The organism is Actinomycetospora straminea (assembly GCF_028737255.1).
GTDB classification, from domain to species: Bacteria; Actinomycetota; Actinomycetes; order Mycobacteriales; family Pseudonocardiaceae; genus Actinomycetospora; species Actinomycetospora straminea.
The window spans coordinates 54,877-109,525 of record NZ_JAQZAN010000013.1; the positions used below are offsets into that span (position 1 = coordinate 54,877).

General features: G+C 75.0%; 65 protein-coding genes (2 of these 65 running past the window's edge). 32 read left to right on the plus strand and 33 right to left on the minus strand.

Annotation, left to right across the window (positions count from 1 at the left end; genetic code table 11):
- Together PH190_RS18035 and PH190_RS18040 are read left to right on the plus strand one after the other, a co-directional pair.
- Positions 1-245, plus strand: partial view of a VOC family protein gene (locus PH190_RS18035; protein ID WP_274232909.1) — the end only. It extends 334 nt beyond the left edge of the window; the window shows 245 of its 579 coding nt (coding positions 335-579); its start codon lies off the left edge, out of view; its stop codon occupies positions 243-245.
- Between the two features lie 133 nt (positions 246-378).
- Positions 379-1,533, plus strand: coding sequence for a nitroreductase/quinone reductase family protein (locus PH190_RS18040; RefSeq protein WP_274232910.1), 1,155 nt, complete (start codon positions 379-381; stop codon positions 1,531-1,533).
- A gap of 10 nt (positions 1,534-1,543) precedes the next feature.
- Here PH190_RS18040 and PH190_RS18045 read toward each other — a convergent pair whose 3' ends face one another.
- Positions 1,544-1,873 carry a GYD domain-containing protein gene (locus PH190_RS18045; protein ID WP_274232911.1) on the minus strand — a complete coding sequence of 110 codons (330 nt, stop codon included), beginning with the start codon at positions 1,871-1,873 and terminating at the stop codon, positions 1,544-1,546.
- Positions 1,874-2,230: 357 nt separating this feature from the next.
- Between PH190_RS18045 and PH190_RS18050 the strand changes: the two genes are divergently transcribed.
- The 3 genes from PH190_RS18050 (at position 2,231) to PH190_RS18060 (ending at position 7,158) form a co-directional block, all read left to right on the plus strand.
- Positions 2,231-3,670 (plus strand): FAD-binding oxidoreductase, encoded by a 1,440-nt coding sequence (locus PH190_RS18050; protein ID WP_274232912.1) that lies wholly within the window; start codon positions 2,231-2,233, stop codon positions 3,668-3,670.
- 43 nt (positions 3,671-3,713) lie between these two features.
- Positions 3,714-6,776, plus strand: coding sequence for an ATP-binding protein (locus PH190_RS18055; protein WP_274232913.1), 3,063 nt, complete (start codon positions 3,714-3,716; stop codon positions 6,774-6,776).
- A 64-nt stretch (positions 6,777-6,840) separates the two neighbouring features.
- On the plus strand, positions 6,841-7,158 hold the full coding sequence (locus tag PH190_RS18060; RefSeq protein WP_274232914.1) for a hypothetical protein: 318 nt from the start codon (positions 6,841-6,843) through the stop codon (positions 7,156-7,158).
- Positions 7,159-7,173: 15 nt separating this feature from the next.
- Here the strand turns inward: PH190_RS18060 and PH190_RS18065 are convergent, their stop codons facing one another.
- The 3 genes from PH190_RS18065 to PH190_RS18075 are packed head-to-tail and all read right to left on the minus strand — an operon-like array spanning position 7,174 to position 9,144.
- Entirely contained in the window at positions 7,174-7,536 is a 363-nt protein-coding gene (locus tag PH190_RS18065; protein WP_274232915.1) for an SH3-like domain-containing protein, read from the minus strand.
- A gap of 16 nt (positions 7,537-7,552) precedes the next feature.
- On the minus strand, positions 7,553-8,281 hold the full coding sequence (scnC, locus tag PH190_RS18070; RefSeq protein ID WP_274232916.1) for a thiocyanate hydrolase subunit gamma: 729 nt from the start codon (positions 8,279-8,281) through the stop codon (positions 7,553-7,555).
- A 38-nt stretch (positions 8,282-8,319) separates the two neighbouring features.
- Positions 8,320-9,144, minus strand: coding sequence for an SH3-like domain-containing protein (locus PH190_RS18075; RefSeq protein ID WP_274232917.1), 825 nt, complete (start codon positions 9,142-9,144; stop codon positions 8,320-8,322).
- A 203-nt stretch (positions 9,145-9,347) separates the two neighbouring features.
- On the opposite strand from PH190_RS18075, the gene PH190_RS18080 reads away from it, so the two are divergent.
- Genes PH190_RS18080 through PH190_RS18090 form a run of 3 tightly spaced genes read left to right on the plus strand, consistent with a single transcriptional unit; the run spans position 9,348 to position 11,357 of the window.
- Positions 9,348-9,779 carry a DUF6069 family protein gene (locus tag PH190_RS18080; protein WP_274232918.1) on the plus strand — a complete coding sequence of 144 codons (432 nt, stop codon included), beginning with the start codon at positions 9,348-9,350 and terminating at the stop codon, positions 9,777-9,779.
- Positions 9,780-9,808: 29 nt separating this feature from the next.
- A complete protein-coding gene (locus PH190_RS18085; protein WP_274232919.1) occupies positions 9,809-10,156 on the plus strand; it encodes a YciI family protein in 348 nt (115 codons plus the stop codon).
- 7 nt (positions 10,157-10,163) lie between these two features.
- Complete coding sequence (locus tag PH190_RS18090; protein ID WP_274232920.1) at positions 10,164-11,357, plus strand: RNA polymerase sigma factor; 1,194 nt, start codon at positions 10,164-10,166, stop codon at positions 11,355-11,357.
- A 76-nt stretch (positions 11,358-11,433) separates the two neighbouring features.
- Here the strand turns inward: PH190_RS18090 and PH190_RS18095 are convergent, their stop codons facing one another.
- Positions 11,434-11,937 (minus strand): bile acid:sodium symporter family protein, encoded by a 504-nt coding sequence (locus tag PH190_RS18095; RefSeq protein ID WP_274232921.1) that lies wholly within the window; start codon positions 11,935-11,937, stop codon positions 11,434-11,436.
- Between the two features lie 126 nt (positions 11,938-12,063).
- Between PH190_RS18095 and PH190_RS18100 the strand changes: the two genes are divergently transcribed.
- The 3 genes from PH190_RS18100 (at position 12,064) to PH190_RS18110 (ending at position 14,205) form a co-directional block, all read left to right on the plus strand.
- On the plus strand, positions 12,064-12,993 hold the full coding sequence (locus tag PH190_RS18100) for a tetratricopeptide repeat protein (RefSeq protein ID WP_274232922.1): 930 nt from the start codon (positions 12,064-12,066) through the stop codon (positions 12,991-12,993).
- A gap of 59 nt (positions 12,994-13,052) precedes the next feature.
- On the plus strand, positions 13,053-13,745 hold the full coding sequence (locus tag PH190_RS18105) for a thermonuclease family protein (RefSeq protein ID WP_274232923.1): 693 nt from the start codon (positions 13,053-13,055) through the stop codon (positions 13,743-13,745).
- Between the two features lie 154 nt (positions 13,746-13,899).
- Positions 13,900-14,205, plus strand: coding sequence for a hypothetical protein (locus PH190_RS18110; protein ID WP_274232924.1), 306 nt, complete (start codon positions 13,900-13,902; stop codon positions 14,203-14,205).
- A 49-nt stretch (positions 14,206-14,254) separates the two neighbouring features.
- Here the strand turns inward: PH190_RS18110 and PH190_RS30845 are convergent, their stop codons facing one another.
- Genes PH190_RS30845 through PH190_RS18130 form a run of 4 tightly spaced genes read right to left on the minus strand, consistent with a single transcriptional unit; the run spans position 14,255 to position 17,709 of the window.
- Complete coding sequence (locus tag PH190_RS30845; protein ID WP_420791670.1) at positions 14,255-14,509, minus strand: hypothetical protein; 255 nt, start codon at positions 14,507-14,509, stop codon at positions 14,255-14,257.
- A gap of 31 nt (positions 14,510-14,540) precedes the next feature.
- On the minus strand, positions 14,541-15,488 hold the full coding sequence (locus tag PH190_RS18120; protein ID WP_274233052.1) for an ATP-binding protein: 948 nt from the start codon (positions 15,486-15,488) through the stop codon (positions 14,541-14,543).
- A 2-nt stretch (positions 15,489-15,490) separates the two neighbouring features.
- Positions 15,491-15,832 carry an STAS domain-containing protein gene (locus PH190_RS18125; RefSeq protein ID WP_274232925.1) on the minus strand — a complete coding sequence of 114 codons (342 nt, stop codon included), beginning with the start codon at positions 15,830-15,832 and terminating at the stop codon, positions 15,491-15,493.
- The gene (locus tag PH190_RS18130) at positions 15,832-17,709 is read right to left on the minus strand and encodes a SpoIIE family protein phosphatase (RefSeq protein ID WP_274232926.1); all 1,878 of its coding nucleotides are present in this window, start codon (positions 17,707-17,709) and stop codon (positions 15,832-15,834) included. The genes PH190_RS18125 and PH190_RS18130 overlap by 1 nt, the downstream gene beginning before the upstream one ends.
- 257 nt (positions 17,710-17,966) lie before the next feature.
- On the opposite strand from PH190_RS18130, the gene PH190_RS18135 reads away from it, so the two are divergent.
- Together PH190_RS18135 and PH190_RS18140 are read left to right on the plus strand one after the other, a co-directional pair.
- Positions 17,967-18,386: a YciI family protein gene (locus PH190_RS18135; RefSeq protein ID WP_274232927.1), complete on the plus strand. Its 420-nt coding sequence runs from the start codon at positions 17,967-17,969 to the stop codon at positions 18,384-18,386.
- Positions 18,387-18,434: 48 nt separating this feature from the next.
- Positions 18,435-19,712, plus strand: coding sequence for an RNA polymerase sigma factor (locus tag PH190_RS18140; protein WP_274233053.1), 1,278 nt, complete (start codon positions 18,435-18,437; stop codon positions 19,710-19,712).
- Positions 19,713-19,715: 3 nt separating this feature from the next.
- Here PH190_RS18140 and PH190_RS18145 read toward each other — a convergent pair whose 3' ends face one another.
- From PH190_RS18145 to PH190_RS18155, 3 genes are all read right to left on the minus strand, one after another.
- Positions 19,716-20,756, minus strand: coding sequence for an oxygenase MpaB family protein (locus PH190_RS18145; RefSeq protein WP_274232928.1), 1,041 nt, complete (start codon positions 20,754-20,756; stop codon positions 19,716-19,718).
- A 101-nt stretch (positions 20,757-20,857) separates the two neighbouring features.
- On the minus strand, positions 20,858-21,199 hold the full coding sequence (locus tag PH190_RS18150) for a hypothetical protein (RefSeq protein WP_274232929.1): 342 nt from the start codon (positions 21,197-21,199) through the stop codon (positions 20,858-20,860).
- Positions 21,200-21,386: 187 nt separating this feature from the next.
- Positions 21,387-22,934, minus strand: a complete 1,548-nt coding sequence (locus PH190_RS18155; protein WP_274232930.1) for an acyl-CoA synthetase — start codon at positions 22,932-22,934, stop codon at positions 21,387-21,389.
- A 175-nt stretch (positions 22,935-23,109) separates the two neighbouring features.
- On the opposite strand from PH190_RS18155, the gene PH190_RS18160 reads away from it, so the two are divergent.
- The 3 genes from PH190_RS18160 (at position 23,110) to PH190_RS18170 (ending at position 25,899) form a co-directional block, all read left to right on the plus strand.
- The gene (locus PH190_RS18160) at positions 23,110-23,898 is read left to right on the plus strand and encodes an enoyl-CoA hydratase-related protein (RefSeq protein WP_274232931.1); all 789 of its coding nucleotides are present in this window, start codon (positions 23,110-23,112) and stop codon (positions 23,896-23,898) included.
- A complete protein-coding gene (locus tag PH190_RS18165) occupies positions 23,895-25,049 on the plus strand; it encodes a TetR/AcrR family transcriptional regulator (RefSeq protein ID WP_274232932.1) in 1,155 nt (384 codons plus the stop codon). The genes PH190_RS18160 and PH190_RS18165 overlap by 4 nt, the downstream gene beginning before the upstream one ends.
- 94 nt (positions 25,050-25,143) lie before the next feature.
- Positions 25,144-25,899: a group II truncated hemoglobin gene (locus PH190_RS18170; protein ID WP_274232933.1), complete on the plus strand. Its 756-nt coding sequence runs from the start codon at positions 25,144-25,146 to the stop codon at positions 25,897-25,899.
- A 3-nt stretch (positions 25,900-25,902) separates the two neighbouring features.
- Here the strand turns inward: PH190_RS18170 and PH190_RS18175 are convergent, their stop codons facing one another.
- Entirely contained in the window at positions 25,903-26,541 is a 639-nt protein-coding gene (locus PH190_RS18175) for a LysE family translocator (RefSeq protein ID WP_274232934.1), read from the minus strand.
- 270 nt (positions 26,542-26,811) lie between these two features.
- Here PH190_RS18175 and PH190_RS18180 point away from each other — a divergent pair, with 270 nt between their 5' ends.
- Together PH190_RS18180 and PH190_RS18185 are read left to right on the plus strand one after the other, a co-directional pair.
- On the plus strand, positions 26,812-27,162 hold the full coding sequence (locus PH190_RS18180) for a DUF3099 domain-containing protein (protein ID WP_274232935.1): 351 nt from the start codon (positions 26,812-26,814) through the stop codon (positions 27,160-27,162).
- A gap of 7 nt (positions 27,163-27,169) precedes the next feature.
- A complete protein-coding gene (locus PH190_RS18185) occupies positions 27,170-28,564 on the plus strand; it encodes an MFS transporter (protein WP_274232936.1) in 1,395 nt (464 codons plus the stop codon).
- On the opposite strand, the gene PH190_RS18190 is transcribed toward PH190_RS18185, so the two are convergent.
- Positions 28,561-29,058 carry a hypothetical protein gene (locus PH190_RS18190; protein ID WP_274232937.1) on the minus strand — a complete coding sequence of 166 codons (498 nt, stop codon included), beginning with the start codon at positions 29,056-29,058 and terminating at the stop codon, positions 28,561-28,563. The genes PH190_RS18185 and PH190_RS18190 overlap by 4 nt on opposite strands.
- Positions 29,059-29,090: 32 nt before the next feature.
- A complete protein-coding gene (locus PH190_RS18195; RefSeq protein WP_274232938.1) occupies positions 29,091-29,456 on the minus strand; it encodes a nuclear transport factor 2 family protein in 366 nt (121 codons plus the stop codon).
- A 242-nt stretch (positions 29,457-29,698) separates the two neighbouring features.
- On the opposite strand from PH190_RS18195, the gene PH190_RS18200 reads away from it, so the two are divergent.
- On the plus strand, positions 29,699-30,019 hold the full coding sequence (locus PH190_RS18200) for an ATP-binding protein (RefSeq protein ID WP_274232939.1): 321 nt from the start codon (positions 29,699-29,701) through the stop codon (positions 30,017-30,019).
- A gap of 331 nt (positions 30,020-30,350) precedes the next feature.
- Here the strand turns inward: PH190_RS18200 and PH190_RS18205 are convergent, their stop codons facing one another.
- Positions 30,351-31,217, minus strand: a complete 867-nt coding sequence (locus tag PH190_RS18205; RefSeq protein ID WP_274232940.1) for an NmrA family NAD(P)-binding protein — start codon at positions 31,215-31,217, stop codon at positions 30,351-30,353.
- A 98-nt stretch (positions 31,218-31,315) separates the two neighbouring features.
- Between PH190_RS18205 and PH190_RS18210 the strand changes: the two genes are divergently transcribed.
- Positions 31,316-32,149 (plus strand): alpha/beta fold hydrolase, encoded by an 834-nt coding sequence (locus tag PH190_RS18210; protein WP_274232941.1) that lies wholly within the window; start codon positions 31,316-31,318, stop codon positions 32,147-32,149.
- Between the two features lie 71 nt (positions 32,150-32,220).
- Here PH190_RS18210 and PH190_RS18215 read toward each other — a convergent pair whose 3' ends face one another.
- Entirely contained in the window at positions 32,221-32,625 is a 405-nt protein-coding gene (locus tag PH190_RS18215; protein WP_274232942.1) for a RidA family protein, read from the minus strand.
- 69 nt (positions 32,626-32,694) lie between these two features.
- Between PH190_RS18215 and PH190_RS18220 the strand changes: the two genes are divergently transcribed.
- From PH190_RS18220 to PH190_RS18260, 9 genes are all read left to right on the plus strand, one after another.
- Positions 32,695-33,297, plus strand: coding sequence for a TetR/AcrR family transcriptional regulator (locus PH190_RS18220; protein ID WP_274232943.1), 603 nt, complete (start codon positions 32,695-32,697; stop codon positions 33,295-33,297).
- 11 nt (positions 33,298-33,308) lie between these two features.
- Complete coding sequence (locus PH190_RS18225; RefSeq protein WP_274232944.1) at positions 33,309-34,706, plus strand: amidase family protein; 1,398 nt, start codon at positions 33,309-33,311, stop codon at positions 34,704-34,706.
- Between the two features lie 188 nt (positions 34,707-34,894).
- A complete protein-coding gene (locus tag PH190_RS18230; RefSeq protein WP_274232945.1) occupies positions 34,895-35,857 on the plus strand; it encodes an acyl-CoA dehydrogenase in 963 nt (320 codons plus the stop codon).
- The gene (locus PH190_RS18235; RefSeq protein ID WP_274232946.1) at positions 35,854-36,597 is read left to right on the plus strand and encodes a PIG-L deacetylase family protein; all 744 of its coding nucleotides are present in this window, start codon (positions 35,854-35,856) and stop codon (positions 36,595-36,597) included. Before PH190_RS18230 ends, PH190_RS18235 begins: the two co-directional genes overlap by 4 nt.
- Positions 36,594-37,202, plus strand: a complete 609-nt coding sequence (locus tag PH190_RS18240) for a class I SAM-dependent methyltransferase (RefSeq protein WP_274232947.1) — start codon at positions 36,594-36,596, stop codon at positions 37,200-37,202. Before PH190_RS18235 ends, PH190_RS18240 begins: the two co-directional genes overlap by 4 nt.
- Positions 37,199-37,984: a glycosyltransferase family 2 protein gene (locus PH190_RS18245; RefSeq protein ID WP_274232948.1), complete on the plus strand. Its 786-nt coding sequence runs from the start codon at positions 37,199-37,201 to the stop codon at positions 37,982-37,984. The genes PH190_RS18240 and PH190_RS18245 overlap by 4 nt, the downstream gene beginning before the upstream one ends.
- A gap of 104 nt (positions 37,985-38,088) precedes the next feature.
- On the plus strand, positions 38,089-38,322 hold the full coding sequence (locus PH190_RS18250; protein ID WP_274232949.1) for a hypothetical protein: 234 nt from the start codon (positions 38,089-38,091) through the stop codon (positions 38,320-38,322).
- 145 nt (positions 38,323-38,467) lie between these two features.
- A complete protein-coding gene (locus tag PH190_RS18255; RefSeq protein ID WP_274232950.1) occupies positions 38,468-38,911 on the plus strand; it encodes an STAS domain-containing protein in 444 nt (147 codons plus the stop codon).
- Positions 38,912-38,936: 25 nt separating this feature from the next.
- Positions 38,937-39,428, plus strand: a complete 492-nt coding sequence (locus tag PH190_RS18260; protein WP_274232951.1) for a nucleoside deaminase — start codon at positions 38,937-38,939, stop codon at positions 39,426-39,428.
- A 42-nt stretch (positions 39,429-39,470) separates the two neighbouring features.
- Here PH190_RS18260 and PH190_RS18265 read toward each other — a convergent pair whose 3' ends face one another.
- The 4 genes from PH190_RS18265 to PH190_RS18280 all read right to left on the minus strand — a co-directional run bounded on the left by PH190_RS18265 (position 39,471) and on the right by PH190_RS18280 (position 42,205).
- A complete protein-coding gene (locus tag PH190_RS18265; RefSeq protein ID WP_274232952.1) occupies positions 39,471-39,809 on the minus strand; it encodes a hypothetical protein in 339 nt (112 codons plus the stop codon).
- 134 nt (positions 39,810-39,943) lie between these two features.
- A complete protein-coding gene (locus tag PH190_RS18270; RefSeq protein ID WP_274232953.1) occupies positions 39,944-40,585 on the minus strand; it encodes a DUF1707 SHOCT-like domain-containing protein in 642 nt (213 codons plus the stop codon).
- A 37-nt stretch (positions 40,586-40,622) separates the two neighbouring features.
- On the minus strand, positions 40,623-41,867 hold the full coding sequence (locus PH190_RS18275) for an RNA polymerase sigma factor (protein WP_420791676.1): 1,245 nt from the start codon (positions 41,865-41,867) through the stop codon (positions 40,623-40,625).
- Positions 41,855-42,205 carry a YciI family protein gene (locus tag PH190_RS18280; protein ID WP_274232955.1) on the minus strand — a complete coding sequence of 117 codons (351 nt, stop codon included), beginning with the start codon at positions 42,203-42,205 and terminating at the stop codon, positions 41,855-41,857. The genes PH190_RS18275 and PH190_RS18280 overlap by 13 nt, the downstream gene beginning before the upstream one ends.
- A 217-nt stretch (positions 42,206-42,422) precedes the next feature.
- Between PH190_RS18280 and PH190_RS18285 the strand changes: the two genes are divergently transcribed.
- Positions 42,423-43,418, plus strand: a complete 996-nt coding sequence (locus PH190_RS18285) for an LLM class flavin-dependent oxidoreductase (RefSeq protein WP_274232956.1) — start codon at positions 42,423-42,425, stop codon at positions 43,416-43,418.
- Here the strand turns inward: PH190_RS18285 and PH190_RS18290 are convergent.
- Positions 43,381-44,007: a TetR/AcrR family transcriptional regulator gene (locus PH190_RS18290; RefSeq protein WP_274232957.1), complete on the minus strand. Its 627-nt coding sequence runs from the start codon at positions 44,005-44,007 to the stop codon at positions 43,381-43,383. The genes PH190_RS18285 and PH190_RS18290 overlap by 38 nt on opposite strands.
- Before the next feature lie 70 nt (positions 44,008-44,077).
- On the opposite strand from PH190_RS18290, the gene PH190_RS18295 reads away from it, so the two are divergent.
- Positions 44,078-45,223, plus strand: coding sequence for an acyl-CoA dehydrogenase family protein (locus PH190_RS18295; RefSeq protein ID WP_274232958.1), 1,146 nt, complete (start codon positions 44,078-44,080; stop codon positions 45,221-45,223).
- 87 nt (positions 45,224-45,310) lie between these two features.
- On the opposite strand, the gene PH190_RS18300 is transcribed toward PH190_RS18295, so the two are convergent.
- The 9 genes from PH190_RS18300 to paaA form a co-directional block, all read right to left on the minus strand.
- A complete protein-coding gene (locus PH190_RS18300) occupies positions 45,311-45,625 on the minus strand; it encodes a DUF8129 domain-containing protein (protein ID WP_274232959.1) in 315 nt (104 codons plus the stop codon).
- 39 nt (positions 45,626-45,664) lie between these two features.
- On the minus strand, positions 45,665-46,303 hold the full coding sequence (locus PH190_RS18305) for a DedA family protein (protein WP_274232960.1): 639 nt from the start codon (positions 46,301-46,303) through the stop codon (positions 45,665-45,667).
- A gap of 99 nt (positions 46,304-46,402) precedes the next feature.
- Entirely contained in the window at positions 46,403-46,810 is a 408-nt protein-coding gene (gene paaI / locus PH190_RS18310) for a hydroxyphenylacetyl-CoA thioesterase PaaI (RefSeq protein ID WP_274232961.1), read from the minus strand.
- Positions 46,803-48,848, minus strand: a complete 2,046-nt coding sequence (gene paaZ / locus PH190_RS18315; RefSeq protein ID WP_274232962.1) for a phenylacetic acid degradation bifunctional protein PaaZ — start codon at positions 48,846-48,848, stop codon at positions 46,803-46,805. Before paaZ ends, paaI begins: the two co-directional genes overlap by 8 nt.
- Positions 48,849-48,858: 10 nt before the next feature.
- Positions 48,859-49,974: a 1,2-phenylacetyl-CoA epoxidase subunit PaaE gene (gene paaE, locus PH190_RS18320; RefSeq protein ID WP_274232963.1), complete on the minus strand. Its 1,116-nt coding sequence runs from the start codon at positions 49,972-49,974 to the stop codon at positions 48,859-48,861.
- Positions 49,974-50,486 (minus strand): 1,2-phenylacetyl-CoA epoxidase subunit PaaD, encoded by a 513-nt coding sequence (gene paaD, locus PH190_RS18325; RefSeq protein WP_420791671.1) that lies wholly within the window; start codon positions 50,484-50,486, stop codon positions 49,974-49,976. Before paaD ends, paaE begins: the two co-directional genes overlap by 1 nt.
- Positions 50,480-51,403: a 1,2-phenylacetyl-CoA epoxidase subunit PaaC gene (gene paaC, locus PH190_RS18330; protein ID WP_274232965.1), complete on the minus strand. Its 924-nt coding sequence runs from the start codon at positions 51,401-51,403 to the stop codon at positions 50,480-50,482. Before paaC ends, paaD begins: the two co-directional genes overlap by 7 nt.
- Entirely contained in the window at positions 51,403-51,753 is a 351-nt protein-coding gene (gene paaB / locus PH190_RS18335; protein WP_274232966.1) for a 1,2-phenylacetyl-CoA epoxidase subunit PaaB, read from the minus strand. The genes paaC and paaB overlap by 1 nt, the downstream gene beginning before the upstream one ends.
- Positions 51,750-52,709 carry a 1,2-phenylacetyl-CoA epoxidase subunit PaaA gene (paaA, locus tag PH190_RS18340; RefSeq protein WP_274232967.1) on the minus strand — a complete coding sequence of 320 codons (960 nt, stop codon included), beginning with the start codon at positions 52,707-52,709 and terminating at the stop codon, positions 51,750-51,752. The genes paaB and paaA overlap by 4 nt, the downstream gene beginning before the upstream one ends.
- A gap of 1,135 nt (positions 52,710-53,844) precedes the next feature.
- On the opposite strand from paaA, the gene PH190_RS18345 reads away from it, so the two are divergent.
- Positions 53,845-54,351, plus strand: coding sequence for a GNAT family N-acetyltransferase (locus tag PH190_RS18345; protein ID WP_274232968.1), 507 nt, complete (start codon positions 53,845-53,847; stop codon positions 54,349-54,351).
- On the opposite strand, the gene PH190_RS18350 is transcribed toward PH190_RS18345, so the two are convergent.
- The gene (locus tag PH190_RS18350; RefSeq protein WP_274232969.1) at positions 54,323-54,544 is read right to left on the minus strand and encodes a hypothetical protein; all 222 of its coding nucleotides are present in this window, start codon (positions 54,542-54,544) and stop codon (positions 54,323-54,325) included. The two genes, PH190_RS18345 and PH190_RS18350, sit on opposite strands and share 29 nt — an antisense overlap.
- Before the next feature lie 9 nt (positions 54,545-54,553).
- Positions 54,554-54,649: the final stretch of a TetR/AcrR family transcriptional regulator gene (locus tag PH190_RS18355; protein ID WP_274232970.1), read on the minus strand. Its footprint extends 558 nt past the window's final position; the window shows 96 of its 654 coding nt (coding positions 559-654); the start codon falls outside the window, past its right edge; its stop codon occupies positions 54,554-54,556.

Here is a 54,649-nt window from a genome sequence, read left to right on the forward strand (position 1 = left end):
TCGGCCTGAGCCCCACGTCTCGCCGCCACGACGACGCCGACCTGGTCTCCGTGATCGACCCCGACGGCATCGACGTCCTCGTCGGGGTCCCGGTGCGGCCGTGGGGCCACTTCCGGGGCTACGAGCTGACCGCCGACGGATACCGGCACAGCCACGACCGGCCACTGATCGGGTGTGACGAGGGCACCGCGGCAGCCGGGCCGTCGACGCCCGCGTCCTCGTCGCCGACGCCGGCGCCGGGGTGACCGGTGGCTCCCGCGCCGGGCCGCTGGATCCGTACTCAGTACGGATCCGTGGCCGCGGTCGCGTCGCCAGGATCGAGCCATGACCGAGACACGAGAGATCACGACCGACCCCAGCCGACCGAGGAGGACCACCATGACCGTCGTCGATCGCAGCGCGACCCCTGGCGCTGCGCCCCGTACCGCCCCGTTCCGCTCCGGGAGGCCCCGAGCGCCGGGAGACCCGGCGCCCGACCTGCTCGACTACCGGGTGGTGCACCGGGCGATGACGCGCGACCTCGCGCGGCTCGCGGCGGTGGCCGACGAGCTCGTCGCCGCTCCCGACCGGCGCCGTCTGCGGCTGTTGCGCCGCCACCTGCACGGGATGACCGTCGAGATCGTCAACCACCACCGGGTGGAGGACGACGACGTGTGGCCGCTGCTCGAGGCGGTCGCGGGGGACCGGACGGCCCTGGTGGCGCTGACCGAGGACCACGAGCGCCTCGATCCCCTCCTCGCCCGGGCCGGCGAGCTGGCGGTCTCCGACGTCGCGACCCCGCAGCTCGCGGCGACCCTGCACGAGCTCGCCGACCTGCTCGCCCGTCACGTCGCCGACGAGGAGCGCGACGTCTTCCCGATCATCGCCGAGCGGGTTCGGGTCGAGGACTACGCACGTTTGCAGGAACGCTTCCGTGGCACGTTGGGGCTCGCGACGCTCACGTTCGTCGTGCCCTGGGTGGTCGGGCACGCGACACCGGCCGAACGCCGCGTGCTCCTCGCCGACGCCCCTCCGGCGCTCCGGGTCATCCTCGCGCTCACCGAACGCCGCTTCCTCACCCGAGCGGGGCGGCTGTTCGGGAAGGGCCTCTCCCCGAGGGATCGCCGGATGGTGATCCTCATGAAGGTGGTCACCCGTGCGCAGGTCGCCATCGTGCGCGCCACCCACGGACGGCGGGGCCATCGGTGGATCGCGGGCACCGAGGTCGTCGCGCTCACGACCACCGGTCGGCGCAGCGGGCAGGCTCGCACGGTCATGGTCCTGGCTCTCCCCGACGGCGACGACCTGTTGGTCGCCGCGTCCCACGGCGGGGTCGACCGTGAGCCGCCGTGGTGGCTCAACCTGCAGGCGGAACCGCACGCGCGAGTCGCGCACCGGGGGGAGCACGTCGACGTCGTCGCCGAGGAGGTCGGCGACGACGAGTACGCGGCGCTCTGGGCCCGCTTCGTCGCGGCCTGGCCCGGCTTCGAGGGCTACCGGGCCAAGGTCCGGCGCCGCATCGCGCTGGTGCGCCTGCGACCGAGCCGGACGTGACTGCGGATGATCATCGCGCCGGCCGGTACCGGGACGCCACGCCCTGCGCGCGCTCCAGCGACTCCTTCCACTCCTGGGTGCTCAACAGGCGCGTCGTTCGACCCGACCGGGCCGCTCCTCCCGCGCCGATGGTGAGCGCCACGCTGGCCGCCGCCGTGTCGTCAGGCGCGTCGAAGACGATCACGACGTCGTGCTCCCCGAGGGGATGACCGGCGACCACGACAGTGACGCCGGCAGCCTCGTAGAGGTCCCGGGTGGCCTCCAGGCGGTCCTGGGGCTCGCGAATCTGCGCCGCCAACGACTCAGCCGTGTAGGCGGCCTCGTACATGTACAACGGCATGATCGACCTCCGCAGGTGGACTCCGACCGGATTGCTGTGATCCAGGTCACGATCGTCGTGTTCCCGAGGCCGCGCTGTCAAACACGGGAGAAGCCGACGGGCGCCGCGGAGGCACGCTCGTGGTGCGGGTCGTGGTGCGAGTCGGCGGCCCACGATGCTCAGGCGGCTCCACGCGTCGCAGGCTGACGCAGCGTGTCCGTATCAGCCCGTGCCCTGATCGTCTCGGACGGTCAATCCCCCGTTCAGGCGCGTCGGCGTTCCGGGGCCGGCGCGTAGCGTCACCCCCCCTCCGCGTCGGCAGCCGCCGTCGGACGGCGGACGAGCGGTGGTGGAGGACCGAAGATCGGGGACGGGACGATGACGGTGACGGCGGTGCGGCCGGACGGCTCGCAGGAACAGCTGGCGGAGGACATCCTCCAGGAGCTCCAGGCGCACTTCCGCGGCGCCGTGGTGGCCCAGGACGGGGTCAGGGACGCGGCCGACCCGCGCCCGCCGTGGAACGCCATGGCCACCGACCGACCGGCCCTCGTCACCAGGTGCACCGGCACCGCTGACGTCGTCGATGCGGTGACCTTCGCGCGTGAGCACGGCCTGCTCGTCGGTGTCCGGGGCGGCGGACACTCCGTGGCCGGACTGTCGACGGTCAGCGACGGCATGCTCATCGACCTGTCGGCGATGCGGGGCGTCCAGGTCGATCCCGTGCGGCGGCTGGCGCACGTGCAGGGAGGTGCCCTGCTCGGTGATGTCGACCGCGAGACGCAGGCCTTCGGGCTGGCCGTTCCCCTGGGTCGTGTGTCGGAGACCGGCGTCGCAGGCCTGACCCTCGGTGGTGGCTACGGCAACCTGAACGCGAAGTACGGCCTGAGCTGCGACAACCTCGTCGAGGCCCAGGTCGTGACCGCGGACGGGCGCGCGCTCACGGCGTCGGCGGAGGAGAACCCGGACCTGCTCTGGGCGCTGCGCGGCGGCGGCGGGAACTTCGGCATCGTCACCTCGTTCACCTTCCGCCTGCACCCCGTCGGGCCGATCGTGGGCTTCGCGGGGACGTTCTACCCGCTCGCCGACCTCGCCGACGTGGAGCGGCGGTGGCGGGACTACGCCCTCGATGCTCCCCGGGAGATCACCACCTTCATCGTCACGATGACCTTCCCCGCGGCCCCGGGCATGCCCGAGGTCATCCACGATCGTCCGGTCGCGATCGTCGGTGCGGTGCACTGCGGCAGCGACGTCGACGCCGCGATGGCCGATCTGCAACCGCTCCGGGAGCTGGGCGCACCGCTGTTCGACATGTCCCAACCGATGCCGTACACGGCGGTGCAGTCCGCGTTCGATCCCTTCTTCCCCCGCGGCGCGCTCCGGGCGTACTGGAAGTCGCAGTACCTCGAGCGGCTCCCCGACGACGCCATCGACGCGATCGCGGCACGCGCCCTCGACCGGCCGGGGCCGATGAGCCTCGTCAACACCTTCCGGCTCGGTGGGGCCGTCCACGACGTCGGCGCCGAGGAGACGGCGTTCCCGGAGCGATCGTCGCCGTTCATGGTGTCCTTCGACAGCATGTGGACCGATCCTGCGCAGGACCACGCGGCGGTCACGTGGACCCGCTCGGCCTGGGACGAGATGACCACCTACGGCACCGGCGTGCCGTTCCTGAACTTCACCGGCATCGCGGACGAACCGCTCGACGCCGGGGTCGGCACTGCCTTCGGTCGCAACCTGCATCGGCTCCGGCAGATCAAGAAGATCTACGATCCCGAGAACTTCTTCCGCCGCAACAACAACGTGATACCGCTCGACTGAGGACACGGGCTGGTCCGCGACGTCGACAGGGTCGGCCGAAGCCATGCTGCGCGTCTCCCTCCTGGGGGAGCAGGTCATCGTCGACGAACGCACCGGCGAGCTCCGGTGTGGTTCGTCGCGAACGGTCGCGCTGGTCGCCTACCTCGTCGCACACGCGGGAGCACCGCAGAGCCGGCAACGCATCGCCGGTCTGTTCTGGCCCGATTCCTCCGGGCCGCAGGCCCTGACCAACGTGCGACGCGAGCTGCACCAGCTGCGGCAGATCCTCGGCGACGAGATGTCACTGGTGGTGACGTCGAGGGACCTGACCTGGCGCGACACCCCGGGGTGCCGGGTCGACGTCCGCGAGTTCGCCCTGCACCGCGCAGCAGCGCTGGCCTCGGATGTCGACGCGACGATCGTCGCGAACGCGGCGAAGGCGCTCGATCGGTATCGGGGCGAGTTCCTCCCGGGACGGCAGGACGAATGGGTCCTGGCTGTGCGTGAAGAGCTCGAGCGTCAGTGCGGGGAGCTGTGCGATCTGCTGTCCTCGACCCGGGCACGCACCGGCGACCTGGCGGGAGCGATCGAGGTCGCCCGACGGCGGGTCCAGCTCCGGCCCCTGGAGGAGGTCGGCTATCGGGCCTTGATGGAGTGGCAGGCCGAGCTCGGTGACCGGGCGGGTGCCGTGAGCACCTTCCATCGATGTGCGTCGGTACTCGAGCGCGAGCTCGGCGTCGATCCGGACCCGTCGACCCGGCGGGCTGTGCAGCGGCTGTTGGCCAGGGATCACGGCGACGTCGAGCCCGCCGTGACGCGTGCCGGGCTCAGCGGCTCGGAGCTCATCGGGCGGGCCCACGAACTCGGGGTGCTCGAGTCGCTGTGGCGGGAGGCCGCCGCTGGTCCGCGGCTGGTGCTCGTGTGTGGTGATGCCGGTGTCGGCAAGACCCGCCTCGTCGCCGAGCTCGCCGAGCTGGCGCGGGCCCGGGGTGGCGTCGTGGCGAGCACCCGCTGCTTCGGTGCCGCCGGGCGACTGGCCCTGGCGCCCGTCGCGGACTGGCTGCGTCACCCGGCGGTCGAGGCCGCCACGACGAGGCTGGAGCCGGTCTGGCGCACCGAGGTCGAGCGGCTGGTGCCACCGTTCGCGGCGGGTGGAGCCGCCGACGGCGGCGCCCAGCCCTTGATCGACGCCTGGCAGCGTCACCGCTTCTTCGAGGGGCTGGCACGGGCGCTGATCGAGGTCGGCCGTCGGACCCTGCTGGTGCTGGACAACGTGCAGTGGTGCGACCAGGAGACGCTGGCGTTCCTGACCTTCGTCCTCGGCCTCGACCCGGAGGCCCCCCTGATGGTGGTGGGGACGCTCCGCGCCGACGACTCCGGCCCGGCAGCGGTCGAGTGGGCCGCCAGGATGGGAGCGACCGGTCTCCTCACCGAGATGACGCTCGAGCCGCTGCACGCGGCCGCCACCGCGCAGCTCGCCGAGACGATCTCCGGCAGGTCGATGAGCGAGGAGGAGGCGACGCTGCTGTACGCGGCGACGGCCGGATACCCGCTCTCCGTCGTCGAGGCCGTGCGGGCCATGATCGACCGGCACGGTACGTCGGCGCCGGACCGCGCCCTCGGTGCCGTCCTGCGCAGGAGGCTCGCGCAGGCGACGTCGACGGCCCGCGAGGTCGCCGGCGTGGCGGCCGTGGTCGGGACCCAGGTCACGCTCGACCTGCTCACGGAGGCCGCTGACCTCGAGGCGGTCGACGTGGTCCACGGCGTCGACGAGCTCTGGCGGAGGCGCATCCTGCGCGTGCGCCACGACGGCTACGAGTTCTCGCACGACCTGCTCCGGGACACGGCCTACGAGATGGTCAGCCCGGCGCGTCGGTGGTTGCTGCACCGGCGGGTCGCCCAGGGTCTCGAGCTCCTCCACGCCGCCGACACCGATGCGGTGTCGGTCCAGCTCGCGGAGCAGTACGCGCGCGCCGGGCGCCCGGAGCGGGCGGTGGTGTACTACGGACGGGCGGCGGAGATCGCCGTGAAGAGGTCCGCGCACGTCGAGGCCGTCCGGCTGCAGACCGCCGCGCTCGACGCCGTCAGCTCCATGCCGGAGGGCCGGGCCCGGGACGGGTACGAGCTCGCCGTCCTCGAGGCGATCGGCGCACCGCTCAACGCCGAGCACGGCTACGCGTCCCCGGAGCTCCAGCGCGTGGTCGAACGGTCGCTCGCGCTCGCGGAGTCCCTGGGCCGTCGGGACTCGGCGCAGCGCGCCCTGGTCGCGCTGTGGACATCGCGGCAGGTCCAGGGACGCATCGCCGACGGTCACCGCGTGGCGAACCGCGCCCTCGCCATGGTCGACCCTGATGCCGAACGGAGCGGTCCGGCCCATTTCGCCGTCGCCGGCGCCGCCTTCAGCTGCGGGATACCCGCCGCCGCCGCGCGCCACTTCGAGCTCGCCGCCACGCTGTCGGGCGACCGGCACGTGCTGAGCGTCGGCGCCCGCCCGGACGTGTACGGGCGGGCGTGGGCCGCGCACGCCTACTGGCTGCTCGGGCAGGACGACGCGGCACTGGCGAGCTGCCGCGCCGCCGTGGCGCGGGCCCGGGAGATCGACCACCCCTACACCCTCGCCGCCTCGCTGGCCTACGCCGGGATCACCCACCAACTGCGCGGAGACGTTCCCGCGATGACCGCCGCCGTCGCCGAAGCGCGCGACCTGTGCGACCGGTACGGCTTCGCCTACTACCGCGAGTGGGTGCTGATCCTCGACGGCTGGTCGCGCGGCGACGCCTCCGGCGCAGCGATCACCGAGCGCGGCATCGACAACCTGCGGGCGGAAGGCTCGCTGAGCCGGATGCCGTACTGGCTCTCGCTGCTCGCCGACCTGCTGACGGGACTCGACCGACACGACGCGGCCAGGGAGACCCTGGACGAGGCGATCGCGGACGGTCTGGCTCGCGACGACGTCTGGTGGATGCCCGAGGTGATGCGGATGCGATCTGCCCACGACCAGCGCGAAGCGGCGGTCGACCGACTGCGTTCCGCCGCCCGGATGGCCTCCGCCCACGGCAGCGTCGCCCTGCTGCAGCGCTGCACGGACGACCTCGCGCGCCGCGGCGTTCGCCCCGTCACCGACTGAGCGAACGCTGCCCGAGCGCACGGGACCCTACGGTCGCCTCCCCCGGGGATCAGGAGGACAGGCCGTGACGATCAAGCTCTTTCCGGCGCCCCCGCGCATCCACGGCGATGCCGAGGCCCTGCCACCGCACGAACGGTCCCGATTCCGCGCGGCGGCGTGGCACGCCCGCCGCATCTACCCCGGGCCGCTCGGCGAGCTCGTGTCCCGGGAACTGAGCGCCTACGCCGAGTTCGGGTACCGCCTCAGCAACGACGGCCTGATCCCGCGCCTGGCCACCGCCGTCCTGGCGACACGGGCCGATCCCGGTGGGCCCGGGTCGACGCTGCCCTGCCACCAGCATCGCCCGGAGCCGGCCACTCGGCATGCGTCGAGAGTGCCGTAGGCGCGGCCGAGCAGGTCAGGCCCCCGCCGCGTCGAGTCGGGCGCGCACCGCCGCCATGCGGGCGGCCAGTTCGTCCTCGTCGACGACGTTCCGGGTCACCAGCGAGTGCGCCAGGGCGACGAGCTGGTTCTCGGGGTAGGGCAGCGACGCGTACACCTCCCGGGACATCCGGTCCTCGTCGTCGCGACGGGTGAGCAGGGGCAGGGCCGCGCCCTCGTCGTCGAGCGCGTCGCAGGTGGCGTCGAGACGCGATTTCCAGGGCGGCAGCGGGTGGGTGACGTGGTACCGCGCCGCCATCCGGTCCCACGTCTGTCCGCGCTCGACGATCTGCTCCAGCGCCCGCACGCGGACGGAGGAGATGTCGTGGTCGGTCGTCATGTCCTCTCCTCGTGGACTAGTCGCCGGTGACCGGACGGATCGCGGGATGCCGCGGCCGGATCGCGTTCGACGTGACCCCGGGCCTGGGCAGGGCGACCCCGATCAGGCAGTCGCGAGTGACGATCTCCGCGAGCTGCTCCTCGGTCCAGCCCTCCGTGCCGTCCGGCCGCACCGGGAGCACCATGAACCGGTGCTTCGAGTTCGAGTCCTCCACGCGGACCTCGACGTCCTCGGACAGGTAGAGACCGAACTCCGCCAGCACCTGACGCGGCCAGCGCACGATGCGACGACGGTAGTTCGGCGTCCGGTACCACTCCGGTGACATGCCGAGGATCGGGCGCGGATAGCAGGAGCACAGGGTGCAGACGATCACGTGGTGGAGGGTCGGGGTGTCCTCGAGCACCTCGAACGCGGTGAAGTCGCTCGGGGTGCCGAACCCGGTCGGGTGCAGCCAGTCGATCCCCATCTCCCGCGAGGCGGCGATGGCGTCGGAGAGCGCCAGCCGCCGGAAGTCCGGGTCGAGCCAGGCCTTCGCGACGAACCGGGACCCGGCGGCCGGCTCGAGCTGCTCCACGTGCTCGGTGTAGCGCCGGTGGTCCTCGGCCGTGAACAGGCCCTTCTCGATGGCGAGCTCCCGCAGCGCGATCTCCAGCACCTCGAAGTCGGTGACCTCCTCGACCATCGGTGCCGTGCCGGCGTGCTGGTGCGTGTCGTGCCCCGACCCGTCCCGGTGCGTCTCCGCCATTCCCGTCTCCCCTCGTCCCACGGTCGGTGTGCGGCCGGTCAGGCCGCCGCTCGGAGCCACCGCTCCGAGATCTCGGCCTGGAGCGTGTCGTTCGCGGGCCCCGTGTAGGCCTCCCAGAGGTCGGCCATGCGAAAGCGCACGATGTAGAACCACTCGGAGCCCTGGTCCTCCCGGTCGAACGCCTCGTCCTCCGGCGCCAGGCTCTCGTAGGAGACCTTGGCCACCGTCCCGCTCGCGCCCCTCAGGTACTCCTGGGTGCGCGTGTAGAAGATCGTCGGCAGGTCACGGACGGACACCGTGTCGCCGACCGCGAAGCCGGGCGTGCCCGCCGTCCCGGCGAAGCACTGCGGATCACCCTTGCCGGCCGCCTCGAGGTGGTGACGGTTCCGGGCCACCGCCTCGGTGTCCCCGGTCGCGCGGGGCGCGGCATCGATGGCCCGGCCGGGGTCGTCGGCCCAGCGTTCCCGGACCTCGTCCACCCGCTCGATCAGCTCGCCGAGGGTGATGTGCCTCTTCTCCACCAGGACGCGGGCGATCGCCCACAGCCAGCGCCCGTAGTAGGGCAGGCCGAGGTAGTTCGTCCGCCCGAGGTCGACGTTCCCGATCCTGCGGCGTTCCTCGGACGTCCAGATGCCGCGCCATCCCAGGACCTCACACGTGACGAAGGTGTTGAGCTCCCACTGCTCCTCCTCCTTGTCCTCGAACAGGGCGGGGGCGTCCGGCTCACCACCGACGTCGTGCGGGGTCTTCATGTAGGCCCGGTACATCTCGTGATCGATCTGGTCCGGGTAGGCCCAGTCCTGGACGCGGTGCCACGCCACGCGCAGCTGACTCGACAGATCGCCCATCACCGAGTTGCCCACCGTCGTCCCCCTATCGGCTTACCGGCCTGATCCTCACGGCGTAGAGGCTAAGGTGAACCAGCTCACACGGGAAGGGGTCGATCGGCGACCGACGACACCAGCGGAAGTTTTTTTCCGGGCGCGTGTCGAAAAGCGGCCGGCCCCGCTCGTCGCGGAGGTGAGGGACCGGCACGGGGCCGGTCACCGCACCACCGGAGGCCACCATGTCCGTCACCACCGCCGCCCACGCCGCCCCGGCGACCGACACCATCACCGAGAGGACGCCGGTCACGCCGCTCGTCGTCGACGGCGTCAAGGCCGCCGGCGTCGCCGGCGCGGCGACCACGACCGTCGCGGCCGCGGCCGACGTCCTCGGGATGAGCCCGGTCGTCGGCGGCGCGCCGATCCCGGCGTTCGGCTTCGCCGTCCTCACGGTCATCTTCTCGGTGGTGGGCCTGGCGCTCGCCGTCGTGCTCGCTGTCGCGGCGCGTCGCCCCCGCACGGCGTTCGTCCGGACGACGATCGTGCTCACCGTGCTGTCGCTGGTCCCGGACATCACCGCGGAGGCGACCACGACGACGAAGCTGCTGCTGATGCTGACCCACGTCGTCGCGGCCGCCATCGTGATCCCGGCGATCGCCCGCCGCCTGTCCTGACCGGCACCGACGAGACCGAGGAGCGAGACGTGCACTACCTGATGGGTGTCCGGATCGACGAGAGCGTGCTCCCGTACCCCGACGACGAGCTCGAGGCGACCTTCGCGCGGGTCGGCGCGGTGAACGACGAGATGAAGGCGGCGGGGGTGTGGGTGTTCGGCGGCGGGCTCACGCCGTCCGACAGCGCCACGGTGGTGCGCCGGGAGAGCGGCGCCACCACCGTCACCGACGGCCCCTTCGCCGAGACGAAGGAGCAGCTCGGCGGGTTCTACGTCATCGAGGTCGACGACCTCGACCAGGCGCTGCACTGGGCCGAGAAGTGCGCCGAGGCCTGCCGGGTCCCGATCGAGGTGCGCCCCTTCGAGGGCATCGCCTGAGGGCAGCATGACCTGCACCGACCTCACGGAGGTCTACCGGGCCGAGTACGGGCGGTGCGTGGCGACGCTGACGCGCCTGCTCGGCGACCTCGGGCTCGCCGAGGAGGCCGTCCAGGACGCGTTCGCGACGGCGGTCGACACGTGGGGCGACGACCCGCCGAGGAACCCGGGCGCGTGGATCGTGACCACCGCGCGGAACCGGGCGATCGACCGCCTGCGCCGCGAGTCGACACGGGAGGCCCGACACGCGCAGTCGCTGCTGCTGCACCAGGCCGACGACGAGGAGGTGGGACCGGTGCGCGACGACCAGCTCCGGCTGATCTTCACCTGCTGCCACCCGGCCCTCTCGCCGCTCGCGCAGACCGCGCTGACCCTGCGGCTGATCGCCGGGCTGGAGGTGCCCGAGATCGCGCGGGCGTACCTGGTGCCCGAGGCGACGATCTCCCAGCGGATCGTGCGCGCCAAGAAGAAGATCCGCGACGCCGGCATCCCGTACCGCGTACCCGAGGCCCCGGAGCTCCCCGCCCGCCTGGCCCCGGTGCTCGCCGTGCTCTACCTCGTCTTCAACGAGGGCTACACGGCGACGTCGGGCGAGCTGGTGCGGACCGACCTCAGCCGCGAGGCGATCCGCCTGGCCCGGGCGCTGGCCGAGCTGATGCCTGACGAGCCCGAGGTCACCGGCCTCCTGGCCCTGCTGCTGCTCGTCGAGGCGCGGCGGCCGGCCCGGGTGGGGCCGTCGGGCGAGCTGGTGGTGCTCACCGAGCAGGACCGGTCGCTGTGGGACCGGGAGCTCATCGCCGAGGGCCACGAGCTCGTGCGCCGGTGCCTGCGTCGTGACCGGCCCGGGCCCTACCAGCTGCAGGCCGCCATCAACGCCGTGCACACCGACGGCCCCGCGACGGACTGGACGCAGGTGCTCGCGCTCTACGACCAGCTGTTCGAGCTCCAGCCGACCCCGGTGGTCGCGCTCAACCGGGCCGTGGCGGTCGCCGAGGTGCACGGGCCGGCGCTGGCGCTGGCGGTCGTCGACGAGCTGGACCTCCCGGACTACCACCTGCTCCCCGCCACCCGCGCCGACCTGCTGACTCGCCTCGACCGCCCCGTCGAGGCCGCGGCCGCCTACGACGAGGCGATCGCCCTGGCCACGAACGACACCGAGCGCGCCTTCCTCGAGGACCGGCGGGCGCGGCTCGAGGTCTAGGGGGTGGCCACCGGCTCCCGGGTCGGGGCCCGGCGGGCGAGCACCCAGCCGGCCGCGGCGGCGAGCGGGAACATGATCACGCCGTACACCGCCGCCGGCACCGCGAGCCGCTCGTCGCCGAGCACCGTGAGCGCCACCGTGATCGCCAGCGTGCTGTTGTGGATACCGACCTCGAACGCCGAGGCCACCGCCTGCCGGTACCCGACGCCGAACAGCCGCGGCACCGCGAACCCCGCGGCCAGTGGGTCACGCCGGCGAGCACCGAGTTCACCGCGGTGAGGGTGATGTTGAGGGCGACGTCGCCGCGGAAGAGGTGGCTGAAGAGGTTCGCCGTCGTGCCGCCGGGCGACGCGGCGAGCAGCAGCATGCCGACGGCCAGCACCGGCGCGAGCCCGAGGGCGAGCACCAGCGCGACGGCCACCGCGGGCAGCAGCACGATCTGGGTGACGAGCGCGACCGCCACGGCGCGGGGCTCGCGGCCGATGCGGGCGAAGTCGCCGACGGTCAGCGAGAGGCCGAGCCCGAACATGACGACCGCGAGCGCGAGGGGCAGGCCCACGGTGACCAGCGCGGTGTCCATCGGGCCTCCCGGGCGCAGCGACGGCGGTGTCGTCGGGGGAGATGCTCGGGCCATCCGGACGAGGCGGACAAGGGCCGGGGCGGTAAAGGCGTCGCGGGCCGACCGTCGTCGGCCGACGATGGGCCCGTGCCGATGGACGACCTCGACCAGCAGCTCGCGCGCCGCGACGCGCTGAGCGTGGCCCGCCTGCTCGGGCGCGAGGCCCCGCACGCGGGCGACCCGGTGGGCTTCACCGCGACGCGGGTACGGATCGCCGCCCTGCTGCTCGCCGTCTGGGCCACCGACCCCGAGATCCGGGAGGCGCTGCGTCTCGTGTTCGAGGCCGCGGCGCCCGACCAGCGCGCCCTGCTCGCGCTCGGCGACATCGACACCTGGGACCGCGACGGCCGCCCCGCGCGGCGCTGGTGGGCGCAGGCCGCCGCCGGCCCGGACCCCGACCTCGCCGCCCTCGGCGCCTGGCGCGCCGCCCGCGCCGACGTGCGGGGCGGACGGCGTGGCGACGCGCTCCCGCTGCTCGAGCAGGCGAGCCTCGCCGGCATCGCCGAGGCGTCGGTGCTGCTCGGACGCCTCCTCGAGCGGGACGGCGACCACGAGGGCGCGGCCGCGGCCTTCCGGCGCTCGCGGACCGGGGAGGGTCTGCTGCGCCTCGCCGAGGAACGCCTGCGCGCCGACGACCTCGACGGCGCCGAGCGCGAGCTCGCCGGCTTCCGCGCGGCGCCGCACCGCCCCGGCGCCGCCGACCAGCGCGCCTGGGAGCAGGCGATCCGCGGCGAGATCGCGTTCGGCCGCGGTGACCTCGACCGGGCGCGCGGGCACTTCGAGGCGGCCGGGCGCGCGCCGGGCACGTGGGACCGGCGCATCGGGCTGCGGCTCGCGCAGATCGCTGTGGCGGACGCGGACCCGGTGTTCGCCCACCACTGGATCAGCCGGCTCGCCGAGGGCGACGACGCCGAGGCCGAGCAGGCCCGGCTGCTCCGGGATCTCCACCGCGACCTGGTGGACGAGGGCGCGCGCCGCCTCGAGCAGGGCTGCGACGAGGAGGAGGACGACTGGTAACGCGCCGGTCGCGGGCGGCGATCCGTCAGCACACGATCGACGCGGACTCGGGGGGCACGGTGCGGCAGGCGCACGTCTGGCTGGGGATCGCCGCGGGGGTGGTCGTCCTGGTCGCGGCCGTGGACCTCGCCTCCGGGACGTCGACGCCCACCCCGGCCTCGTCGAGCTCGGTCACGGCGACGACCACCACCACCACCACCACGACGACCACCCAGCCGCCGACGTCCACGGCCGCTCCCATCACGTCGAGCACGCCGGCGGGCGACACCGCCACGGTCATCGACGTCGTCGACGGCGACACGATCGAGGTCGCGGGTGGCGAGCGGGTCCGGCTGCTCGGGATCGACGCCTGCGAGATGGGCACCCGCGGCGGGCGCGAGGCCAAGGACCTGCTCGAGGGCTTCGTCAGCAGCGGGCAGGTGCGGCTGATCGCCGACGGCGCCCGCGACCGCGACGGCAACGGGCGCCTGCTGCGGCGCGTCGAGACCTCACCGGGCGGCTCGGACCTGGGCGAGCTGCTGATCATCTACCCGACGGTCGGGGTCTACGAGGGCCGCAACGACGCCACCCCGGAGTACCTGGCCGGGCTCCGCGCCTCCGACCAGGGCGAGCGGCGCTGCGCCGGCACGCCGACGACGACCAGCAGCAGCAGCGGCAGCGACGACGAGGTGGAGATCGAGGACGACGACGACCGCGGCCTGCCCGACGGCGCGCTCACCGGCGGCTACTGCGCACGCAAGTGGTGGTGCTGACCGACCCGGCCTGGCCCGCGGTCGTCGGCGGATCCGGGTAGGAGTACGGACGCCGCGCGCCCACGAGCCTGTGACGGTCGTGCCCATGAGCACCGGGGCGGAACGTCACCTGATCAGCCGGAACATCTCCGGGCCCGCGGACCGTCAGAGGCACATGCAGCACCGGACCCCGCCGGCCCCGGCCGGCCTGGCCGACATCGGCGAGCTCGGCGAGCCGTGGGCCTCCGCCGCCCGGCAGCACGCCGTCGCGATCGCGGCCGGCTGGCGGGGCGAGGCCCCGACCTGGACGCCGTGGGGCTACCCGCCGCCCGCACCCGTCGCGCCGCCCGTCGCCTGGCCGGCGCCCGTCCCGCAGCACCCGGTGGTGCCGGCGCCGCGCCGCCGGGAGTCGGCGCACCGCGCGGCCGCGGCGCGGCCGGGGTGGACGCCGCCGCTCGGGGTGCTCCCGGCCCGGACGTGACGACGCCGGCGCCCCCGCGGAGGGGACGCCGGCGTCGGTACGGCGAGCGTCAGAAGTACGTCTTGCGACCACCCACGCCGCGACCGGCGGCCCCCAGGAGGGTGAGCACGAGGCCGACGACGAGCAGGATCGCGCCGATCGTGTAGAGGATGGAGATCCCGAGCACGTAGCCCAGGATGATGAGGATGACGCCGAGGATGATCACTTCGGTCTCCTTGCTGGCGCGGGGCGTGTAGCCCGGCACCGGCCGGGGCGGGGGCGCGCTCGCCGTGAACTCGACGACCGCCCGCAGAGGAGACCGCACGACGGGCGTCGTGGGTGGGAGGTTCTCGGAACTAATTCCCCAGTTCCACCCGGACGTGGGTCCCGTCCGCCCCGGTCCACAGGTGCAACACGTCCGAGAGCTGCCGGGCGAGCCAGACCCCCCGGCCGCGCACCGAGCGCACCTCCGGGCGGCGCAGCCCGGGCGTCGTCGTGCTCATGTGCCCGATGTCGTCGATCTGCGCGACGACCCGGCCCGGCCGCGTCCACCACGACACCGTCCCCGACCCGGGGCCGTGCTCGATGCTGTTGCTCGCGAGCTCGCCGACGGCCATGACGCAGCCCTCGACCTGCTCCTCGTCCAGTCCGGCCTCGCGGGCCTGCGCCTTCGCCGCGCGGCGGACCTCCCGCAGCGCGGCGACACCCGCGAACGTCGTGGCGAGGTCGGCGGGTCCGAGGGCGGGCGCGGGCGGCGCGGGTACCGAGGCGAGCACGTCCTGCGGGGTCCGGTACCGCGTGTTGGGGGTGGTGGCGGCGCCGGTGAACACCTCGGCGTGGTTCCAGGCGAGGTAGCGGTCGGCGTCGTCCGAGGTCGTGGCGGCGTCGCTGAGGCAGACGACGGTCGCGGGCAGGCCGGCCATGGCGATGTTGGTGCTGGCGTCGACGACGCTCCAGGCGTCCGCGGATCCCGCCGTGGTGCGGTCGCCGACGAGGAGCGCGCCGCGGTCGTCCTCGGCCAGCGCCCGCAGCCCCTCGGCCCGGCGCGAGGCCGTCGTCTGCCCGCTCCAGCTGTAGGGCCGGGCGGGGTCGTCGGCGACGACGCCGTCGTCCGCCCCGAGGTAGTCCTGGACGAGGGTGCGGACGCGGTCGTCGGCGACCCACACCGCGTCGCCCCGGACCCGCGCGGCGTCGAGCAGCGGCGCGAGCGTGGCGATGAGCTCCTCGTCGTCGCGGTACACGACGCCGACGTGGCGGAAGGGGTCGGGCGCCTCCGTCGGCGGGGCGGAGCGCTTCGGGGTCATGGTCACGGTGCCTCGTCGGCGTCGAGGACCTCGAGGCGGCCCGTGATCCCGAGGACGTCGAACATCCGCCGCGTCCGCCCGTGCCCGAGCCGCACGGCGAGCCGCCGGCCCGCCTCCCCGGCGCCGTGTTGGGCGAGCAGCACGAGGCGCACCCCGCAGGAGTCGACGTACTCGAGCCGTGTCAGGTCCAGGACGAGGCACGGCGGATCGTCCGCCTCGGCCGCGGCCACCTGGTCCTGCGCGATCGGCAGCGTGTCGTTGTCGAGCTCGCCGTGCAGCGCGAGCTCGGTGCGGTCCGGGTGGGACGTGCGGTCGACGCGCAGCAGCGCCCCGGAGTCGGTCATCACTGCGCCGTCACCGCGAGCAACGCCACGTCGTCGCGCAGACGACCGTCCTGGAAGTCGGAGACGGCCGCGAGGACGCCGTCGACGACCTCGTCGGCCGACGCGCCGGCGAACGACGCGACGAGGTCGGCCAGCCGCTCGGGACCGAAGAAGCCGTCGCGACCGCGGGCCTCGGTGACGCCGTCGGTGTAGAGCAGCAGGAGGTCGCCGGGCGCGAGCCGCACCTCGGTCTCGGTGAGGTCGATGTCGGGGTAGACGCCGACCAGCGTGCCGGGCACGTCGACCCACGCCACCCGGTCGCCGCGCAGCACGAGCCCCGGCGGGTGCCCGCCGTTGACCAGCGTGATCGTCACGCCGTCGGGGTCGACCGTCAGCGCACCGTGGGCGACGGTGGCGAAGCGGGCGCGCGTGTCGCCCTGCTGGCGGCGCATCGCGGCGTTGAGCCGCTGCAGCACCGCCGCCGGCCCCAGGCCGTGGCGCACCTCCGCGGCGATCGTGTGCCGGACGAGCGCGGTCAGCGCGGCCGCCTCCGGACCCTTGCCGCAGACGTCGGCGACGGTCAGCGCCCAGCGGCCGCGCTCGGGGTCCTCGTGGACGTCGTAGAGGTCGCCGCCCACGAAGACCTCGGTGAGGTCCGGGCTCGGCGGGCGGTAGCGCCCGGCGCACGACACCCCGGGCACGGTCGGCAGCTCGCCCGGCAGCAGCGCGCTCTGCAGGGTGCGCGCGACGAGGCGCTGCTGCTCGTAGAGCGCGGCGTTGTCGAGGGCGACCGCGGCGGTGGCGGCGAGCTGGCCGACGAACGTCAGGTCCTCGACGCCGAACCGCTCGCCGGACTCCGCGTGCACCAGGGTCAGCGCGCCGAGGCTGCGCCCGCGCACCACCAGCGGCACGACGATCACCGAGCGCATCCCGAGGCCCCGGATCAGCTCGAGGTGGGTCGCGTCGACCGCGGCGGCGGTGAGCAGCTCGTCGGGGACCTCCGGCAGCACGACCGGCACGCCGGAGCGGGCGACGTCGACGGCGCTGTCGTGCTCGTCGGCGGTGCGCGGGTAGCGGCGCTCGAGCTCCTCGACGAGCTCGAGCTTCGCGGGGTCGGGGTGCGCCACGGCGACCTTCTCGACCCGCGACCCGCGCACGAGGTGCACGGCCGACCAGTCGGCGATCGCGGGCACGGCGAGGTCCGCGAACTGGCGCAGGCGCTCCTCCACCGACAGCGGGGCCTCCATCAGCCGGCTCGCCCGCGCCAGGAACGCCATGCGGTCGCGCTCGCGCTCGGCGGCGGCGCGGGCCTCGTGCTCGGCGGCGTAGAGGTGCGCGCGGTCGAGGGCCTGGGCGCACAGCGCGGCGACGGCGAGGAGGAACTCGCGCTCGTCGTGGTCGAACGGCCGGGGCCGGTAGAAGCTGAAGACGACGGCGCCGAGGTCGCGGTCCTCGACGCGCAGCGGCAGGCAGGCGGTGGCCTCGTGGCCCTCGGACACCCCGTACGGCGCCATCTCCGGGTACCGCGCGTGCCACTGCCCGGCGTCCTCGAGCCAGACCGGCTCGCCGGAGAGCACCGCGTCCGACATCGGCCGGCCGCGGTGCAGGGAGACCCGGGCGAAGCGCCGCGGCAGGTCGCCGGGGAACCCGCTGACGTGCAGCGCCTCCAGCACGTCCTCGCCGTCGCGGCGGGCGTAGGCGGCGCACCCGTCCGCGCCGATGAACGCGGCGGCCGTCGTCGCGGTGAGCCGGCCGATGTCGGCGGGGGTGAGGGCGCGGGAGAGCTGCTCGGTCAGCTGCTGGAAGCCGGCCGCCCGGGAGCGGGCGAGGGCCTCGGCGGTCTCGGCCGCGCCGGCACGGCGTCGCGGCCGGGGCGTGCGGACCGGCGCGTCACCCACCGCGGGCCCCGCGCGGGAGCCGGGTCGCGACGCGGAGCACGCGGCCCCCGGCTACTCGCCGTGGGTCCTGCGTGGTCCCCGTCACCTCGGTGACCCTAGCGGCCGAGCTGATCCCCGACGCAAGGGGCGAAGCGGTGACGGAAGGTGAAGTGGGAGTCGTCGAGAATTTCCCGGCGTCGTGTCGATCCGGCGGACCGCGGCTCGACCTGTGGCTGCCAGGGTCCGCTGCGGGACCCGAGAACCCAGGGGAGACGACCGTGAAGTACATGCTGATCATGCGGGCGACCGACGAGGCCTACGCCGCGATGGCGGACGTGAGCATGGACGAGATGATCGAGCTCATGGGCCGGTTCCAGGAGGAGATGCTCCGGGCCGGCGTCCTGCTCGCCGCGGAGGGCCTCGAGGACCCGGCCGAGACGGTCGTCGTCGACCACGGCTCGGAGCCGCCGGTGGTCACCGACGGCCCCTACGGCGAGACCAAGGAGCTCTTCGGCGGCTTCTACCTGCTCGACGTGGCCTCGCGCGAGGAGGCCGTCGAGTGGGCCAAGCGCGCGCCCGGGACGGGTCCCGGGTTCAAGACCGAGATCCGCCGCGTCTCGTCGATCGACGAGTTCCCGCAGGACAACCCGTGGATCCAGAAGGAGCGCGCGTGGCGCGAGGCGACGGGGCAGCTGTGAGCGGGGACGGCGGGAACCTCGGAGATCACGGTGACCACGGTGATCACGGTGGCCGACCCGACCGGCCGTGACGCCGTCGCCGCGGTCTGGCGCATCGAGTCGGCGCGGATCGTCGGTGCGCTCGCCCGCTACACCGGCGACTTCGCCCTCGCCGAGGACCTCGCCCAGGAGGCGCTCGCGGAGGCCCTCGTGAGCTGGCCGCGCGACGGGGTGCCGCGCGAGCCCGCGGGGTGGCTGCTCACGGTCGGCCGGCGGCGCGCCATCGACGCGTTCCGCCGGCGCTCGGCGCGCGACGAGCGCTACGCCGCCCTCGCCCACCAGTTGGGCGAGGGCGGCGCGGTCACCGGGGCCGGCCCCGCCGACGACCCGGACGACGTCCTGTGGGACCCGGACCGGATCGACGACGACGTGCTCGCGCTGATCTTCACCTCGTGCCACCCGGTGCTCTCCCGCGAGGCGCGGGTGGCGCTGACGCTGCGGGTGGTCGGCGGGCTGACCAGCGACGAGATCGCGCGGGCGTTCCTCGTCCCCACCGCGACGGTCCAGGCGCGGATCACCCGGGCCAAGAAGACCCTCGGTGCGGCCCGCGTGCCGTTCGCGGTGCCGCCGGCCGAGGAGCGCGCCGAGCGCCTGGGGTCGGTGCTCAACGTCATCTACCTGGTCTTCACGGAGGGGTCGACGGCGAGCTCCGGCGACGACCTCCTCCGCCTCGACCTCGCCGCCGAGGCGCAGCGCCTGGCGCGGGTGCTGGCCCGGCTCGTCGACGACGAGCCCGACGTGCACGGCCTGGTCGCCCTGCTCGAGCTGACCGCGGCCCGGTTCCCGGCGCGCACCGGGCCGGACGGCGCGCCGGTGCTGCTCGAGCACCAGGACCGCCGGCGGTGGGACGTCACCGCGATCCGTCGCGGCCGGGCCGCGCTCGCCCGCGCCGAGGGGCTCGGGCGGGGTCTCGGCGCCTACGGTCTGCAGGCCGCGATCGCCGAGTGCCACGCGGTCGCGCCGTCGGTGCGCGAGACCGACTGGGAGCGCATCGTCCTGCTCTACGAGGCCCTCGGGCGGCTCGCGCCGTCGCCGGTGGTCGACCTCAACCGGGCGGTGGCGGTGTCGATGACCCGCGGGCCCGCCGCGGCGATCGCGATCGTCGACGAGCTCGAGGGCTCGCCGACGCTCGCGTCGTCGCACCTGCTGCCGAGCGTGCGCGGCGAGCTGCTCACCCGGCTCGGGCGTCCGGACGAGGCGCGCCGGGCGCTGGAGCTGGCCGTCGAGCGCTGCGGCAACGAGCGCGAGCGGGACCTGCTGCGACGCAAGATCGCCGACCTCGCCTGAGGACTACGCGAAGTCGAGCAGCGGTTCGCGGTGGCGCGCCGGGTAGGGCTCCGGGCCCTGCCGGCGGGCGCGGGCCTCGAGCAGCGCGGTGTACTGCTCGCGGGGCGTCGGGCCGTGCGCGGCGTAGGCCTCGGCCGGGGTCGACACGACGGGCCGGCGCGCGGGCGTGCCGCGCAGCACCGGCTCGAGCACCGGCACCGTGCGGGGCGAGGCCGCACGCAGCACGGCGAGCTGCAGCGCGGTGCTGCACGCGACGAGGCGGATGACCGGCCGCGTCACGGCGATCGCGAGGGCGTCGACGACCCGCGGCTGCGGCGTGCCGCCGAGGCGGCGCATCCACCGGGGCAGCGTGGCCACGACGGCCCGGCGGGTCACCGCGGTGAACAGCCGCCGCAGCGGCGCCGGGAGCTCGGGTGGCAGCACGATCGCGTCGGCGTCGAGCAGGAAGTCCATCATCCGCTGGGCGTTCTCGGACGCGATGAGACGCGGGCGGTAGGACGCGAAGTACGCGCGGATGCCGTCGCGGGTGCGCGGGACGTCGGCCGGGTCGATCGTCTGGAACTCCGCGGCCCGCGCGCACTCCTCCCAGTACTGCGCCTCCTCGGCGGCGGGGAGCTTGCCCGGTCCGAACACCTCGTAGGTGTAGAGGATCGAGTGCCACGCCGTGAGGTGGATCCACAGCTGGGAGTCGGGGTCGTTGGCGTCGTACTGCCGTCCGGTGACCGGGTCGGTGCCGACGGCCCGCGCGTGGATCTTCATCAGCGTGTCCGCGGCCGCCAGCACGGACGCGGTGTCGCCGAACTTGATCGTCGCGAAGTACTGCATCGTCCGGTCGTAGCGCAGCCGCGGACGGGCGACGACCTGCCCGGACTGCTCCACCGAGGCCAGCAGGAACGGGTCGAGCTCCTCGACGACCACGGCGCGCAGGAAGCCCAGCGCGAGCGAGGTTGGGTACGACCACACCTTCCACGTCACCGACCCGGGTCCGAAGAACCCGTGGTCGGCGTGCTGCGCCTCCGTGCGCCGTGGCCGCACGACACCCATCGCGGACTCCCTCCGTCAACCTGCGACGGAAGGTAACAGTTACCAGAGGTAGGGGATACGTCGTGTCCGCGAAAGATGCGTGCGGCCACCGCGTCGGGTGATCAGGCCGGGCGGGACGGTGTCCGCTCGTCGCGCTCGCGCAGGGCGATCGGCACGCCGGCCAGGTCCTCCTCGTTGCAGAGGATCTTCAGGTCGTAGTACGGCGAGCCCTTGGCGTCGTCGTAGTCGAGGTGCACGGCGATGACGTCGAGGGGCTCGCCGAGCCACTGCTCGACCTCGCGCAGCCATCTCGCGGAGCGCTCGAGGGCGCTCGGCAGGTCGTCGTCGAGGAACTGGACGGGGCGGTAGGGGACGCCCTGGATCTGGTCCCCGCCCGACGGCCGCGGGAGGGCGGCGGCCACGCCGAGGTCGTCGAGCTCCAGGTGGGTCGCGTTCTCGCTCACGGCGTCGAGCCTGGTGGGACGGCCCGGTGGTCGCAAGCGCGCCACCCCGGCGGCGCGGCGGCCGGGCGTCCGGACCTCCTCGGCGGACGGTGCGGCAGGTCACGGGGCGGAGATCAGCAGGACCCGAGGCCCCGCACGGAGCCGCGCGAGGTGCGTGGCGTCCTCCTGATCTCCCGCACCGGGGCCCTCAGGAGACCCCGCGGTCGCTCACGGACCAGTGCTCGGCGCGCAGGTCGCGCTTGAGGATCTTCCCGGCACCGGAGATGGGCAGGGCGTCGCGGAACTCCACCGAGCGCGGGGCCTTGTAGCCCGCGATGAGGCCCTTGACGTGCTCGCGCAGCGCGTCGACCGACGGGGTGGCGCCGGCCGCCGGCACGACCACCGCGTGCACGCGCTCGCCCCACTCGTCGTCGGGCACCCCGATCACCGCGCAGGACGCGACGTCGGGGTGCTTGGCCAGGGCGTTCTCGACCTCGACCGAGTACACGTTCTCGCCGCCCGAGACGATCATGTCCTTGATCCGGTCGACGACGTAGACGTAGCCCTGCTCGTCCATGCGCCCGCCGTCGCCGGTGTGCATCCAGCCGCCGCGCAGGGCGGTCGCGGTCTCCTCGGGGCGGTTCCAGTAGCCGAGCATGACGTGCGGGCCGCGCGAGACGATCTCGCCGACCGTGCCGCGCAGAACCTCGCGGTCCTCCTCGTCGACGATCCGCACCTCCGCGTGCGGCGCCGCGCGCCCGGCCGAGCGCCGGAGGTGGTCGACGGCGTGGTCGGCGGGCTGGAGCAGGGTCGCGACCGGCGACAGCTCGGTCATCCCGTAGGCCTGCGTGAACTCGGCGGCCGGCAGGCGCTTCGCGGCGCGCTCGAGCACGGCCTCGGAGATCGGCGAGGCGCCGTAGAGCAGGTGGCGCAGGCTCGTGAGGTCGGCGTCGGCGGCCTCCGGGGCGTCGACCAGCATCTGGATCATGGTCGGCACGAGCAGGACGTCGGTGACCTCGTGCTCCGCGATGGCCGCCGCGACGCCGGCCGGGGTGAACATCGGAACGATCACGTGGGTGCCGCCGACGACGTTGCGCGCGCCCCACGCCGCGCCGTCCGCCAGGTGGAACATCGGCGCCGCGTGCAGGTAGCGCCCGCCCGGCGTCATGAACGACCCCGCCGCGGTGCTCCCGAGCGCCGACGCGAGGAGGTTCGCGTGGCTCAGGACGACGCCCTTGGGCGTGCCCGTCGTGCCGCCGGTGTAGTAGATGCCGTAGGGCTCGGCGCCGCCGCGGCGGGCGTCCTCGACCGGCTCGTGGCCGGCGACCAGGTCCTCGAAGCCCAGCATCCCGTCGGGCACCGCGCCGTCGCCGGCGTAGACCACCGTCCGCACCACCGGCGCCGCCTCGCGGATCGCGGGCACCGCCGGCACGAACGCGTCGTCGACGACCAGGACCGCCGCGCCCGCGTCCTCCAGCGAGAACGCGATCTCCGCCGGGCTCCAGCGGATGTTCACCGGGGTGACGACGCCCCCGGCCCACGGCACGGCGAACAGGTACTCGTGGAAGCGGTCGGAGTTCAGCGAGAGCATGGCCACCCGGTCGCCGGCCCCGACGCCGAGCTCCTGCAGCGCGGCCGCCAGCCGGGCCACGCGGTCGCGGCACTCGGTCCAGGTCCGCACGCGCTCGCCGGCGATCGTCGCGGGCAGGTCGGGCGTCTGCTGCGCCGCGCGGTGCAGCGCCTGGGTGATCTCCACGGCCTCGCTCCTGGCTCGGTTGTCGCACGATGTGAACCGTGATTAGCTCGACCGTCAGTGAAGCACGTCACTCCGGGCGACGGAAGTGTCCGGTTCGCGGTGCTCCAGCGGTACCTCGGCAGGGGAGGTCGGGCCGGTGCGAACGGTCGTTCACGACGGGACGGTCCACCGTGAGGTGTCCGACGGTGTCGCGGTGCTCGTGCTCGACCGGTCGCCCCGCAACGCGCTCACGCCCGGGTTCGCCGACGCCCTCGTCGCCGCGCTGGAGGCGTGCGGCCGGGACCCGGAGGTGCGGGCGGTCGTGCTCACCGGGGCCGGCGGGGTGTTCAGCGTCGGCGCCGACCTCTCCGACGGGCCGGACGCGCTGGGGCGCCTCGTCGACGCCGACGGCGGCGACCGGCCCGGCTACCGCGAGCCCGCGGGGCGGGTCACCGCGGCGATGGGGCGGCTCGACGTCCCCGTGGTCGCGGCGCTGACCGGCGACGCCGTCGGCGGGGGAGCGACCGTCGCGCTCGGCGCCGACCTGCGCCTCGCCGCGACCGGGACGCGCGTCGGGTTCCCGTTCACGCGCCTCGGCGTCTCGCCCGAGGGCGCCTCCACCCACCACCTCCCGCGCGTCGTGGGCCCGGGCCGAGCGGCCGACTGGCTGCTCTCCGGCCGGCTCGTCGAGGCGCCGGAGGCCCTCGCCGCGGGGTTCCTCGGCGCCGTCCACCCGCCCGACGACGTGCTGCCCGCGGCGCGGGAGTGGGCCGGCGAGGTCGCGCGGCGCACCTCGCCGGCCGCGGTCGCGGCGACGCGGGCCCTGCTGCGCGCCGCCCCGGCCGACCCCGAGACCGCGGCGGCGGCCGAGTCCCGCACGCTCGTCGAGCTCGTCCGGGGGCCGGACTGCGCCGAGGGCATCGCCGCGTTCCTCGAGCGCCGCGCACCCCGCTTCGCGCCGCGGTCCGTGGGCGGCGACCCGTGACCGCGCCGGTGCGCCGGCGGCCGCGGGACCGGCGCGCGCAGATCCTCGCCGCCGCCGCGGCCCGGTTCTGGTCGGAGGGCTATCACCGGGTCGGGATGGCGGACGTGGCGACGGCGGTCGGCATCGCCCCGAGCGCGCTCTACCGGCACGTGCGCGGCAAGCAGGAGCTGCTGCTCGCGATCCTCGACGAGCACCTCACGCGGATCGAGGGCCTGGTCGCCGAGTCCGCCACGGCTCCCGACGGCGACCTCGTCGACGGCCTCGCGGCGCTGGCCCTGGAGCGCCGCGAGTTCGGCCTGCTGTGGGAGCGCGAGTCCGGGCACCTGCCCGCCGAGGCGAGCCGCGCGATCCGCCACCGCCTGCGAGGGGTGGCCGGGGTGCTGGCGGTCGCCGCGCCCGCCCCCACCGACGCGGCGGACCTGCGGTCGTGGGCGGCGCTCGCGGTGCTGGACAGCCCGTCGCACCACCGCTGGGTCCTCGACGGCGACCGCTTCGGCGCGCTCCTGGCGGGCGCCGCCCGCGCGGTGCTGACGACGTCCCTGCCGCCGACGATCGGCGCGCCCGCGGCGCCGGTGCGCCCCGCCGGCCTCGTGCCCGCGTCCCGCCGCGAGGCGCTGCTCGCCGCGGCCACGCGGCTGTTCGGGGAGCAGGGCTACCCGGCGGTGGGGCTCGGCGACATCGGCGCGGCGGCCGGGATCGCCGGCCCGAGCGTCTACCGGTACTTCGCCACCAAGACCGACCTGCTGCTCGCCGCCCTGCACCGCGGCAACGAGGTGCTGTGGCTCGGCCTGCACCACGCCCTCGCGGGGGCCGACGACGCCGGCCACGCCCTCGCGCGCCTCGCCACCGACTACACGTCCTTCGTCGCCGAGAACCCCGAGCTGATCAGCGTGCTCGTCTCGCAGACCATCCACCTGCCCGCGCCCCACCGTGACGACCTCCGCCGCTCGCAGCGCGCCTACCTCGCCGAGTGGGTCGCGCTGCTGGTCGCCGCGCGCCCGGACCTGCCGGCGGACGAGGCGCGGGTGCTCGTCCACGCCGCGCTCGCGCTGGTCAACGGCCTGGGACGCGTGCACCACCTCGCGGTCGTGCCCGGCGCCCGGGCGCGGACGGCGGCGCTGGCGGGGGCGGTGCTGGGGGCGGCGGGGTGAGCCCGTGTCCGCCCCGCGCAGAAAGGGCGTGTGGTCCGGCCCGCGGGGTGCTGTGATGGTCGTCGCAACGGTGTCATCACAGGCAGGGGGAGCCGTGACCACACCCGACCTCGACGACGAGCCCACCCTCTACGACTGGGCCGGCGGCTACCCGGCGCTGCTGCGGATGACCACGCAGTTCTACGAGCGCCACGTCCCGGCGGACCCGCTGCTCGGGCCGCTGTTCGCCGGCATGGAGGCCGACCACCCCGAGCGGGTCGCGGCCTGGCTCTCCGAGGTCTTCGGCGGCCCGGAGCTCTACTCGCAGCGCTACGGCGGCTACGCCCGGATGATCTCCCAGCACCTCGCCAAGCACCTGACGATGGAGCAGCGCGCCCGGTGGGTGGCGCTGCTCGCGCGCAGCGCCGACGACGCCGACCTGCCGCAGGACCCCGAGTTCCGTGCGGCGTTCGTGGCCTACCTGGAGTGGGGCTCACGGATCGCGGTGGAGAACTCGGGCGAGGGCGCCGTCCCGCCCGAGGGCATGCCCGTGCCCCGGTGGTGGTGGGTCTGCAACGCCACCCCGGCGGCCCGGCCGTCGTCGCGCCCGAGCGCCGTGCCCGACCCCGAGCCCGCGGCGGAGGAGCCGGTCCCGGGGGAGGCCCTGGAGTTCGACCGGCACGTCAAGGGCCTGTTCCGCCGGCGCGACCGGGCGTCGATGCGCTCGGCCTTCGACCTCTGGGACGCCGGCGACGTCCGCCGCCACGGCACCGCCATCCTCGCGCGGCTGCGCGACGGCTCGATGCCGTGCGACGGGGCCTGGGCGGCCGAGCGCGTCGACGTCCTCGCGCGGTGGCTGGACCAGGCCTGATCCTCAGGCCGCCCGCGACGTCGTCGCGAGGCCGGCGCCGAGCCCGATCATCGCGACGCCGCCCGCCCCGCCGAGCACCGAGAGCCGCCGCGGCGACCGGGCGAACCACGCGCGGGCCGTGCCGGCGCCGAGCGCCCAGGCGCTGTCGAACGTCAGCCCGATCGAGGTCATGACCACGCCGAGCACGACGATCTGCGGGAGCGCCGGCTGCGCCGGGTCGACGAACTGCGGCAGGAACGCGACGAGGAAGAGCGCGCTCTTGGGGTTGAGCAGCCCGACGACGAGGCCGTCGAGGGTCGAGCGCCACCAGCCGGGCAGGGCCCGGACCGCGCCGGGCGTCGCGAGGGCGGCCGCGGTGCCGTGCCGGTGGCGGATCGCGCCGACCCCGAGGACGACGAGGTAGGCCGCGCCGGCGAACTTGACGACGGTGAACGCGAGGGCCGAGCGCTCGATCACCGCCCCGAGCCCGACGCCGACGGCGAGCACCTGGAGCCCGATGCCCAGCGCGTTGCCGAGCACCGAGCACAGGGCGCGCCGCCGGCCGGCCGCGAGCGCGCGGCCCACCGCGAACACCACGCTCGGGCCCGGGATGACGATGACGATCACGCAGGCGACGACGAAGGCGAGCAGGCGATCGGGCACGGCGGCAGCCTCGCCGCCCCGGGCCGCCCGGTCCAGCCGGTTTCCGGAGCCGGTGCCCTCCGGGCTCGTGAGCAGAAACGAGTGCTCCAGCACTCGTTTCTGCTCACCTGCGCGCAGCGCACCCCGTGATCGGGGCCACCGGCCGCGGAGGGGGTCGACCGGATGTGCGTGGGGACCCGCGGTGTTGAACGAGATGCCGGTCCGAGACCGCGCCGAGATCGACGCGAGCGGGACCGCGTTCCGGACATCGGGGTCCGGGGAGGAGGCGTCGTGCGACGTCACGCGAGCAGTCCAGTCCTGATCACCGGTGCGGCCGTCTCCCCCGCGGAGGAGTTCGCGGCCCGCAAGCGCCGCTACTCCACGATCATGTCTCTGCGCATCCCCTGCCTCGTCGTCGCCGGGGTGCTCGCCATCGGGTTCGGGTGGACGATCGCCGCCGCGGTGCTCGTCGCCCTGTCGGTGCCGCTGCCCTGGGTGGCCGTGCTCATCGCCAACGACGGCCCGCCGCGCAAGGCCGAGAAGGTCGCGCGCTACCGCAGCGACCGCGTCCTCGAGACCCGCGAGACCCGGGCACTCGAGGCCGGGCAGGTCATCGACATGCCCTCCGACCGGGCGGCCTGACCCGATCGTGGGCGAGGCGGGCTCCTGGGCGCAGCTGCTCGCGCGCGAGCACCGCGGCGCGGTCGCGGTGCTCGCGGGCGGCACGCTCATGTTCGCGATCGACACCTACGTGACCGCGAGCCTGCTGCCCTCCGCTGTCGCCGAGATCGGCGGCCAGGCCTTCTACGCCTGGCCGACCACCCTCTTCCTGCTCGCGGCCGTGGTCGCGTCCTCGCTGACCAGCCGCGTGCTCGCCACCGTCTCCCCGGGCCGCGCGTACCTCGTCGCGCTCGCGGTGTTCGCGGTCGGGGCGCTCGTCGACGCCGTCGCCCCGTCGATGGCGGTCCTCCTGCTCGGCCGCGTCGTCCAGGGCGCGGGCGGCGGCCTGCTCGCGGGCATGGGTTACGCGCTCATCCGGATCGCCCTGCCCCGCACGCTGTGGACGCGCGGCAGCGCGGTGATCGCGGCGATGTGGGGTGTCGCGCTGATCGTCGGACCCGGGCTCGGTGGCCTGCTCGCCGAGGTCGGGCTGTGGCGCTGGGCGTTCGGCGCGCTCGTCGTCGGCAGCCTGGCCATCGGCGCCCTCGTGCCCGCGGCCCTGCACCGCGCGCGGGCGAGGACCGCGCCGGGGCCGTTCCCGGTCGGCTCGGTGCTGCTGGTCGGCGCGGCCGCGGCGGTGCTGTCCGTCGCGGGCCTCGCCGCCGACGTGCTGGCCGCGGGCCTCGGGCTGCTCGTCGCCGCCGTGCTGCTGGTGGGGTTCGTCCTCCACGAGCGGCGGGCGAGCGCGGCGGTCCTCCCGCGCGCCACCTTCCGGCCCGGCTCGCCGCTGCGCTGGATCTACGGGCTGAGCGCGGTGCTCGTCGGCGTCTCCGGGCTCGAGGCGTTCGTGCCGCTGGTCGGGCAGCAGGTCGCGGGCCTCGCGCCGGTCGCCGCCGGCTTCCTCGGCGTCGCGCTGGGCGCGGGCTGGGTGCTCGGCGAGATGGTCAGCGCGTCCGCGCGCCGCCCGCGTCCCCGGGTCCTCGTCGGGCCCGCGCTGCTGGCCGGCGGCACCGTGCTGGTCGCGGTCACGCTGCTCACCGTCGACGGCCCGGTCGCGGTGGTGCTGTGGGCCGTCGGGCTCGTCGTGGGCGGCCTCGGCATCGGCATCGCGTGGCCGCACCTCGCGGCCGCCGCGATCGGGGGCGCCGAGCCCGAGGCGGACCCCGGCGACCGGGACGAGGGCGAGGCCGACAAGGCCTCGGCCGCGGTCACCACCGTCCAGATGCTCGCCGTCTCCGTGGGCACCGCGCTCGGCGGCGCGGGGCTCGCCCTGGGCGGCGCCGACCCCCTCGCCTCCGGGCGCTGGCTCTTCGCCACGTTCGCGGTCGTGGCCGTCCTGGGCGCGCTCACCGCGCGCCCCGCCTCCCGCGGCGTGGGGCGCTAGCGCAGGATCTCCACGAGCAGCACCCAGGCGTTGACCAGGCCGCCGAGCAGGGCGAGCGCCACGGCGGCCGGGAGCCAGTAGAGCCCCCCGAGCGACCCGGTGAGCAGCCCGACCGCGGCGAGCACCGGCGCGACGACGACCACCACCGACGGGAGCACGGTCGTCGCGACCCAGGAGGAGGCCGGCTGCTCCGGGGCCCGGGCCCTGGGCCGCGCCTGCCGTGCCAGCCCGGGGGCGACGACCACGGCGATCAGCACCAGCTCGACCGCCAGCGCGACGTCCGGCTGCCCGGGCACCAGCAGCGCCAGCGAGAAGAACACCGGCAGCGCGAGCAGGACGAGGGCCTGCGCGGCGCGTCCGGCGATGCCGCCGGCGAGGATCGTCTGGATGTTGATCGACACGGCGACGAACAGCAGGCCCGCGAGCGCGGCGGCCGCCCCGGCCATGCCGGCGGCGAAGTCGGACCACGGCTCGGCGTCGTACGCGGCGTCCACGGCGCGCAGTCTGCTCGGCGCGGCCGGGCCGGTCACGACCCGGTGAGCTGCTCCCGCATGGCCGCCGCCACCGCCTGGAGCGCCGACAGCGGCCGGATCATCACGGTCAGCCGGTCGATCGCCCCGCTCGCGTCGTGGTGGATCAGGTCGATGCCCTCGAGCTCGCGGTCGCCGACGTGCGCGCGGAAGACGAGCAGGTGGTCGTCGCCGTCGTCCATCTCCGCGACGTAGCGGAAGTCCTCGAACACCGTCGCGACCGCGTGCAGGATCGGCGCCACGGCGTCGCGGCCCCGGTAGGGGCTGTGCACGACGGGGCTGTGGAACTCCACGTCGTCGGCGAGGAGCGCGACGGCGGCGGCCATGTCGCCGCTCTCGACGGCGGTGCGGAAGGTGGTCACGTGGTCCCCAGGATCGTGTAGAACATCGACGACGGCGTGCTGCGGGTCTCCCGGGGGCACACCCTAGGGGCCGGGAGCGTCGGGGGGAGGGGCGTCGTGAGCGAGCCCGTGGCCGGGGTCCAGGCCGGCGTCCAGGGCGGCGTCCAGGCCGAGGTCGACGACCCGTTGCGGCTCGAGGCGCCCGCCGCCCCGGAGCACGTCGGACGCCTGCGCCGCGCGGCGCGTCGCTGGCTTCGCGGGGTGTGCTCGGCGACGACGACGACACCGTCGACAACCTCACCCTGGCCGTCAGCGAGGCGCTCGAGAACGCCGTCGAGCACGCCTACGCCGACCGCGACGAGCCCGGCACCATGTCCCTCGTGGCCGGCCGTGACCCCGCCGATGCCCACGTCCTCGTCGTCACCGTGTCCGACTCCGGGCGCTGGCGCCCGCCGGTCGAGCGGCCGAGCTACCGGGGCCGGGGTCTGGCGATGATCGAGGAGCTCGTCGACGGGTACACCGTCGACCCCGGGCCGGGCGGCACCACGGTGACGCTGCGGCACGCGGAGCCGCGGGCCTCCTAGCGTCCCGCGCGTACGCCGCGCGACGTCGAACGGTGGTCCGTCGGCCGTGGCGTGTGCGTGCCGCGCGACGGTGTCGACCGCGGGGCGGGCGGCGTGGGGGAGGCCGCCGGCGGCTCGACGAGCCCCAGGGCCGAGTCCGGGATGAGGGCCAGCTCCCGATTCTTGATCATGTCTGCCCCCTTTCCTGTGCGGCCCGGACGCTCTGGCGGCCCGGGCGCCTACCTCCAGTGAACGCGGTCACGGGCTGTGTGACTCGGTGGCGGGCGACCGGATCGATCAGGCGGCGACATCTCGGCGGCAGATGGTCGAGCTGCGCCGACGAACGGCGGCGTCAGACGAGCGGCCGCAGGTGCGCGTGGGCCCAGCCGGCGAGGGTGCCCGGCGTGGTCGTCAGCGCGGTGCGGGGCTGCTCGGGGACGAAGTCCTCGCGCGTGCCCGCGGCCATCCCGACGATCGCCTCGACCTGGACCTCCGCCAGGCCGACCGCGCGCAGTCCGGCGCGCACCTCGTCGTCGGTCTGCTGCTCGGCGCGCACCGGCTGGCCGAGCACCGCGGTGAGGACCTCCGCGACCTGGCGGAACGAGAGGTCGTGCGGGCCGTGGACGGCCTGCACCCCGCCCGTCGTCCACGGCGCGAGCAGGCGGGCGGCGGCGACCTCGGCGATGTCGCGCGGGTCGACCCACGGCTGGGGCAGGTCGAGCGGCAGCGTCGTCCGCAGGACGCCCGCGCGCAGCCCGTCGACGTCGAGCTCGAGGTTGGAGAAGAAGTAGCCGGGGCGCAGGTGCAGCACCGGGGCGCCGGTGGCGTCGAGGGCCTCCTCGACGCGGGCGAGGCCGTCGATCTCGCCGACGCCGTGGCGCTTCTCCGCCCCGATGCTCGACTGGAACACGGTGCGCGCGATGCCGTTCTCCACGTCGGCGCGCGCCACGTGGGCGCCGCGCCGGGCATGGGCGGCGACGGGATCGCCGTCGTGGGCCGTCGGGCTGATCCACAGCAGCGCCTCGACCCCGCGGGTCGCCGCGACCACGGCCTCGCCGTCGTCCTGGTCGCAGCGCACGGCGACGACGTGCCCGGACCACGCGGGGTCGAGCACCGCCGGGTCGCGCAGGAGCACCCGCGGCCGGACCCCGGCCGCCACGAGCGTCCGCAGCACGTGGGACCCGACGTGCCCCCGCGGGGTGGTGATCGCGATGGTCATGGCGCCACCCTGGCGCAGGGGACCGACAGCGCCGGGAATGCACTCGCCGGTCGGTCAGTTGCGACCGATTGCATCGCCCACGATGGAAGGACTGCGAGATGCCCACGCTCACCGTCGCGAACGAGAACGGCAGCCCGGTCGACCTCTACTACGAGGACCACGGCGCGGGGCGCCCGATCGTGCTGATCCACGGCTGGCCGCTGTCCGGTCGCTCGTGGGAGAAGCAGGTGCCGGCCCTCGTCGACGCCGGTCACCGCGTCGTGACCTACGACCGCCGGGGCTTCGGCTCGTCGTCGCAGCCGTGGACCGGCTACGACTACGACACCTTCGCCGCCGACCTCGACGCCCTGCTGCGTCACCTCGACCTGCGCGACGTCACGCTGGTCGGCTTCTCCATGGGTGGCGGCGAGGTCGCGCGCTACCTCGGCCGCTACGGCAGCGAGCGGGTCGCGCAGGCCGTGTTCGCCGCCGCCGTGCCGCCCTACCTGTACAAGACCGACGACAACCCCGACGGCGGCCTCGACGACGCCACGATCCAGGGCTTCCTCGACGGCGTCACCGGCGACCGCGTCGCGTTCCTCGACGGCTTCGTCACGAACTTCTTCGCCGCCGGCGACCGCACCGACCTCATCAGCGAGCCGTCGCGCCTCTACCACCGCGCGATCGCCGAGTTCGCGTCGCCGCAGGGCACGCTGGAGTGCATCAAGGCCTTCAGCTACACCGACTTCCGTGACGACCTCGCGACGATCGACGTCCCGACGCTGGTGATCCACGGTGACTCGGACGCGATCGTGCCGTTCGAGGTGTCGGGCCGGCGCACCGCCGAGGCCGTGAAGGACGCGCGCACCGTCGTCGTCGAGGGCGGCCCGCACGGCCTCAACGCCACCCACGCCGAGGAGTTCAACCGCGCCCTGCTGGAGTTCGTGGGCTAGGTGCCCTGCGGGCTCGTGAGCAGAAAGAAGTGCTCCAGCACTTCTTTCTGCTCACCTGCGCGGAGCGCACCTCACGGGAGGACGGCCGTCGCCTCGACCTCGACGAGGAGGTCGGGCTCGCCGAGCGCGGTGACCCCGATCAGCGTGATGGCCGGCGTCGCCTGGCCGAGGTCGGCGGCCGCGCGCATCGCGCCCTCGCCGAACGCGCCCATCTTCTCCGGCGTCAGGTCGACGACGTAGACGGTCATCTTCGCGACGTCGGCGAACGTGGCCCCGACGGCGGCGAGGCCGGTGGCGACGTTGCGGTACGCCTGCTCGGTCTGGGCGGCGAGGTCGCCGGGGCCGACCGGCGTGCCGTCGGCGGTGCGCGCGACCTGGCCGGACAGGTAGACGGTGCGCGAGCCGGTGGCGACGGCGACCTGGCGGTAGACCTCGGGCGCGGGCAGGCCGGGCGGGTTGAGCAGCTCGACGGTCACGGTGTCCTCCGGGCGCGATAACGCTGTTATGACTCGCTAGGTATAACAGGGTTATGGGACACTCGGCAAGTGCCCCGCCCGCCCGATCCCGCCGTGCGCACCGCCCTGGTCGAGCAGGCGGCCGCTATGCTCGTCGCCCGCGAGCCGGTGACCCTGCGCGCGCTCGCCACCCGGGCCGGGACGTCGACGATGGCGGTGTACACCCACTTCGACGGCATCGCGGGGCTCTGGGCGGCGGTCCGCCAGGAGGGGTTCGGGCGCCTCGCCGCCCGGCTGGCCGACGTCGCGCCGACCGACGACCCGGTGCGTGACCTCGCCGCCCTCGGCGCCGCGTACGCCGCCCACGCCCTCACCCACCCGGCGCTCTACCGCGCCATGTTCGACGCGGCCGCCGACCTGCCCGACCCGGAGGCGGCCGGGGCGGCGTTCACGGTGCTCGTCGACACCGCGGCCCGGGCCCGCGACGCCGGGCGGATCGACGCCGACCCGCTCGCCGTCGCCACCCGCCAGTGGGCCGCGGGGCACGGGCTGATCCTGCTCGTGATCTCCGACGTCCTGCCCCGCGCGGCCCTCGCCGAGCACGCCCCGCCGATCATCACCGCGATCGTCGCGGCCGCCGGCGACGACCCCGCACGCTGCGCGGCGTCGGTGCGGGCGGGCTGGTCGGGCTAGGTTCCCGAGCCGTGGACGCCGCCGCCCTCGTCGCGCAGACCCCGCTCGCCCAGGCCGCCGCGCTGCGCGCCGGGTCGGTGAGCGCCGTGGCGCTCGCGGAGGCGGCGCTGCGGGCCGCGCGGGCCCTCGACGCACGCGTCAACGCCTTCGCCGAGCTCGACGAGGACGCCGCCCACACCGCGGCGGTCGAGGCCGACCGGCGCCGCGCCGCCGGCGAGGACGGCCCGCTGCTCGGGGTGCCGATCGCGCTCAAGGACGACCTCGACGCCGCCGGCCACGTGACGTCCTGGGGCACGCGGGCGCGCACCACCCCGGCCGCCGCCGACGGCACCGTGGTGACGACGCTGCACGCGGCGGGCCTGGTGCCGATCGGGCGCACGACGCTGCCCGAGCTCGCGCTCTACGGGTTCACCGAGTCCGAGCGCTTCGGCGTCACCCGCAACCCGGTCGACCCGACCCGCACCTCCGGCGGCTCGTCGGGCGGGTCGGCCGCGGCGGTCGCGGGCGGCGCGGTCGGGATCGCGACCGCCAGCGACGGAGCCGGCTCGATCCGCATCCCGGCGGCCTGCTGCGGGCTCGTCGGGATCAAGCCGGGCGCGGGACGCACCCTCGGCGGCGGGTGGAACGGCCTGTCGGTCCAGGGCTGCCTGACGCGCCGCGTCGTCGACTCCGCGACCTACCTCGACCTGCTCGGCGACTTCCCCACCCCGCTCGCGGCCGCCGCCGACCAGGAGCCGCCGGTGCTGCGCATCGGCGTCGACCTCGCCTCGCCCGTGGCCCCCGCGCTGCCCCTCGACCCCGAGCTCGCCGCCGCCGTGCGCCGCACCGCCGACGCGCTCGCCGACCTCGGCCACGACGTCCGCGACGTGCGCGTGCGCTACGGCGCCGCGCCCGCCGGGTTCGTCGCGCGCATGCTGCACGGCCTGGCGACGGCCGCCGGCGAGGTCGACGACCCGGCGCTGCTCGAGGCCCGCACCCGCGAGGTCGCGGCCATCGGGCGCCGCATCCCGGACGCCGCGATCGACCGGGCGCGCCGCCAGGGCGAGGCACTCGGACGGCGGGTCCACGCCGACCTCGGCGTCGACGTCCTGCTCACCCCGCCGGCGCGCGGCCCGGCCGCGCCCGTCGGGCGGTGGGCGGGCCGGCGCGGGCTGCCGACGATGCTCGCGCTCGCCCGGCACTACGCGCACACGCCAGCGGCGAACCACCTCGGGCTCCCGGCCGCCGTGGTGCCGGTCGGGCACACCCGCGCGGGGCTCCCGCTCGCCGTCCAGTGCCTCGTCCCGCCCGGGCAGGACGCGCGGCTGGTGTCGCTCGCGGCGCAGGTGGAGCGCGTGGTGGAGGACGGGACGGCGCCCACCGCGGACCTCCCGGCGGGTCCGGACGGGCAGGGCGCGGATCACGGGTGAGTCCGTCGGACGCCGGGTAGTCCCGGCCCGGTCCGTCGAGCCGCGGGCGCCGCCCGAGCGCGGGGCCCGCCCTCCGCCCCGGGGTCCAGCCCCGCGCTCCGGGACGTCGCCATACGGCGGCCAGGTCCGACCGTGCCCGACCGTGCCCGACCGTGCCCGCCGCTGCCGCCGGCCCCCGAGGAGAGTCCGTGACGCCACCCGACGCGGTCCGGCCCGTCCTCGCCCGGTTCACGACGTCGCCCTCGCCGCGCGGTGACGGGCGCACCCGGCACAACCTCGGCGTGCTCGCCGCCGCGGCCGCCGACGACCTCGACGTCGCGCGCCTCGCCGAGGCCCACCTGGACGCGCTGACGATCCTCGCCGAGCTCGGCGGCCGGGCCGCGCCGCCGGACGCGTGCTGGGGCGTCTGGGCCGCCGAGCCGCCGGGCGTCGAGGTCCGCGCCCGCCGCGAGGGTGACACCTGGTGCCTGACCGGGCATAAGCCCTTCTGCTCGGGCGCGGCCGGACCGTGCACGCACGCGCTGGTCACCGGGCACGCCGACGACGGCCGGCGGCTCTTCGCGATCGACCTCGCCGCGCCCGGGATCGAGGTCCGCGCGGGCGAGTGGCAGGCGCTGGGCATGCGCGGCAGCGCCGCGGCCACGGTCGACCTCACCGACGTCCCGGCCGTCGCGGTCGGCGGGGCGGGCGCCTACCTGGAGCGCCCCGGGTTCTGGCACGGCGCGATCGCCGTCGCCGCGGCCTGGTACGGCGGCGCGGTGGGCGTGTCCGCGCCGCTGCGCCGCGCCGGGCGCGAGGGGCGGCTCGACGACCACGGCCGCGCGCACCTCGGTGCCGTCGACGCCGACTTCGCCGCCGCCCGGGCGCTGCTGCGTGCCGCCGCCGCGGTCCTCGACGACGAGCCGCCCGGGTCGTGGCGCGAGGAGCGGCGCCGGGCGCTGCGGGTCCGCGCGGTCGTCGAGACGGCCGTCGAGAGCGCGCTGCGCCGCACCGGGCGTGCCCTCGGTCCCGGCCCGCAGGTCCGCGACGCCGACCATGCCCGCCGCGTCGCCGACCTCGAGATCTACGTCCGGCAGAGCCACGCCGAGCGCGACCTCGCGACCCTGGGCGAGCTGGCCGGCGACGCCGACGAGCAGGACCTCCTCCCGTGACCGGCCCGTCACTGAAGGGCCGGGGGACGCCCGAGGACGTGTGGTGGGGCCCGGGCGGGCTGGGCACGGTGCCCGTCCGCGACCCGCTCGCCGTGCGCCCGCCGGGCCGGGTCGTCGTGGTCGCCCCGCACCCCGACGACGAGGTGCTCGGCGTCGGCGGCTCGCTCGCGGTGTGGGCGGCGCACGGCACGCCGGTGCTGGTCGTCGCGGTCACCGACGGGGAGGGCTCGCACCCCGACAGTCCGACGCTCGCGCCCGCCGAGCTCGCCGAGCGGCGCGCCGAGGAGCGGCGCGCCGCGCTGGAGGTGCTCGGGATCGAGGCCGTGGTCGACCGGCTCCGGCTCCGCGACGCCGCGGTCGCCGCCGACGACGTCGCCGAGCGCCTCCTCGCCGTCCTCGACCCCGGCGACACCGTGCTCGTGCCCGTCGCCGGCGACGGCCACCCCGACCACGACGCCACCGCCGACGGCGGCGCCGCCGCGGCCGCGCGGGTCGGGGCCGCGTGCTGGCGCTACCCGGTGTGGCTGTGGCACTGGGCGCGCCCGGGCGAGGTCGCGCTCGAGGGCGCGCGGCGCCTGCCGCTGCCCGGCACCGCGGTCGGCGCGAAGGGCGCGGCGATCGACCGCTTCACCACGCAGGTCGCGCCGCTGTCCGACGACCCGCGCGACGCCGTCGTCCTGTCGCCCGAGGTGCTGGCGCGCTTCCGGCGCGACGTCGAGATCGTCTGGGGGCCCGCGTGAGCCTGTCGTCCGAGTACTTCGACGAGCTCTACGCCGCCGACGCCGACCCGTGGGGGATCGAGCGCGGCTGGTACGAGGAGCGCAAGCGCGCGGTCGTGCTCGCCGCGCTGCCCCGGCCCCGCTACGCGCGGGCGTTCGAGCCCGGCTGCGCGGGCGGGTCCCTGTCGGTGCCGCTGGCCGCGCGCTGCGACGAGCTCGTCTGCTGGGACCCCGCGCAGCGCGCCGTCGATGCGACCCGGGCCCGGCTCGCCGACCGGCCGCACGTGCGCGTCGAGCAGGGCGCGCTGCCGCCGCGGACGCCGGACGGGACGTTCGACCTGGTCGTGGCCTCGGAGGTCGTCTACTACCTCGACGACGCCGACCGCGCCGCGTTCTGGGACGCCGTCACCGAGCGGCTGCGCCCCGGCGGGCACCTGCTCGCCGTGCACTGGCTGCGTGAGGCGCCCGAGTACCCCGTCGAGGGCGGTGCGGTGCACGACGAGCTCGCCGACCGGCCCGGGCTCGCGCGCGTCGTGCGCCACGACGAGGCCGACTTCCGCCTCGAGGTCTACGCGCGGACGCCCCCGGAGCCGCGGTCGGTGGCCCAGGAGACGGGCCTGCGGTGAGCCTGCCCCTGATCGGCGCCGTGGTGCCCGCCCACGACGAGGAGGCGCTGCTCGCCGAATGCCTCGACGGCCTGCGCGTGGCGGCCGGCGCGGTGGCCGACCGCGCCCGGGTGCGCGTGCTCGTCGTCGCCGACGCCTGCACCGACGGCACCGCCGAGGTCGCCCGGGCGGGCGGGGCGGACGTGCTGCTGCTCGGCGCCCGCAACGTCGGGTGCGCGCGGGCGGCGGGGGCGGCCGCGCTGCTCTCGGCGTACGAGCCCGCCGGGTGGCTGGCGACGACCGACGCCGACTCCGTGGTGCCGCCGGACTGGCTCGCCGCCCAGCTCGGGGCGTGGGAGGCGGGCGCCGCGGCGTGGGTGGGCACCGTCGAGGTCCTGGACTGGGCGGGCCTGCCGCGGGCGGTCCACGCGCGCTACCGCGCGCAGTACGACGACCACGGCGAGGCGGGCGGGCCGGGTGATGCGCACCGGCACGTCCACGGCGCCAGCCTCGGCGTCGCCGCGGCCGCCTACCGCGCCGTCGGTGGCTTCCCCCCGCTCGCCACCGGGGAGGACGTGGCCCTCGTGGCGCGCCTCGACCGGGCGGGGCTGCCCGTCGTCCGCGACGGGGCGCACCCCGTCGCGACGAGCGCCCGCACCGACGGCCGGGCCCCGGACGGGTTCGCCGGTCACCTGCGCGGGATCGTCCGGAGTGTGTTCACCGCGCCATCGGGTAGTCCCCTCGGGACCCCGTGCCCGGAGGCACGGCGCGGGGACAGCGGCCCGGCGGCGCGCATCTCCTGACGCGGCGCCGACGCCCTGACCCGACGACCCGACCGCTCGAGCCCGGGGCGGTGCGCACCTCCACCGTGCGCGCCGGTGGCGCGCACCGTCCCCGGAGCCGCCCGATGACCGAGCGATCCCGTCCCTCCGACTCCGCCGCGTGGCGCGCGCACGTCGACGCGGCCGTCGACCCGCGCTTCGAGCGGGCCTTCGCCATCCTCGACGCCCTGCAGGCCGAACGGCAGCGTCCGGCCGGTCACGGCGGCACCCGGATCGTGGCGCTGCGCCGGGAGCTCGCGCGCCTGCTCGCCCTCATCGACGGCCTGCGTGACCAGCACGGACCGGGCGCGGAACGGTGAACGCCGTGCATACGGCTCGTGCTCACCGCGTCGCCGTGGGTAAACTCCTGACGACCGAGTCGGCGGTTGAGACCTCCACGCCGCGACGCACGACGCACGCCGTTCCCCCGGAACGGTGTCTCCGCGGTCGTCCGAGGGAGGCCCGATGACCATCGACACCGAGGCGCCGGCCCGCACCACGAGCAGCCCCGCCGTCCACGACGTCGACCTCGACGTCGACGTCCCCGCCGACCTCGCCGAACGGCGACGGCGGGCGGTGGCCGAGGCCGTCGCCCACGCCGAGCCCGCCGCCACCGGCAACCGGCGGGCCGCGGTCGGCATCCGCCGCTACGGCCCGGGCTGCGTGGCCCTGGCCCTGCGCGGTCGCTTCGACCGCACCGGTCGCGAGCGCCTGCGCGCCCTGGCCGCCGAGCTCGAGCGCCAGGCCGGCACCGAGCTCGTCATCGACCTGTCGGGGCTCGACGGGTGCGACGCCGGCCTGGCCCGTGTGCTCGGGCGGCTGCGCATCCGCTGCCTGGCCCGGGAGGCCCGCGTCGAGCTGCACGACCCGCCCGAGGCGCTCGCCGCCGAGCTCGGCCACCGCCCCTGACCGGACGCGTGGCACGGTGCCCGGTGTGCCACCCACGTTGAGCGACGACGACCTCGCCCACCTGCGCCGCTGCGTCGACCTCGCGCGCGAGGCGCTCGAGGCCGGCGACGAGCCGTTCGGCTCGGTGCTGGTCGGGCCGGGCGGGGACGTCCGCTACGCCGACCGCAACCGCGTCGCGGGCGGGGACGCGACGCAGCACCCCGAGTTCGCGATCGCTCGCTGGTCGGCCGGGGCGATGACGCCGGAGGAGCGGGCGGCGAGCACGGTCTACACCTCCGGCGAGCACTGCCCGATGTGCGCGGCGGCCCACGCCTGGGTGGGGCTCGGGCCGATCGTCTACGCGAGCTCGTCCGAGCAGCTCACGGCCTGGCGCGCCGAGCTCGGCGCCCCGCCCTCGCCGGTGCGCCCGCTCGCGATCACCGAGGTCGCGCCGGCCCTGCGCGTCGCCGGCCCGGTGCCCCCGCTCGACGAGGAGGTCCGCGCGCTCCAGCGCCGTCACCACGACACACGTGCGTGATCTTCTGAGCGATGGCTCAGAAGATCACGCACGGAGGGTCGGTCAGAAGCCGGCGGGGTCGCTGACGGTCGTCTCGTAGGTGCCGTCGGCGTCGGTGTCGACCGCGCCGCTGTCGAAGTCGCCGTCGCCGTCGGTGTCGACCACGACGGTCTCGCCGTAGCCGTCGCCGTCGGTGTCCACGACGCCGGTCTCGAAGGTGCCGTTGTGGTCGGTGTCGGCGATGACGGTGTCGACCGCGCCGTTGCCGTCCTCGTCGGTGGCCACGGCGTCGACGTTGCCCTGGGCGTCGACGTGGTAGGTGCCGGCCACGGAGCCGTCGGCGTTGTAGACGGTGCCGTCGGCGGCGAAGTAGCGGTCCCCGGCGGTGGTGTCGGCGCTCATGATGTGCTCGCTCTCGGTGAGGATCGGTGCCCGGTGTGGTGGGCGTTCGAACCTCTGACGGTGCGGGCGGGCCCGGATGTTCCGCGTCGAGCAGGAAATTCTCTGTGCTCGCCGGCGGTGACCGACCGTGAGCATCAGTCGTCGTCGTCATCGTCCCGGTCGCGCAGGCCGCCCTGGGCCGCCTCGGCCGGCGTCACGACCTCCACCGAGCCGAACGCGCCGTCGGCGACGACGAGGACCTCGGGCAGCGTCATCCCGTTCGGCGGCGTCTGGCAGGCCGCCGCGCAGCGGGTGCTCCCGAAGATCATCGCCCCGCTGGTGCGCGCGACGGTGCCCGGCGGCACGACGACCTCGGTCCGCCCGAACAGGGTCGCGACCTCCACCTCCCCCTGGCCCTGCGCGACCGACACGGTGCGGTTGCCGAAGACCGCGGCGCCGTCGTCGGCGGTGACGAGGTTGCCGCCGACGAACAGCGCGACGCCGGCCAGCACGATCGGCACGATCGCCCTGCCCACGCGCTGGTGGACGGGCGTGTGCGCCACCGGGGCCGGGCGGTCCTCCGTCGTCGCCGGCGTCCCCGCCGACCCCGTGCCCGGCGGCAGGTCGGCGACCAGGACGTCGAGCTCGCGCTGCGTGCGCGCCGCCCAGCACTGCCGGGTGCGCTCGTCGTACTCCACGAGCGTGAGCACCCCGTCGTCGAGGGCGATCCGCAGCCGGTCGTCGGTGGCGCGTCGCTCGCGGTCGCCGATCCGCATCTCCGGGGGCTCGGCGCTCATGGCCCCATCCTGCCCCCGCCGACGGTGCGGCGAGGGTTCACCCACCGTGCCGTCGTGCGGTGAGCAGCGCCCGGTCGTCGGGGTCGTCGGTGCGGGCGAGCGCCGCGTCGAGGGCGGCGCGTGCCTCGTCGTCGCGGCCCAGGCGGCGCAGCAGGTCGGCGCGCACGGCGTGCAGCAGGTGGTAGCGGTCGAGGCGTTCGGCGAGCTGGTCGACGATCGCCAGCGCCGCGCCCGGCCCCGCGGTCTCGGCGACGGCGACGGCGCGGTTGAGGGCGACGGTCGGGCTCGGTGCGAGGGCGAGCAGCTGGTCGTGGAGCGCGACGATCTGGGTCCAGTCGGTCGCGGCGGTGTCGGGCGCCGAGGCGTGCACGGCGTTGATCGCGGCCTGGAGCTGGTAGGGCCCGGGCCGGTTCCGGCGCAGGCACCGGCGGACCAGGTCGAGCCCCTCGGCGACGAGGTCGGCGTCCCAGCGCGTCCGGTCCTGGTCGGCGAGCAGCACCCGCGACCCGTCCGCGGCCCGGCGCGCGGGGCGGCGCGCCTCGGTGAGCAGCATGAGCGCGAGCAGGCCCAGCACCTCGGGCTCGTCGGGCATCAAGTCGGCGAGCAGCCGTCCCAGCCGGATCGCCTCGGCGGCGAGGTCCTCGCGCGTCGCGGTGGCGTGCCCCTCGGTGAAGACGAGGTAGACGACGGCGAGGACGCCCGGCAGGCGGTCGGGCAGGTCGGCGTCGTGCGGCACCCGGTAGGGGATCCGCGCGGCCCGGATCTTGTTCTTCGCGCGCACGATGCGCTGGGCCATCGTGGACTCGGGGACGAGGAACGCGCGGGCGATCTCCGGGGTCTCCAGGCCGCCGAGCAGCCGCAGCGTCAGCGCGACCCGCGCCGGCAGGGCCAGCGCGGGGTGGCAGCAGGTGAAGACGAGGCGGAGGCGGTCGTCGTGCACCGGTCCCTCCTCCTCGCGGTCACGGGTGTCGTCGGGGTCGTCCTCGTCCGGCGGGGGCTCCTCACGGGCCGCCCGGGCCTCCTTGTCGCGGCCGACCGCGTCGCGGCGCAGGCGGTCGAGCGCGCGGCGCCGTGCGGTGGTGACGAGCCAGCCGCCGGGGTTGGGCGGGATGCCGTCGGCCGGCCAGCGGGTCAGCGCCACGGTGAGCGCGTCCTGCACCGCGTCCTCGGCGAGGTCGATGTCGCCGAGGACGCGGGTCAGCGTCGCCACGCAGCGCCCGTACTCCTCGGCGACGATGCGGGTGATCGCCGCCGAGGAGGGGCCGTCGGTCACGGTGCCCAGTGGAAGGGCCGCACCTCGATGGCCAGGCCGACCGCCTCGGTGGAGCGCCGGCCCCAGTGCAGGGCGGCGTCGAGGTCCGGGGCGTCGATGATCGTCAGGCCGCCGACGTACTCCTTGAGCTCGACGAACGGGCCGTCGGTGACGAGCACGTCGTCGCCGCTGCGGGACAGGACCGTCGCGGTGTCGGGCGCCTCGAGGCCACCGGAGAAGACCCAGACGCCGGCCTCCTGCATGTCCTGCTGGAGCTGGGCGACGCGGCCCATGATCTCCTGCATCTCGGTGTCCGACGGCGGCTCGCCCTCGGCGGGCGTGATGACGCTGAGCAGGTAGTGGGCCACGGGTCCTCCTCGGTTCGCTGCGCGGGCACCGTGCCCGCGCACCCCTCCACGAACGGCCGCGGACCCGATCGACAGGTCCGGCCGGAGATTCTTCCCGCGCCGCCGTCGCGGTGCGGTGACGGCGTCAGGTCGATCGTGCGCAATTCCTTGCGGCGGGCGTCGAGGGTGCGGAACCGTGTGTGACCTGCCCGACACCCCGGCAAGGAGGCCGTTCACCATGAAGCTCGCTCTCTACCTGCCGAACTTCCGCACCGAGGTCACGATCAAGGAGCTCGAGGACCTCACGGACCTCGCCGAGGAGCTCGACTTCGACTCGGTGTGGACGCTCGACCGGATCGTGGTCCCGGAGGCGTCGGACCGTGAGGAGCTCCAGTACACGTTCGGCATGATGGACGGGCTGCCGCACGCCCTGCCCGTGCAGGCGCGCGGCCAGTGGTTCCAGGGCTACCCGCTGCTCCCGTGGCTCGCCGCGCGCACGTCGAAGGTCCGCATCGGCCAGAGCATCATCGACACGCCGTTCCGCGCGCCCGGCGTGCTCGCCGCGGAGCTCGCCACCATCGACCACCTCTCCGGCGGCCGCCTCAACGTCGGCCTCGGCGCGGGGTGGATGCCCGAGGAGTTCGCCGCCGCGAGCGCCGCGCACATCTTCCCGAAGCGGCACAAGCACGTCCGCGAGACGATCGAGGTCCTCCAGGGCGTCTGGGGCAACGACCTGTTCGAGTACCACGGCGAGTTCGCCGACTTCGAGCGCTGCGGCTTCGGCGCCAAGCCGCTCCAGCAGCCGCGGCCGCCGATCTTCATGAGCGGCCTCAAGGACCCGCTGCGCTCGGCGAAGCGCATCACCAAGTACGACCTCGACGGCTGGATCGGCATCCAGGACTCGCCGGAGGGCCTCGCGAAGTGGCTCACCGCGATCGACCAGCAGTTCGAGGAGATCGGCAGCCCGAAGCGGTCGAAGGACCTCGAGATCTGCAGCATGATCTGGACGGTCATCACCGAGGAGGAGACCGACCAGAGCACCGCCGGCGGTGTCGCGTCGAACCTCCTGGTCGGCACCGAGAAGCAGCTCACCGACCGGCTCAAGGCCTACAAGGACGCCGGGCTGACGATGCCGCTCATCTGGCCGCCGTTCACCGACGTGCCCGTGTCGAAGACGCTCGACGACCTCAAGCGGATCAAGAACGACATCCTGCCGAAGGTCGAGCCGGCGTAGCGGGGTCGCGCGCCAGGCCGTGCAGCAGCAGCGTCGCCAGGGCCTCGTAGGCCTCGGCGTCGGCGAGCCCGGTGGCGCCGGCGATGCGGCGCTGCTGGATCGCCACCATCGTCGCGGTCACCATCTCGGCGGCGAAGGACACCGGCACGTCGCGGAAGTCGCCGGCCGCGACGCCCTCGCCGATGAGCTCGCCGACCCGACGGGCGGCCGCCGCGGTGTTGCGCGCGTAGACCTCGGCGGCGGGCGGGAAGGCGGCCATGTCGTCGACGAAGCGCGCCGAGGCGGGCGCGAGCTCGGCGGCGACGGCGCGCAGGTAGGCCGCCACGCGGTCGGCGGGCGTGGCGCAGGCGGCGACGGCGGCCTCGACGCGCTCGGTGGCGCGCGCGAAGAAGCGCACGACGGCCGCGCGCACGAGCTGCTCCTTCGATCCGGCGAGGGTGTACAGCGTGCGCTTCGAGCAGCGCAGGCGGGCGGCGACGTCGTCGAGCGTGAGGTGCGCGAAGCCCTCGGTGAGCAGCAGTTCGACCAGCGCGTCGAAGAGCTCCGAGTGGCGCGCGGCACCGCGGCGCACGGGGGTCGGAGCGGCCATGGCCCTATCCTAGCGCTCCTCTCAGCGGTACTCTAGGACCGTCGTCAGTACCGATAGGAGCGTGTGACCGATGGCCGTCGACCGGTTGCTGCCAACCCAGGAGGCCGAGGACCTGCTGGAGCTGACCCGGGACATCGCCGACAAGGAGCTCGCGACCCGGGTCGAGGAGCACGAGCGGGCGGAGACCTATCCCGAGGGCCTGTTCGCGACCCTCGGCGAGGCCGGGCTGCTCGGCCTGCCCTACCCCGAGGAGGTCGGCGGGGGCGGGCAGCCGTACGAGGTCTACCTGCAGGTGCTCGAGGAGCTCGCGGCCCGGTGGGCGGCGGTCGCCGTCGCGACGAGCGTGCACTCGCTGTCGTGCTTCCCGCTGTTCACGTTCGGCACCGACGAGCAGAAGCAGTGGCTGCCCGCGATGCTCGGCGGCGCGCAGATCGGCGGCTACTCGCTCTCGGAGCCGCAGGCCGGGTCCGACGCCGCGGCGTTGCGGTGCAGGGCGGAGAAGGTCGACGGTGAGCCCGGTGGCTACCGCATCACCGGCACCAAGGCGTGGATCACCCACGGCGGCCGGGCCGACTTCTACGCCCTGTTCGCCCGCACCGGCGAGGGCAGCCGCGGGGTGTCGTGCTTCCTCGCGCCCGGGCAGGCCGAGGGCCTGACCTGGGGGAGGCCCGAGGAGAAGATGGGGCTGCACGCGGTCCCGACGACGACGGCGAACTGGGACGGCGCGGTCCTCGACGCCGACCGCCTGATCGGCCGGGAGGGCCAGGGCCTCGAGATCGCGTTCTCCGCGCTCGACTCCGGGCGCCTCGGGATCGCGGCCTGCGCGGTCGGGCTGGCGCAGGGCGCGCTGGACGCCGCGGTCGCCTACGCGAACGAGCGGACGACGTTCGGCAAGAAGATCGTCGACCACCAGGGCCTGGGCTTCGTGCTCGCCGACATGGCCGCCGCCGTCGACTCCGCGCGCGCCACCTACCTCGACGCCGCGCGCCGGCGCGACCTCGGTCGGCCCTACTCGCGGCAGGCGAGCGCGGCCAAGCTCGTCGCCACCGACAACGCCATGCGCGTCACCACCGACGCCGTGCAGGTGTTCGGCGGCTACGGCTACACCCGCGACTTCCCGGTGGAGCGCTACATGCGCGAGGCCAAGATCATGCAGATCTTCGAGGGCACCAACCAGATCCAGCGCCTGGTCATCAGCCGCGGCTTCGCCCGGTAGGGCGAACCCGACCACAGGAGCGCGCCGGAGATCGGTAGGCAGCGCGACGAAGGAGCGCTGGCTGCCGCATCTCCTTGGCGCGAGCAGCTAGCCACCCCAGGTGACCTGGCGCAGGCCGTGGCGGTCGGGCGGGCCGGGCTGGGCGGCGCCGTCGGGGGAGACCGGCGAGCCGTGGGACGTGCCGGCCTCGCGCGCCGCCGACTGGTCGCCGCTGGACGGCTCGGCGCCGGCGTCGAGCTCGGCGAGGCGGGTGCGCAGCACCTCGATCACCGGCATGCGCGACGAGTGCTCGCGCTCGTGGTCGAGCAGTCCCGCCACCTCGTCGCGCTCGAGCGAGCGGATGCGGTGCTTGACCGTCTCGACCGTGGCGTGGTCGAAGTCGGGGAACGGGGTGTCGGCCACGGGGACCTCCTCGGGGCGGGTGGGCCGGAGGCCTACCCGTCAGGAGCGGGTCGCACCCTCCTCCGGTGCGGTGAGCAGCCCGATCACCCGCTTCTTGACGAGGAACCCGACGACCAGGCCCACGACCAGCGCGACCGCCAGCCCCGCCCAGGAGAAGCGCCTGAGCCAGGTCTCGGCCGCGACGCCGAGCGCGTAGACCAGGGCCGTGGTGCCGAACGTCCAGAGCACCCCGCCGATCACGTTGGCCGGCATGAACTTCCGGTAGGGCATCCGCAGCGCGCCGGCCAGCGGGCCGGCGAGGATGCGGAGGATCGCGACGAAGCGCCCGACGATCACCGTCAGCACGCCCCAGCGGTCGAACGCCCGCTCGGCGAGCGCCACGTGCGCCGGGCCGAAGTGCTTCGGGAACCGCCGTCCCGCCGCCTCGAGCAGCCCGATCCCGTAGCGCCGGCCCACGGCGAAGCCGATCGAGTCGCCGACGACCGCGCCGATCAGCGCGCACACCGCCACCCACACCGCCGACACCGCGAGCTCCGGGCGCGTCGCCATCAGCGTCGCGCTCACGAGCACGATCTCGCCGGGCAGGGGGATGCCGAAGCTCTCGATCCCGACCACGCCGAGGACGGTGAGGTACACCGCCAGCGGCGGGATCGTCGTCAACCAGTGCCCGATGCCCACACGCCCGATGATGACCCACCGTGGCGCCTGAGCACACCACTGCGTCAGAAGGACGACCAGAAATCGGGCCCCTGGTGACAGGTGGTGACGACTCGGGCGCTAGCTGCGCCGCAACGTCCGGCTCCGGCCGCGGAACTCGGCGATGACCTGCCCGTCGCGGGGACGCGTGACCGTCACGTCGTAGACGCCGCTGCGCCCGAACGCGACCCGCTCGGTCGCCACGGCCTCGAGGACGTCGCCGGTCATCGCCGACGCCACGAAGACGATGTCGGCGGCGGCCGCGACCGTCACCGGACCCGGTGAGTTGCAGGCGCACGCGAACGCGGAGTCGGCGAGCAGGAACAGGTAGCCGCCGTGGCACATGCCGTGGCCGTTGACCATCTCGTCGGTCACCGGCATCGACAGGCGCGCCCGCCCGTCGGCCGCCTCGTGCAGCTCCATCCCGAGCTTGCGCGAGGCGCCGTCGTCGTCCCACATGCGCCGCACGGACGCCGCGATCTCAGGCATCGGAGCCCGCGGAGCGCTTCGCCACCAGCGTCAGCACGTCGTACTTGGCCACGGGCTCGCCGTTCGCGTTGACCACCTCGGCATCCCACCGCACCTCGCCGTAGGCCGCGGAGGCGCGGGGGGAGATCTGCTTGGCGGTGAGCGTGATCGTCAGCTCGTCGTCGAACTTCACCGGCGTCAGGAAGCGCAGATCATCGACGCCGAAGTTCGCGAGCACCGGGCCCGGCGCCGGGTCGACGAACAGGCCCGCGGCGAACGACACCACGAGGTAGCCGTGGGCGACGCGCTCACCGAAGAACGGGTTCGCGGCGGCGGCCTCGGCGTCGAGGTGGGCGTAGAACGTGTCGCCGGTGAACTCCGCGAAGTGCGCGACATCGGCCTCGGTGACCCGCCGGGGGCCGCCGACGACGGTGTCGCCGGGGCGCAGGTCCTCGAGGTACTTGCGGAACGGGTGCTCGTCGGTGACGGTGCGCGCGCTGCCCGGGACCCAGCGCCCGGTGATCGCGGAGAGCATGTCCGGGCTGCCCTGCACCGCGGTGCGCTGCATGTGGTGGGCGACGCCGCGCAGCCCGCCCATCTCCTCGCCGCCGCCGGCGCGCCCCGGCCCCCCGTGCACGAGCTGCGGCATCGGCGAGCCGTGGCCGGTCGACTCCTTCGCGTCGGCGCGGTCGAGGACGAGCAGCCGCCCGTGCCACGGCGCCGCGCCGAGCACGACGTCGCGCGCGAACTCCGGGTCGGCGGTGACCACCGAGCCCGCCAGCGAGCCCTGCCCGCGGGCGGCGAGCTCGACGACCTCGGCGGTCGACGAGTACGGCAGCACCGTCGCGACCGGCCCGAACGCCTCCACCTCGTGCACCGCCGCGCTGTCCGCCGACCCGCGCAGCAGCACCGGCGACATGAACGCGCCGCGCTCGGCGTCGGCGCCGCGGACCTCGACGTGCTCCGGGTCGCCGAACACCACCTCGGCGGCGTCGGTCAGCGACTTCAGCGAGCGGCGCACCTCCTCGCGCTGCTCCAGCCCGGCGAGCGCGCCCATGGTCACGCCCTCGGCCGACGGGTCGCCGACGACCACCTGCGCGAGCTTCTCCCGCACCGCCTCGACCACCGCGTCGACCTGCGCCGCCGGCACGAACGCGCGCCGGATCGCCGTGCACTTCTGCCCCGCCTTGACCGTCATCTCGGTGACGAGCTGGCCGACGTAGAGGTCGAACTCCGGCGTCCCGGGCGTCGCGTCGGGGCCGAGGATCGAGCAGTTCAGCGAATCGGCCTCGGCGGTGAACCGCACCGCGCGCGCCGCCAGCACCGGGTGGGTGCGCAGCCGGCGTGCCGTGGACGCCGAGCCGGTGAACGAGACGAGGTCCTGCTCGCCGAGGTGGTCGAACAGGTCGCCGGTCGAGCCCGCGAGGAACTGCACCGCGCCCTCGGGCAGCAGCCCCGACTCCACGATCAGCCGCACCAGCTCAGCGGTGAGGAACGCGGTGGGCGTCGCCGGCTTGATGATCGTCGGGACGCCGGCCAGGAACGCGGGCGCGAGCTTCTCGAGCGGGCCCCAGCAGGGGAAGTTGTAGGCGTTGACCTGCACGGCGACCCCGTGCAGCGGTGTGTACACGTGCTGGCCGGCGAACGTGCCGCCCTTGCTCAGCGGGGCGAGGTCGCCGTCGAGCCACGGGCCCGACGCCGGGAGCTCGCGCTTGCCGAGCGACGCGTACACCTGCAGCACGCCGATGCCGCCGTCGACGTCGAACTTCGCGTCACCGCGCGTCGCGCCCGTGCGCGCCGAGACGGCGTAGAGCTCGTCGCGGTGCTCGCGCAGGTAGCCGGCGAGGGCCTTGAGCAGCGACGCGCGCTGGTGGAACGACAGCTCCCGCAACGCCGGGCCGCCGGTGCGGCGCGCGTAGTCGGCGACGGCGGCCATGTCGATGCCGTCGGTGGACAGGCGGCCGATCTCCTCGCCCGTGACGGCGTCGGTCATCGGGCGGCCCTCGACGCCCTCGGGCGTCACCCACCCGCCGCGGACGTGGCTGGCAACGATGCTCATCCGTGAGCTCCTACACGTCGTAGTCGACCGTGACCTCGTCGGACACGGGCAGGGCCTGGCAGGTCAGCACGAACCCTGCCTCGACCTCCTCGGGCTCGAGGGCGAAGTTGCGCCGCATGCGGACCTCGCCGACCGTCACCCGCGCGCGGCACGTGCCGCAGACCCCGCCCTTGCAGGCGAAGGGCAGGTCGGAGCGGGTGCGCTGGGCGGCGTCGAGCACCGGCTCGGTGCGCGGCAGGGTCAGCACGCTCTCGCGGCCGTTGAGCACGACGGTCACCGCGGCCCCCGTGCCGTCGTCGACGACGTCGTCCTCGGCGCGGTGCACCTCGGGCGGTGGCTCGTCGACGTAGAACAGCTCGCGGTGGATCGTCCCGCGGGGCACGTCGAAGGTGCCGATGACCTCCGTCGCCGCCTCGACCATGCCGAGCGGGCCGCACAGCCACCAGTGCGCGACCTCGCCGACCGGCACGAGCGCGCCGATCAGGGTCCGCAGCCGGTCGGCGTCGAGGCGGCCGTTGAACAGGTCCGACGCGGTGGGCTCGCGCGAGAGCACGTGCACCAGCGACAGGCGCGGACCGTAGCGGTCCTTGAGGTCGGCGAGGTCCTCGCCGAACATCACCGTGTCGCTGCGGCGGTTGCCGTAGAGCAGCGTGACCTCGGTGTCGGGGTACGCGGCGAGCACGGTCGCGGCGATCGAGAGCACCGGCGTGATGCCCGAGCCCGCGGCCACGAGGACGTGGTGCTCGCCGGGGGCGACCTCGGGGGTGAACCGGCCCTGCGGCGGCCCGACCTCGAGCTCGTCGCCGGCCGCGAGCCCGTCCACCAGCTTCGTCGAGAACAGCCCGTCGGCGACCCGGCGGACCCCGATCCGCGGCGCGGCGCCCTCCGGCGCGCAGATCGAGTACGACCGGCGCTCCTCGCCGGCCGGCGTCTCCTGGCGCAGCGTCAGGTACTGGCCGGCGCGGAAGGCGTAGTCGTCGCGGAGGTGGTCGGGGACGTCGAACGTGACCGCGACGGCGTCCTCGCAGAGCCGCTCGACGTCGGCGACGCGCAGGCGGTGGAAGCCGGGGACGGCGTCGCTGGTGGGGATCTCGGTGTCCGTGTCCTCGGTGGCAGCGGCCGTCATCAGATCTCCTTGACGTGCTCGAACGGCTCCCCGCACGACCGGCAGCGACGCAGCGCGGTGCAGGCGGTCGGGCCGAAGCGCGAGGTCTCCTCGGTGTCCACGGCGCCGCACTGCGGGCAGGCGACGACGCGCGACGGCGCGTGCAGCGTCAGCGGCACCGGCCCACTCGCCGGTCGCGGTCCGAGGCGGTCGGGCGGGGCGACGCCGGCCTCGGCGAGCTTGCGGCGGCCGTCGTCGGAGATCCAGTCGGTGGACCAGGGCGGGCTGAAGGTGGTGCGGACGTCGACCTTGTCGTAGCCCGCGTCCGTGAGCGCGCACCGCAGGTCGTGGCGCATCTCGTCGAGGGCCGGGCAGCCCGAGTAGGTCGGGGTGAGGGTGACGACAACCGTGCCGTCCGCGCCGGTCTCGACGCCGCGCAGCACGCCGAGGTCGGCGAGCGTGAGCATCGGCATCTCGGGGTCGACGACGGACTCGGCGGCCGTCCGGGCGTCCGTGAGCGCTGAGGTCACCACGTCGCCTCCGGGTGGGCGCGGGCCAGGGACTGCATCACCGCGAGCACGGGGCCCAGCGCCTCGGTGTGCACGCCGTCGCGGCCGCCGCGCCCGCCGACGAGACCCACCGCGGCGCGGTCGGGACGGGTCAGCGTCGCGGCCGGGAGGACCTGGTCGAGCACGGCCTCGACCTCCCCGCGCAGCTCGGTCGGGTCGACGGCGACGCCGGCGTCGACGAGGCGGCGCTCCACGGCGTGCGCGGTGAAGAGCTCCTCGACGAACGGCCACACGGCCTCGAGGCCCGCCTGCATCCGCGCGTGCGAGAGCGGGGTGCCGTCACCGAGGCGCAGCACCCACTGGGCCGCGTAGTCGCGGTGGTAGGTGAGTTCTTTGACGGCCTTGCCCGCGACGGCCGCGAGCACCGGGTCGCGCGAGCCGGTCAGGCGCTGCAGGAGGGCGAGCCGCCAGGAGGCGAGGACGAGGATCCAGGCGACGGTCTGCGCGAAGTCGCCGAGGTCGATCTCGACCAGGGTGACGTTGCGGAACGCGCGGTCGTCGCGGAAGTACGCGAGCACGTCCTCGTCGTCCTGCGGGCCGACGCGGAAGGGTTCGGCGGCGCCGAGGTGCCCCGCCCGGGCGAGCAGCACGCGGGCCTGGCCGAGCAGGTCGAGCGCGATGTTCGCGAGCGCGACCTCCTCCTCGAGCTCCGGGGCCTTCGTCGTCCAGCCCGCCAGGCGCTGCGACGCGACGAGCGCGTCGTCGGCGAGCATCAGGCAGTAGGTGGCCAGGTCGTCGCGGTCGACGCCCTCGGGCACCGGCGCGTCGATCTCGGCGGTGCCGGCGTCGAACCCGGTGCCGAAGGCCCAGCGGCCGTCGTCGTCGGCGCTGGCCAGGGCGTCGTAGACGTTCTCGTCGTCGGTCTCGTCGTGGCTGTGCATCAGAGGTGGGGGACGTCGTCGGGGATCTCGTAGAACGTGGGGTGGCGGTAGACCTTGTCGCCGGACGGCGCGAAGAACGGGTCCTTCTCATCGGGGCTGGACGCGGTGATCGCGTCGCCGCGCACGACCCAGATGCTCACGCCCTCGTTGCGCCGCGTGTAGAGGTTGCGCGCGTTGTGCAGCGCCATCGTGTCGTCGGGGGCGTGCAGCGACCCGACGTGCACGTGGTTGAGGCCCCGCTTGCCGCGCACGAAGACCTCGTAGAGCGGCCAGTGCGCTCGCGGCGGCGTCGAGCCGTCGAACGTCGGTTCGCCCTCGACGTGCGCGGTGGTGTCGTCGGCCATGCTCATGCCGCCGGCACCTCCTGGTGTGCCCGCTTGGCGGCGTACGCCGCGGCCGCATCGCGGACCCACTGGCCGTCCTCGTGGGCGGCGCGCCGGTTGGCCAGGCGCTGGGCGTTGCAGGGACCTGCACCCTTGACGACCTGCGCGAACTCGTCCCAGTCGATCGCCCCGAAGTCGTGCGCCTGGAGCTCGTCGTTCCACCGCAGCTCCGGGTCGGGCAACGTGACGCCCAGGGCCGCGGCCTGCGGGACGGTCATGTCGACGTAGCGCTGGCGCAGCTCGTCGTTGGTGTGGCGCTTGATCCGCCAGGCCATCGACTGCTGGGTGTTCGGGGAGTCGCCGTCGGCGGGGCCGAACATCATCAGCGACGGCCACCACCAGCGGTCCACGGCGTCCTGGACCATCGCGCGCTGCGCGTCGGTGCCGGCCATCAGCGTGCGCAGGAGCTCGAAGCCCTGGCGCTGGTGGAACGACTCCTCCTTGCAGATGCGCACCATCGCCCGGGCGTAGGGCCCGTAGCTCGAGCGGCACAGCGGGACCTGGTTGCAGATGGCGGCGCCGTCGACGAGCCAGCCGATGACGCCGATGTCGGCGAACGTCAGCGTCGGGTAGTTGAAGATCGACGAGTACTTCTGCTTGGCGTCGATGAGCTTCTCGGTGAGCTCGGCCCGGTCGACCCCGAGGGTCTCGGTGGCCGAGTAGAGGTAGAGCCCGTGGCCGGCCTCGTCCTGCACCTTCGCCAGGAGGATGGCCTTCCGGCGCAGGCTCGGGGCGCGGAGGATCCAGTTGCCCTCGGGTTGCATCCCGATGATCTCGGAGTGCGCGTGCTGGGCGATCTGCCGGATGAGCGTCTTCCGGTAGCCCTCGGGCATCCAGTCGCGCGGCTCGATCCGGCCCTCGGCGGCGACGGTGCGCTCGAAGTCCGCCTCGAGGTCGCGGGTCTCGTCCTCGGTCACCGTCATCGGCGCCCACCTCCGTACCGAATGTTCGTTCGGTTGTGATGGTGACGCATCCGGGCGGGGGTCCGCAACCGTCTCGCCCGGCTCCGGTGGGATGGGTGTCGGCGGGACCTATGCCCATGATCGCGTCGAGACCGACGGATCAGGGCGACCGGTCGGTCGGCAGCGGGGGTGGTCGACGGGGTCGAGCGGACCGAGGCTGACGGTTCGGCCCGAGCCGGGACCGGGCCCGCAGGCGAGTCGTCGGAGGGCGGGCCGGCCGACGGTGTTCGCGACCTCTGGCGTTGATCGCGTCGAGATCGACGGGTCGGGTGACTGCTGTCGGACGCGACAGGTGGGCCGGGGAAGAGACGGCGGCGACCTACGGCGTTGATCGCGTCGGGAACGACGCCTGCGGCACGCCGTGCTGGGCGTGTCCCCGCCGCGCCGCATCAGGGCGCCCGGCACCCACGATGGAGCGAGGGCGTCGTTCGCTGCTCCTGAGGGAGCGAAGGCGTCCTTCGCTGCAACGATGGAGCGAGGGCGTCGTTCGCTGCTCCTGAGGGAGCGAAGGCGTCCTTCGCTGCAACGGGGGAGGCGAGGGCTCCTGCTGCTCGGGGAGGGCGAGGGCGTCGTTCGCTGCTTCCGAGGCAGCGAAGGCGACGTTCGCTGCGGGGGAGGCGAGGGCTCCTGCTGCTCGGGGAGGCGAGGGTGTCGTTCGCTGCTTCTGAGGCAGCGAAGGTGACGTTCGCTGCAACGGGGGAGGCGAAGGGCTCCTGCTGCTCGGGGAGGCGAGGGTGTCGTTCGCTGCTTCTGAGGCAGCGAAGGTGACGTTCGCTGCAACGGGGGAGGCGAGGGCGCCTGCTGCTCGGGGAGGCGAGGGCGTCGTTCGCTGCGAGGCGGCGGGCCCAGGCTCGCGGCCGGTGTCGTTCTCGACGCGATCTTGGGCATAGCTCGTCAGGGGTGGCCAGCCCGACGAGGAACGCCGCGCCGGCCCGTGCTGCCGCGCCGGCCCGCGCCGTCCCCCGCGCCGTCCGCCGAGCCAACCTGGCGCGCCGGGTCCACGGGCGTCTGAGCCGCGGCGGCGGACGAGCCACGCAGTCTCGACGCGATCACGTGCACAGGTCGCCCGACGACGTCCTCGACGAGGATGCGCCGCATGGACGTGCTGGCGACGCTGCGGGACGGGGAGCTGACGGTGCGGCGGGCGCGGGCCGAGGACCTGCCTGCGGTGGTCGCGCTGCTCGCCGCCGACCCGGTCAGCGCCGGGCGGGGCGACGCCGTCGATGACCTCGCGCCCTACGAGACCGCGTTCGCCGAGATCGACGCCGACCCTGCCCACCTGCTCGTCTGCCTCGAGGACATCGGGGGCCGGATCGTCGGCACCCTGCAGCTCACGGTGCTGCCGAACCTCGGGCGGCGGGGGACGCGGCGGGCCCAGTTGGAGTCGGTGCACGTGGCCGTCGAGTGCCGGGGCCGGGGGTACGGCGCCGCGCTCGTCGGGTGGGCGGTGGCGGAGGCGCGGCGGCGGGGGTGCGGGCTGGTGCAGCTCACCAGCGACGTCTCACGCGGTGACGCGCACCGGTTCTACGAGCGGCTCGGCTTCACCGCGACCCACCGGGGCTACAAGATCGGGGTCAAGCAGGACCTGACGTCCCGTCGATGAGCTCGTCGAGCGTGACGTAGAGGCCCGACCCGCCGGTGCGCTCGCTGCGCTCGACCGCGGCGCGGGCGCGGGCGGCAATGCGCGAGATCTCGTCCGCCGCGACCACGCGGGTCTGCAGGACGGTGCCGTCGCCGTCGGTCAGCGTCACGGCGACGAGGCCGGTGTCGGGCTGCTCGGAGAACTCCAGCGGCACGTGACCAGCCTAGGCCCGTCGTCCGTCGCCGGCAGGCCCCTGCGCGAGCAGGCCCTCGAAGGCCATGCGGTCGACCTCGGCGACGAGCTCGTCCACCGGCACGCG

Coding starts and splice junctions, on each gene's coding strand:
- PH190_RS18040 (WP_274232910.1), top strand. CDS start 379: ATGACCGTCGTCGATCGCAGCGCGACCCCTGGCGCTGCGCCCCGTACC.
- PH190_RS18045 (WP_274232911.1), bottom strand. CDS start 1,873: ATGCCGTTGTACATGTACGAGGCCGCCTACACGGCTGAGTCGTTGGCG.
- PH190_RS18050 (WP_274232912.1), top strand. CDS start 2,231: ATGACGGTGACGGCGGTGCGGCCGGACGGCTCGCAGGAACAGCTGGCG.
- PH190_RS18055 (WP_274232913.1), top strand. CDS start 3,714: ATGCTGCGCGTCTCCCTCCTGGGGGAGCAGGTCATCGTCGACGAACGC.
- PH190_RS18065 (WP_274232915.1), bottom strand. CDS start 7,536: ATGACGACCGACCACGACATCTCCTCCGTCCGCGTGCGGGCGCTGGAG.
- scnC (WP_274232916.1), bottom strand. CDS start 8,281: ATGGCGGAGACGCACCGGGACGGGTCGGGGCACGACACGCACCAGCAC.
- PH190_RS18080 (WP_274232918.1), top strand. CDS start 9,348: ATGTCCGTCACCACCGCCGCCCACGCCGCCCCGGCGACCGACACCATC.
- PH190_RS18090 (WP_274232920.1), top strand. CDS start 10,164: ATGACCTGCACCGACCTCACGGAGGTCTACCGGGCCGAGTACGGGCGG.
- PH190_RS18095 (WP_274232921.1), bottom strand. CDS start 11,937: ATGGACACCGCGCTGGTCACCGTGGGCCTGCCCCTCGCGCTCGCGGTC.
- PH190_RS18110 (WP_274232924.1), top strand. CDS start 13,900: ATGCAGCACCGGACCCCGCCGGCCCCGGCCGGCCTGGCCGACATCGGC.
- PH190_RS18120 (WP_274233052.1), bottom strand. CDS start 15,488: ATGACCCCGAAGCGCTCCGCCCCGCCGACGGAGGCGCCCGACCCCTTC.
- PH190_RS18125 (WP_274232925.1), bottom strand. CDS start 15,832: ATGACCGACTCCGGGGCGCTGCTGCGCGTCGACCGCACGTCCCACCCG.
- PH190_RS18145 (WP_274232928.1), bottom strand. CDS start 20,756: ATGGGTGTCGTGCGGCCACGGCGCACGGAGGCGCAGCACGCCGACCAC.
- PH190_RS18205 (WP_274232940.1), bottom strand. CDS start 31,217: ATGACCATCGCGATCACCACCCCGCGGGGGCACGTCGGGTCCCACGTG.
- PH190_RS18210 (WP_274232941.1), top strand. CDS start 31,316: ATGCCCACGCTCACCGTCGCGAACGAGAACGGCAGCCCGGTCGACCTC.
- PH190_RS18250 (WP_274232949.1), top strand. CDS start 38,089: ATGACCGAGCGATCCCGTCCCTCCGACTCCGCCGCGTGGCGCGCGCAC.
- PH190_RS18255 (WP_274232950.1), top strand. CDS start 38,468: ATGACCATCGACACCGAGGCGCCGGCCCGCACCACGAGCAGCCCCGCC.
- PH190_RS18265 (WP_274232952.1), bottom strand. CDS start 39,809: ATGAGCGCCGACACCACCGCCGGGGACCGCTACTTCGCCGCCGACGGC.
- PH190_RS18270 (WP_274232953.1), bottom strand. CDS start 40,585: ATGAGCGCCGAGCCCCCGGAGATGCGGATCGGCGACCGCGAGCGACGC.
- PH190_RS18285 (WP_274232956.1), top strand. CDS start 42,423: ATGAAGCTCGCTCTCTACCTGCCGAACTTCCGCACCGAGGTCACGATC.
- PH190_RS18290 (WP_274232957.1), bottom strand. CDS start 44,007: ATGGCCGCTCCGACCCCCGTGCGCCGCGGTGCCGCGCGCCACTCGGAG.
- PH190_RS18295 (WP_274232958.1), top strand. CDS start 44,078: ATGGCCGTCGACCGGTTGCTGCCAACCCAGGAGGCCGAGGACCTGCTG.
- paaI (WP_274232961.1), bottom strand. CDS start 46,810: ATGCCTGAGATCGCGGCGTCCGTGCGGCGCATGTGGGACGACGACGGC.
- paaZ (WP_274232962.1), bottom strand. CDS start 48,848: ATGAGCATCGTTGCCAGCCACGTCCGCGGCGGGTGGGTGACGCCCGAG.
- paaE (WP_274232963.1), bottom strand. CDS start 49,974: ATGACGGCCGCTGCCACCGAGGACACGGACACCGAGATCCCCACCAGC.
- paaC (WP_274232965.1), bottom strand. CDS start 51,403: ATGCACAGCCACGACGAGACCGACGACGAGAACGTCTACGACGCCCTG.
- paaB (WP_274232966.1), bottom strand. CDS start 51,753: ATGAGCATGGCCGACGACACCACCGCGCACGTCGAGGGCGAACCGACG.
- paaA (WP_274232967.1), bottom strand. CDS start 52,709: ATGACGGTGACCGAGGACGAGACCCGCGACCTCGAGGCGGACTTCGAG.
- PH190_RS18345 (WP_274232968.1), top strand. CDS start 53,845: ATGGACGTGCTGGCGACGCTGCGGGACGGGGAGCTGACGGTGCGGCGG.